Raw genomic sequence first — 56,453 nt, 5'->3', positions numbered from 1 at the left:
GCATCTGCCGGCAGGCTTGCTCCAGTACCCAGTCGCCGAGCTGCAGGATGGTGCCGTTCTCTTCCGCCAGGTGGATGAAGTGTTCCGGCGGTACCTCACCAAAGGTCGGGTGGCTCCAGCGGATCAGCGCTTCGGCACCCACCAGGCTCTGGGTCTTCAGGCTGAGCTTGGGCTGGAAGCACAGGCTCATTTCGTTGCGTTCGACGGCCCGGCGCAGCTCATGCTCCAGGGCGATGCGCTCGCTGGCCTGGGCGGTGAGGTCGCGGGTGTAGGCTTCGACGCGGTTGCGGCCTTTGGCTTTGGAGCGGTACATGGCAGCGTCGGCGTTGCGGATCAGTGTGGAGACGTCAGTGCCATCCTGTGGGTAAAGACTGATGCCGATGCTGGCGCTGGTGAAAAACTCGTGCTCGCCGGCCTGGAACGGTGCGTTGAAGCAGGCCAGTAGCTTGTTGGCGATAGTGCTGGCGTCACTGGGCTTGTGCAGGCCGGGCAGCAGAATGATGAATTCGTCGCCACCCAGGCGGGCTACGGTGTCAACGTCGCGTACCTGTTCTTTCAGGCGCTGGGCGATGCCCTTGAGCAGCAGGTCGCCGACCGGGTGGCCAAGGCTGTCGTTGATATGCTTGAAGCGGTCGAGGTCCAGGAACAGCACTGCGCCCTGGCGGTTGGACACTTGCGCGCAGGTGAGCACACCCTGTAGCCGGTTTTCGAACAGGGTGCGATTGGGCAGGCCGGTCAGCGGGTCGTGGTGGGCCTGATAGTCGAGTTTGGCCTGGGCGTGCTTGATGCTGGAGATGTCTGCAAAAACCGCCACGAAGTGAGTGACCTCGCGGTCGCTGTTGCGCACGGCGCTGATGGTCAGCCAGCTTGGGTAAAGCTCGCCGTTCTTGCGCTTGTTGTAGATTTCGCCCTGCCAGTGGCCCTCGTCGGTAAGCTGGTGCCACATGGCCAGATAGAAAGCGCTGTCGTGCTGGCCCGAGGCGAGCAGGCGCGGAGTCTGGCCGAGGGCCTCGATCTCGCTGTAGCCGGTGATCTCGCTGAAGGCGCGGTTGACGGCACTGATGCGCTGGTCAATGTCGGTGATCAGCACGCCTTCGGCGGTGTTCTCGAACACGGTGGCGGCCAGCTGCAGTTTTTCTTGCATCAGGTGACGCTCGGTGATGTCGCGGGCGATGGTCAGCATGCAGTCGACGCCGGTAATCGGCAGGGGGCGGGCGGACAGCTCGCAAAGGCGGATCTGCCCGTCGCTGCGACGGATATGGCAGGTGAAGTCGCGCACGAAGCCGTCGCGGTTGAGCTGGTCAACCAGGTGTTTGCGCTCGTTGAGGTCGACCCAGATACCCAGGTCTAGCGAGGTCTGGTCGATGGTTGGGTTGAGGGCGTAGCCGGTGAGGCGACAGAAGCCCTCGTTCACCTCCAGCAGCAACCCGTCGCTCTGGCGCGATAGCAGCAGGCCGTCGGGCGAGGCGTGGAAGGCCTTTGCGAACTTTTCTTCTGAAGTTTGCAGCTGCTGCTGGGTCTCCTTCAGCTGGCTGATGTCGCGTACTGCCACAACTAGCGCGGGTGTGCCGTCCAGTTCGAAGGTTTCGGCCGACGTCAGGCCGGTGAATAGTTGGCCGTTGCTGCGGCGGAAGCTCATTTCCAGGTTGCGGATACCACCTTGGTGCAACCTTTCAAGCAGGAGCGGGCCACTGCCTTCTACGCCCCAAAGGCCAAGGTCGGTGGCGGTGCGGCCAATGACCTGGTCTGGCGGCAGGCCGATCTGCTCTTCGAAAGCCTCGTTCACCTCCAGCAGGCAGCCATCGCTGTGGCGCGCGATCAGCAAGATATCGGGACACTGCTGGAATACCGAGGCGAACTTCTGTTCGGACAGGCGCAGGGCGTCCTCAGTGCGCTTGGTTTCGCTGATGTCGATCATCAGCCCGCGCATCACGGGCTGGTGGCCGTGTTCGATCATGCTGACGATGTTGCGTACCCAGAGGGGCTGGCCATCAGCCCGGATCACTCGGTAGTCCAGGCTGTGGTCGCGCCCCGCTGCGGTCTCGCTGTCGCAGTAGGCCTGTGCCCAGAGCGCGTCCTCCGGATGCAGGATGCTGCGCCAGAAACCGGGCCTGAGCCAGTCACTCAATGGGTAGCCGAGCAGGTCTTCGGCATGGGGTGAAACGTAGCTGTAGGTGAAGTCGTTGGCATCGGCTTCCCAGGCGATGGCTGACAGGCTCTCGACCAGGCCGCGATAGTGGTATTCGCTGCTGCGCAGCTCTTGCTCCAGGGCGATGCGCCGGGAAATTTCCGAGCTGAGTCGGCGGTTGATGCGAATGACCACTGCCAGCACAGCCATCAGCAACAGCACCGCTGGCAGGCCATACACCAGCAGGTCGGACCAGAACATCCGCTGGTCGACTACATTGCCCACCCAGTGCTGCTGGATCTGGCTGATTTCGCTGCTGCTCATGTCGGCCATCACTTTATCGAGAATGCCGACCAGCACGCTCTTGTCGCGGGGGACGGCCATGGCCAGCTGATAACGGTAGGGCGTTTCGCCGCTGACGTAGAGGCCTTCGAGCTTGAGTTGGCGCAGGCTCCAGATACTGGAAGCGAGGTCGCCGACCACGGCATCCACCTGGTCGGTGGCCAGTGCTTGCAGCGTGGAGCTGACGTTTGGCAGGGCAACCAGGTTGAGGTCCGGGTGGTGGGTACGCAGCAACTCGTGCGGGGCGTAGTTTTCTACTACGGCGATTTTCAAGCCGTACAGGTCAGCCAGCTTTCGCGGTTGTGCGCCGCCTTTGTGCGCGAGGATGACAATGGGGAAGTCGAGGTACGGGCGAGTGAAGGCCAAGAAGCCCTGGCGTTCCGGGGTGGACATGATGCCGGGCAGCAGGTCGATACGGCTTTCCCGCGCCTGCGCCAGCACCTCGGTCCAACTGCTGGGCTCGACCGGTTTGAACGTCACACCCAGGCGCTGCTGGATCATGGCAATGTAGTCGGCGGCCAATCCCTGGTAACGGCCCTCCTGGTCGCGAAACTCGAACGGTGGCCAAGAGGCGTCTACGCCCAGGTTGAGCTGCGGGTGGGCAGCCAGCCAGGTTTTCTCCTCGTCTGTCAGGGTCAGGGCGCCGGCCGTTGTGTTCCACAGAATCAGGATCAGCAACAGAATGGCCGGCTTCAAGGACATGGCAGCCTCGCACTCAGGTGGTCTGAAGTCGAGTGTAGACGGGCATTGCTGCAGGCGTGCAACGGAAGGGGGGCTTTATGTGGCGGGCCACTAAAGAAAAACCCCGGCCTGGGCCGGGGTTTTGTCATCACTCGTCGAGGAAGGAGCGCAGGTGCTCGCTGCGGGTCGGGTGGCGCAGTTTGCGCAACGCCTTCGCTTCGATCTGACGGATCCGCTCACGCGTTACGTCAAACTGCTTGCCCACCTCTTCGAGGGTGTGGTCGGTGTTCATGTCGATACCGAAACGCATGCGCAGCACCTTGGCTTCGCGTGCAGTCAGGCCCGAGAGCACGTCACGGGTGGCTTCCTTGAGGCTTTCGACCGTGGCCACGTCGATCGGGGACTGCATGGTCGAGTCCTCGATGAAGTCGCCCAGGTGCGAATCTTCGTCGTCACCGATCGGGGTTTCCATGGAGATCGGCTCTTTGGCGATCTTCAGTACCTTGCGGATCTTGTCCTCAGGCATTTCCATGCGCTCGCCCAGCTCTTCCGGCGTCGGTTCACGACCCATTTCCTGGAGCATCTGGCGGGAAATACGGTTGAGCTTGTTGATCGTCTCGATCATATGCACCGGAATGCGGATGGTGCGTGCCTGGTCGGCGATCGAACGGGTGATCGCCTGACGGATCCACCAGGTGGCATAGGTCGAGAACTTGTAGCCGCGACGGTATTCGAACTTGTCCACCGCTTTCATCAAGCCGATGTTGCCTTCCTGGATCAGATCGAGGAACTGCAGGCCACGGTTGGTGTACTTCTTGGCGATGGAAATCACCAGACGCAGGTTCGCCTCGACCATTTCTTTCTTGGCGCGGCGGGCCTTGGCTTCACCGATCGACATGCGACGGTTGATTTCCTTGATCTCGGCAACGGTCAGGCCGGTTTCGGTCTCAAGGTCGATCAGCTTCTGCTGGCAAGCGACGATGGCAGCGTTCTTTTCACCCAGGGCGGCAGCCCACTTGGTGTTGCGCTTGGCCAGGTCACCGCTCCAGGTCTGGTCGGTTTCGTTGCTTGGGAACATGCGCAGGAAGTCGGCTCGCGGCATGCGGGCGTCACGTACGCACAACTGCATGATGGCGCGTTCTTGCTGTCGCAGACGGCTCAGGGCGTCACGTACACGCTCGACCAGTACCTCGAACTGCTTCGGTACCAGCTTGATCGGCATGAACAGGTCGGCCAGGGCCTGCAGGGCCTCGATGCTTTCCTTGTGGCTACGACCATTTTTCTTCAGGACCTTGGAGGTTACCTGAAGCTGATCGGATACCGCACCGAAGCGCTGGGCCGCGACTACCGGGTCCGGGCCGCTCTCGGCCTCTTCCTCGTCGTCACCGCTTTCGGATTCTTCTTCGTCGTCGTCGGACTCTTCCTTCGCCGCAGCGGCCTTGGCGCCCGGGATCGGCACTTCTTCGGTTGGCGCGGCAATGTTGTCGTCAGGGTCGATGTAACCGCTGAGAACGTCCGACAGGCGGCCACCCTCGGTGGTGACGCGGTCATATTCGCCGAGAATGTAGTCGACAGTGCCCGGGAAGTGGGCGATGGCGCCCATGACTTCACGAATGCCTTCCTCGATACGCTTGGCGATTTCGATCTCGCCTTCGCGGGTCAGCAGCTCGACAGTACCCATTTCGCGCATATACATGCGCACCGGGTCGGTCGTGCGGCCGATATCGGTTTCAACTGCCGCCAACGCAGCAGCGGCTTCTTCGGCCGCAGCTTCATCGGTGTCGGCTTCCGCCAACAGAAGGGCATCCGCATCCGGAGCACTCTCGAATACGTTGATCCCCATGTCGTTGATCATGCGGATGATGTCTTCCACCTGTTCCGGATCTGAAATATCCTCAGGCAGGTGGTCGTTGACCTCCGCGTAAGTCAGGTAGCCCTGCTCACGACCGCGGGTGATCAACTCTTTGATACGAGACTGCTGTTGCGCTTTTCCGGACATAACACCCTATCCACTGAAGGTCTTGGCGGGCAAAAAACAAGCCGAGGATTATACCCGAGCATGGGCCTCACGCGCCAGATGAGGTCGGCGTTTGTGCGGGAACATTTCGGCTCAGCAGGGCGAGGAGCTGGTTTTTTTCCTCGCTGGTCAATTCGCTTTGACGTGATTTCCTGAGCAGTTGTTCCAGGCTGCGCTCGCGTTGGCGGGCGGACAAGCTAGTTATAGTGTCGAAAAACTGTTGTTCAAGGTTGTCGGCTACGATAAGCCATTCCTTTTCCGCCAGGGCCCGCAGCAGGCGGCCTTGTTCGGTGCCGTGCCAACGTGCGATCAACTGCATTGAGCTTAGCCCAGGATTTTTCTGCGCGGCTTCGATCAACGCCACCAGCAGTTGGCTGTACAGGTGCTCTTCGTCGGCGAAGTGGCTGGCATCTTCCACCTTGCCGGCCAGCAGCGGGTGGTGCAGCAAGGTGCGCAGGGCGGCCAGGGTCGGTGGCTCGACCGGTGCTGGCACGCGCGGAGGTGCTTCGTCGCGTTGTTGCCAGGGCTTGCCGCCCTTGCGGTTCTTGTCCCAGGGTTTGTCGCTCCACGGCTTCTTGCTGCCACCCTTGCTGGGTTTCCACGCCTGCTCCTGATGAACGGGGGCAAAATCGTGCTGCGGCATGTCGCCGTAGTCGGGGGTGTAGCTGGCCATGGCGTCGTAGTCGTAGCCAGGGTCATAGTCCGGCATGCTGCTGGCCGCCGGGGCTTGTTGCGCCAGCTGCTCGACCTGCTGCGGGTCGAGGCCGGTGATTTCCTTCAGGCGGTTGCGCATCAGCTGACGCAGGTTGGCGCCGGGGATCTTTTCGATCAACGGTGCGGCCAAGGTCGCCATATGCGCCTTGCCTTCCAGCGAGCGCGGGTCGGCCTCGACGCCAAGTTGCTCGAAGAAGTAGTCGGCCAGCGGTTGGGCGTGCTGGTTGATACGGGCCATGAAAGCGTCGGTACCTTCGGCGCGCACCAGGCTGTCCGGGTCTTCGCCTTCGGGCAGGAACAGGAAGCGCGCGCGGCGGCCGTCCTGCAGGTTCGACAATGTCGATTCCAGTGCGCGCCAGGCCGCCTTGCGCCCGGCCTGGTCGCCGTCAAAACAGAACAGCACGCTGGGCACCACGCGGAACAGGCGCTTGAGGTGCTCTTCGCTGGTGGCGGTGCCAAGGGTAGCCACGGCATTGCGTAGACCTTGCTGGGCCAGGGCAATGACGTCCATGTAGCCCTCGACGACGATGATCTCGTCAAGGTTGCGGTTGTGCTTGCGCGCCTCGTACAGCCCGTACAGCTCCTGTCCCTTGTGGAACACCGGGGTTTCCGGGGAGTTCAGGTACTTGGGCTTGTCGTCGCCGAGCACCCGGCCACCGAAGGCGATGATGCGCCCGCGGCTGTCACGTATCGGGAACATCACCCGGTCGCGGAAGCGGTCGTAGCGCTTGCCGCTCTCGGCGTTCTCGATCAGCAGGCCGGCATCAATCATCACCTTCTGCTGCAGGGTGTCGGCACCCAGGTGCTTGAGCAGGTTGTCCCAGCCGGGCGGGGCAAAGCCCAGGCCGAAGTCGCGGGCAATTTCCCCGGACAGGCCGCGGCCCTTGAGGTAGTCCACCGCTGCCTTGCGTGACGGGTGGCTGCGCAGGGCCTGGCGGTAAAACTCCGAGGCGGCGTCCAGTAGCGGGTACAGTGGCGAGTCAGTGGGCTGGCGCGGCTTCTGGTCGCGGCGGCCTTGCTCGCGGGGGACTTCCATGCCAGCGGCGCGCGCCAGTTCCTCGACGGCCTGGGGGAAGTCCAGGTTGTCGTGGTCCATGACAAAGCCCAAGGCGTTGCCACCGGCGCCACAGCCGAAGCAGTAGTAGAACTGCTTGTCGGGGCTGACCGTGAAGGACGGGGTTTTTTCTTTGTGGAACGGGCAGCAGGCCGAGTAGTTCTTGCCGGTTTTTTTCAGCTGGACGCGCGAACTTACCACGTCGACGATGTCGAGGCGGTTGATCAGGTCGTCAATGAAACTCTGGGGAATCAGCCCGGCCATGGCAGTCTCGTTATCTGGCAACTGGCAAGTCTAATCGCTCACGCGCCGAAGGGGGCGAGTGCTGCTTGGGGAAGTGCGAGGGAATGTGTGCTCGTCGCCAGCCCCTAAGGGCTCGTCAGTCGGACGTGCACGTCTGGTCATACAGCAAGGAGGACCAGCTCTGACGTTTCAGGCAGGTTGCCCATGTGCAGTCCGCATGAAGCTTGTGCAGGGCCTTGAGCTAGCTGCTCAAGTTTGAAGCGACCACTGCCATCGCCCGGGGGTTAGCCGGGCAGGGCAGAAGCTTTGCGTTGAACGCCTGTATTAGTACAGACGAACGGCGCGGCGCTGTTCGCGCTGAACTTTCTTGGCGTGACGCTTAACAGCAGCAGCTGCTTTGCGCTTACGCTCTGCGGTCGGCTTCTCGTAAAACTCGCGGCTACGAACTTCAGCCAGTACACCGGCTTTTTCGCAGGAGCGCTTGAAACGACGCAGAGCTACGTCGAAGGGTTCGTTCTCTTTAACTTTGACGGCTGGCATCCAGGGCTACCTTAATTCATTACCGGGGTAGACGTGCTCCTGGCAAAACAAAGGTGTGCTGGAGAACGTCGGTTTTCAAGGGTTGCGGATGTTAACCCTTAGCAAGCCGGAATGCAAAGCCTCTGATCGAAAACCGCTGGTCGGCACCCGACACGGGGACTATCATGCGCGGCTTCGAATTCAGCCCCCACAAGGGACGAGCCCATGCTAGTACTGGGATTGGAAACATCCTGCGACGAAACTGGCGTCGCATTATACGACAGTGAACGGGGTTTGTTGGCCGACGCACTGTTCAGCCAGATCGACCTGCACCGCGTCTTCGGTGGCGTGGTGCCCGAGCTTGCCTCGCGTGATCACGTCAAGCGCATGCTGCCGCTCATCCGCCAGGTGCTGGACGAGGCAGGCTGCGTTGCCACCGAAATCGACGCCATCGCCTACACCGCGGGCCCCGGCCTGGTCGGCGCTTTGCTGGTGGGCGCTTCCTGCGCCCAGGCGCTGGCCTTTGCCTGGGACATCCCGGCGATCGGCGTGCACCACATGGAAGGCCACCTGCTGGCGCCCATGCTGGAAGAAAACCCGCCCGAGTTTCCGTTCGTCGCTTTGTTGGTTTCCGGTGGCCATACCCAGCTGGTCCGGGTCGATGGCATCGGTCAGTACGAACTGTTGGGCGAGAGCCTGGACGACGCTGCCGGTGAAGCGTTCGACAAGACCGCCAAGCTGATCGGCCTCAATTATCCCGGTGGTCCGGAAATCGCGCGTCTGGCCGAACAGGGTGTGGCCGGGCGCTTCGTGTTCCCGCGGCCAATGACCGATCGGCCAGGCCTGGAATTCAGCTTCAGTGGCCTCAAGACCTTCGCCCTCAACACCTGGCAGCAATGCAAGAATGCTGGCGACGACAGTGAGCAAACCCGTTGCGACCTGTCTCTGGCATTCCAGCAGGCGGTGGTGGAGACTTTGACCATCAAGTGTAAGCGGGCGCTCAAGCAGACCGGCCTCAAGCGCCTGGTCATCGCGGGTGGCGTGAGTGCCAACAAGGCCCTGCGCGCGTCCCTGGAGGACATGCTCGGTAGCATCAAGGGCAACGTGTACTACGCGCGCCCGCAATTCTGTACCGACAATGGTGCGATGATCGCCTACGCCGGTTGCCAGCGCCTGTTGGCCGGGCAGCAGCAAGACCTGGCGATCAGCGTGCAGGCACGCTGGCCGATGGAGCAGTTGCCGCCGCTGTAAGGTAGGGCGTCGAAGGTTCAGAAGTGCCGTTCGCGCCCTGCAAACAAGTCGCGCAGGTTGTTGCGGTGGCGCCACACGATCATCAAAGTCAGTACGCTGATCGGCAGCAGGGCCTCGGGCTCCCGCCAGGCCAGCAATGGCAGGGTGAGTGGCGTGGCAATCAGTGCCGCCAGTGAGCTGGTGCGCGTGAGGTAGAAGGTCAGCAGCCAGGCGCCGATGGCCAGCAGCGCGGCCGGGAAATACAGGCCCATGAGCATGCCGGCAGCCGTCGCCACGCCCTTGCCGCCCTTGAAGCGGAAGTACAGGGGGAACAGGTGACCCAGCACCGCGCATATGCCCACCCAGGCCTGCGCATGCAGGTCCAACCCGGCAGCGCGGGCGAGCAATACCGGCAAAAGGCCCTTGCACAGGTCGCCAAGCAGGGTCAGGATCGCCAGTTTACGGCCTGCCAGGCGTAGCATGTTGGTGGCGCCGGCATTGCCTGAACCGCTGGAACGCGGGTCCGGGCTGCCCGAAAGGCGGCTGAGAACAATGGCGAAGGACAGCGAGCCGAGCAGGTAGGCGAGCAACGCCAGTAACCAAAACATGCTAACTATTCCGGGCGAGGACGCCCTGATTCTAACGGCGCCAGTCGCCCTTGTCGTGCTGTGGAGAGAAGTGCTTGGACAGAGTGTTCATCGAAGGCCTGGAAGTCGATACCGTCATCGGTGCCTATGACTGGGAGCGGGATATTCGCCAGTGCTTGCGCCTGGACCTTAGCTTTGCCTGGGACAACCGCCCGGCTGCCGCCGGAGACGACCTGAACCTGGCGCTGGACTATGCCAGTGTGTCGGCGCGCATCCAGGCGTTTGCCGAACAGGCCCGTTTCGAGCTGGTTGAAACATTTGCCGAGCGCCTGGTGGCCACCTTGATGGACGAGTTCCACATCCCCTGGGTGCGGTTGAAGCTGACCAAGCCGGGCGCGGTGCCGGCGGCCCGTGGTGGTGTAGGCGTGGAGATCGAGCGCGGATGTCTTTGAACACGGTTTACCTGGGCCTGGGCAGCAATATCGACCGTGAGGCGCATTTGTGCGCCGGGCTCGATGCGTTGGCTGGCATCCTGACCGACATGCGCTGTTCGCCGGCTTTCGAAAGCCAGGCGGTGGGTATCAAGAGCGGGCCGTTCATCAACTTCGTGGTGACCGGGCAAACCGCATTGCCGTTGATCGAGCTGGACCGCCGGCTGAAGTTCATCGAGGCCGACAATGGCCGCTATGCACCGGACCGCAAAGGGTTGCCGCTGGATATCGACGTGCTGATGTATGGCGATTTGCACGGTACCTTCGATGGGCTGGTACTGCCCCGGGCCGAGATCCTGAAGAACGCCTTTGTGCTGTGGCCGCTTTCGTTGCTGGCGCCCGACCTGGTGCATCCGGGGGTGGGCAAGCGCATGGCGCAGCTGTGGCAGGAAGCGCAGATCGATCAGGTACTCGCCCCAGTCGCCTTTGAGTGGCGCGGGTTGCAGTTGACGCCCGCTTAAGCCTGTATCGGCCTCTTCGCGGGTAAACCCGCCCCTACAACGGCCTGTGCCCAACCTCTGATGTGTGCCCCCTGTAGGAGCGGGTTTACCCGCGAATACGGTGGTGACTGCGACGGTGAACAGCGGTCGGAAATTGGCCAGCAGGCCCGGCCCTTTCGCGGGTGAACCCGCTCCTACAGCGGCTTCAGCCGCGAAGAGGCCGGGAGGTCTAACCGCGCTGGTAAGCCTCGAGCGCTTTCAGCCGTTCACCTTTGAGTGCTTCGCCCAGCGCCTGACCCGTCAGCCCGGCTTGCACCAACGGCTTCACATCCACCGCTCGCGCCGCCGCTGCTGCGCCTCGCAGGTAATCGGCCTGTGGGTAACCCTGCTCGCCATCGCCCAACGCCGCCATCTCGCAAACGACCACAAAATCCTCGAACCGCTGCGGCCGTCGGTAGACATCGAACTTCTGCAACAGCTCCAGCAGTGCCGTGGCCGGCAGTTCGAGCGCCTGATTGCCCTGCGCCAGGCACTCCCCTGTCAGCATGGCCAGTTCCTGGCATTCACGCGGTGCCTTCAGGCGCTGGTTGACGGTTTTGATCGATGTCGGTGCCAGCCCGCGCAACAGGCAGGCCCAGCGCACGAGCAGCGGTTGTTCGTGCGCCGCCGCCTGCTCCAGCGCCGACAGTGTCCGGGAGCCGTCATCGAGCTCAGGCAGCAGCTCCTGCAGGGCCCCGCACGCGCTCAGCACCTTGAAGAATACCTGTGGTTGCACTTCCATCAGCGCGCGCTCGATTTCCTTCCAGCTGCGCTCAGCAGTGAGTGCCTGCAGTTCGCCCGAGGCGCTGATCTGGCGCATCAGCGTCAAGGTTTCATCGGCAACCCGGAAACCCAGTGGCGCATAGCGGGCAGCAAAGCGGGCAACACGCAGCACGCGTAGAGGATCTTCGGCGAATGCCGGGGAAACATGGCGTAGCAGGCGTTGATCCAGATCTTTCTTGCCTTGGTAGGGGTCGTATAGCGTGCCGGCTTCATCCTCGGCCATCGCATTTATGGTCAGGTCGCGACGGATCAGGTCCTCTTCCAGGGTTACGTCGGGGCTGGCGTGAAAAGTGAACCCGCCGTAGCCTCGCCCACTCTTGCGCTCGGTGCGCGCCAGGGCGTATTCCTCGCCGGTTTTCGGGTGCAGGAACACCGGGAAATCGGCGCCCACCGGCCGATAGCCCTTGGCGAGCATTTCTTCGACTGTGGCGCCCACCACCAGCCAGTCGATATCGCTGACAGGGCGGCCGAGCAGGCGGTCGCGCACGGCGCCGCCAACTTTGTAGATGTGCATGTGCAGCTCTCCATAACTGCCGACAGGATAACCCGTCGGCGGTCATGGAGTTGCATCATAGGTGGTGGATAACGGCCAGGTCCATGCGGCCGTAGTCGGCGCTTTCGCTATGCTCGCCGCGCGGCGGCATGTGGTGAGTACTCATCACTTGCTCGCCTTGCACGGTCTCCAGGTGGATATCGAAGCCCCACAGGCGATGCAGGTGCTTGAGCACTTCGTCGGTCGAGTCGCCCAGCGGTTTGCGGTTGTGTTGCTGGTGTCGCAGGGTCAGGGAGCGGTCTCCGCGGCGGTCGACGCTCCAGATCTGTACGTTCGGTTCACGGTTGCCCAGGTTGTACTGCGCTGCCAGTTGCTCCCGAATCACCCGGTAGCCGGCCTCATCATGGATGGCAGGCACCAGCAGGTCGTCGCGCTGGTCGTCATCGAGGATGCTGAACAACTTGAGGTCGCGCATCACCTTGGGCGACAGGTACTGCAGGATGAAGCTCTCGTCCTTGAAGCTGCTCATGGCGAACTTGATGGTAGAAAGCCAGTCGCTGCCGGCAATTTCGGGGAACCAGTGGCGATCTTCTTCGGTGGGGTTTTCGCACATGCGGCGGATGTCGGTGTACATCGCAAAGCCCAGCGCGTAGGGGTTGATGCCGCTGTAGTACGGGCTGTCGAAGCCGGGCTGGAACACCACGCTGGTGTGCGACTGCAAGAACTCCATCATGAAGCCTTCGGTAATCAGCCCCTCGTCGTACAGGTCGTTCATCAGGGTGTAGTGCCAGAAGGTTGCCCAACCTTCGTTCATCACCTGGGTCTGGCGCTGGGGGTAGAAGTACTGGGCGATCTTGCGCACGATGCGCACTACCTCACGTTGCCAGGGTTCAAGCAGCGGGGCGTTTTTTTCGATGAAATACAGGATGTTTTCCTGCGGTTCGGCGGGGAAGCGCCCCTCATCGCGGTCGTTGCCCTTTTCGGCGTTCTTCGGAATTGTCCGCCAAAGGTCGTTGATCTGACGCTGAAGATGCTCTTCGCGCTCCTGTTGCCGGCGCCGCTCTTCTTCGGCAGAAATAGGATAGGGCCGCTTGTAGCGGTCGACACCGTAGTTCATCAGGGCATGGCAGGAGTCGATCAGGTCCTCCACTGCATCAATACCGTGGCGCTCTTCGCACTGGGCGATGTACTGCTTGGCGAACACCAGGTAGTCGATGATCGAACTGGCGTCAGTCCAGGTGCGGAACAGGTAATTGCCCTTGAAAAAGCTGTTATGGCCGTAGCAAGCGTGGGCAATCACCAGTGCCTGCATGCACATGGTGTTTTCTTCCATCAGGTAAGCGATACAAGGGTCGGAGTTGATCACGATCTCGTAGGCCAGGCCCATCTGGCCCCGGCTGTAGGACTTTTCCGTGCTGAGGAACTGCTTGCCGTAGGACCAGTGGTGGTAGCCCAGCGGCATGCCGACAGATGCGTAGGCGTCCATCATCTGTTCGGCAGTGATTACCTCGATCTGGTTGGGGTAGGTGTCCAGGGCGTAACGCTCGGCCAGACGGCTGATTTCCCGGTCGTAGGTCTGGATCAGCTCGAACGTCCACTCGGACCCAGTGGAAATGGGTTGGCGTCTCTGTGCTCTGGCGGTCATGTGGCTAACCTGCGCTGGAAGAGTTCACGGAAGACCGGGTAGATGTCGCCGGCCGATACCAGCTGCTGTTGGGCGAACGTGTCGGGGAAAGCATCGCCGATACGCTCGTACTCATACCACAGCGCCTGGTGTTCACGGGGGGTGATCTCAACGTAAGTGTAGTACTGCACATGCGGCATGATCTGTTTGGAGAGGATGTCGCGGCAGATCGGCGAGTCGTCGTTCCAGTTGTCGCCATCGGAAGCTTGCGCGGCATAAATATTCCAGTCGCTGGCCGGGTAGCGCTCGGCCATGATCTCCTGCATCAGCTTGAGGGCACTGGAAACGATGGTGCCGCCGGTTTCCCGCGAGTAGAAGAACTCTTCTTCATCGACTTCCCGGGCGCTGGTGTGGTGGCGAATGAAAACGACTTCGATGCGCTCGTAGTTACGCTTGAGGAACAGGTACAGCAGGATGAAGAAGCGCTTTGCGATGTCCTTGGTGGCCTGGGTCATCGAGCCGGATACGTCCATCAGGCAGAACATCACCGCCTTCGAGCTTGGGTTGGGTTGCTTGACCAGCAGGTTGTACTTGAGGTCGAAGGTGTCGAGGAAGGGCAGGCGGTTGATACGCGCTTTCAGGCGCTCGATTTCCTGTTCGATTTCCTGGATATCGGTGAAATTGTCCGGCTCTTCGACCCGCAGGCGGTCGAGTTCCTTTTGTGCTTCGCGCAGCAGGGCGCGGCTGCTGCCGGTCAGGGCGATACGCCGGGCATGGGCCGAGCGCAGGGTGCGCACGATGTTGATGCGTGACGGGTTGCCTTCGTTGGCGATGCCGGCCCGAACGGTCTTGAAGGTGTCGGCGCCAGTCAGGTGACGTTTGACCAGGTTGGGTAGCTCAAGGTCCTCGAACATGAATTCGAGAAATTCTTCCTGGGTGATCTGGAAGACGAACTCGTCCATGCCCTCGCCGGAATTGCCGGCCTTGCCGCGACCGCCACCACCTCCACCGCCTTGCGGCCGTGGGATGTGTTCACCTGCCGTGAATTCTTTGTTGCCAGGGTGCACGATGGTCTGTTTGCCCCCACGACCATGATGCAAGACCGGTTCGTCGATGTCGCGTCCGGGAATACTGATCTGCTCGCCGTGTTCCATATCCATGATGGAACGGCGGCTCACCGCCTCTTCGACGGCCTTTTTGATATGTTCGCGGTACCGCCGCAGGAAGCGCTGGCGGTTGACCGTGCTCTTGTTCTTGCCGTTCAGGCGTCGGTCTATAACGTAGCTCATGGTCCCTCCGGTGACTGGATGCAGCTGCAACCCACAAGCTGCAAGCCACAAGCTTCAAGCTGCAAGAAAGAGCAGCCACCGCCGCTGCAAGCTGTGACGCGGGCGGCAATGCCAACGCCAGGCAGCTTGCAGCTTGCGGCTCGTAGCTTGCCGCTTTATTGCGATTTCCTGACCCGCAGGTACCATTCCGACAGCAGGCGCACCTGTTTGTCGGTATAGCCACGCTCCACCATCCGGGTGACGAAGTCGTTGTGTTTCTTCTGGTCCTCTTTGCTGGCCTTGGCGTTGAAGCTGATGACGGGCAGCAGGTCTTCGGTGTTGGAGAACATTTTCTTCTCGATCACGACCCGCAGCTTTTCATAACTCAGCCAGCTTGGATTCTTGCCATTGTTGTTGGCGCGTGCGCGCAGTACGAAGTTGACGATCTCGTTGCGGAAGTCTTTCGGGTTGCTGATACCTGCCGGTTTCTCGATCTTCTCCAGTTCTTCGTTGAGCGCAATGCGGTTAAGAATTTCGCCGGTTTCCGGGTCGCGGTATTCCTGATCCTGGATCCAGAAGTCTGCGTACAGCACGTAGCGGTCGAAGATGTTCTGGCCGTATTCGCTGTAGGACTCGAGGTAGGCGGTCTGGATTTCCTTGCCGATAAACTCGATGTAGCGCGGCGCCAGGTATTCCTTCAGGTAGCGCAGATAGCGTTCGCGCACTTCAGCCGGGAACTGTTCCTGTTCGATCTGCTGTTCGAGCACATACAGCAGGTGCACCGGGTTGGCGGCAATTTCGTGTGGGTCGAAGTTGAACACCTTGGACAGGATCTTGAAGGCGAAGCGAGTCGATAGGCCGTTCATGCCTTCGTCGACACCCGCGGCGTCCCGGTATTCCTGAATCGACTTGGCCTTTGGATCGGTGTCCTTGAGGTTTTCCCCGTCGTAAACGCGCATCTTGGAATAGATATTGGAGTTCTCTGGCTCTTTCAGGCGCGAAAGCACAGTGAACTGAGCCAACATCTTGAGCGTGTCTGGCGCACAGTGGGCCTTGGACAGTGAGCTGTTGATCAGCAACTTGTCGTAGATCTTGATTTCATCGCTGACCCGCAGGCAGTACGGCACCTTGACGATATAGATCCTGTCGATGAACGCTTCGTTGTTCTTGTTGTTGCGGAAGGTGTGCCACTCCGATTCGTTGGAGTGCGCCAACAGAATACCGGTATAGGGGATCGCCCCAAGGCCTTCGGTACTGTTGTAGTTGCCTTCCTGAGTGGCGGTGAGCAAGGGGTGCAGGACCTTGATCGGCGCCTTGAACATTTCGACGAATTCCATCAGGCCCTGGTTGGCCCGGCACAGCGCGCCCGAGTAGCTATAAGCATCGGCGTCGTTCTGTGGGTATTCCTCAAGTTTGCGGATATCGACCTTGCCGACCAGGGCAGAAATGTCCTGGTTGTTTTCATCGCCGGGTTCGGTCTTGGCAATGGCGATCTGGTTAAGAATCGACGGGTACAGCTTCACCACCTTGAACTTGGAGATGTCACCGCCAAATTCCTGCAGGCGCTTGGTGGCCCAAGGCGACATGATGGTGTTGAGGTAGCGCCGTGGGATACCGAACTCTTCCTCGAGAATGGCCCCATCTTCGGTGGCATTGAACAAGCCCAGAGGTGACTCGAATACCGGCGAGCCCTTGATCGCGTAGAACGGTACCTTTTCCATCAGCTGCTTGAGTTTTTCCGCCAGCGAGGACTTGCCGCCGCCCACCGGGCCCAGCAGATAGAGGATCTGTTTCTTCTCTTCCAGGCCTTGGGCGGCGTGGCGGAAGTACGACACGATCTGGTCGATGCACTCTTCCATGCCATGGAAGTCGGCAAAGGCCGGATAGCGGCGGATAACCTTGTTGGAGAAGATGCGCGACAGCCTGGAGTTGGTAGAGGTGTCGATCAGCTCTGGCTCACCGATGGCCAGCAACAGCCGTTCGGCCGCCGATGCGTAGGCACTGCGATCCTCTTTGCACAGCTCGAGGTACTCCTGCAGCGAGAGTTCTTCCTGGCGCGTAGACTCGAAACGTTGTTGGAAGTGGCTAAAAATACTCATGACGTCACCTCGCTCGATACGTGGAGACGACGCCGGATCAGTCAGCTGATGCTGGCATGCAACCGGGTTGGCCGATTGCTGTATACCCCCCAGAACACCCTGTAACGCTACCGATGACCCGCACGCCGGTGTACCGGCTCTCCCCTTTTTGGATGGCCTGAGCTTAAGCGTAGTTGGTTATCTGCAAGATCAAGGGGCGAGGAAGGCAGAAGTTACGAACGACCGTTCGTCAGATAAGCCGCAAGCCCGCGCGGGGCACGGGCTGCAGGGGAAAATAAAAAATTATTCAGCGTTGCCCTGAGCGGTCTCGGCCGGGTAGGTCGCGCGCCACAGTTCGAAGCCGCCGTCCACGCTGTAAACGTCGGAGAAACCTTGGCCTACCAGGTAGGCGGCAGCGCTTTGACTGGAATTGCCGTGATAGCAGACCACCAGGGTTGGCGCGTCGAGGTCGGCGTTGCGGATGAAATCGGCGACCGAGTGGTTGTCCAGGTGCCGGGCGCCGGTGATGTGGCCGGCGGCAAAGGCCTGCGGGTCGCGAATGTCGACCACGACCGCACCGTCTTTCTTGCGAAGCTCCAAGGCCTGCTCAGGAGGGATGCGCTTGAATTCGCTCATGGGTACTACTTCCTTCAGGTGTGGTCGTTGAGTGTAGTGGGTTGTGCCGGTTGGCGCAGGGTGCCGTCGTCGGCGCAGTCGCAGCGGTGGTATTCACCGCTGTCAACGTTGTACAGGGTCATGGCGCCGCCCCATACGCAGCCAGTGTCCAGGGCGATGACGTCGGGCTGGGTGACCTCACCCTGCAGGGCGGCCCAATGGCCAAAGATGATCTTCACGTGGCGTGAGCGGCGGTCTTTGTGCGCGTACCAGGCTTTGTAGCCTTTGGGCGCGCTACCCAGGCCTTCCTTGCTCTTGAGGTCGAGTTTGCCATCGGCAGTGCAAAAGCGCATGCGGGTGAAGTAGTTGGTGATGACCCGTAGGCGTTCGACGCCGGCGAGGTTCTTGCGCCACTTGTTAGGCTCGTTGCCATACATGCCTTCGAGGTACAGCTGCAGGCGGGTGTCGTCACGCAGCACTTCCTCGACCTCGGCAGCGAGTTCCAGGGCTTTGCCAAGGGTCCATTGTGGCGGTATGCCGGCGTGAACCAGGGCGATGCCGCGGGGCTCGTCGTAATGCAGCAGCTTTTGCTGGCGTAGCCAGTCGAGCAGCTGGTCGGCGTCCGGCGCTTCAATGATCTCGCGCAGTGTGTCGCTTTTCTTGAGGCGCTCGACGTTGTGCCAGGCGGCCAGCAGGTGCAGGTCATGGTTGCCCAGCACGCAGACCAGTGAATGACGGATCGAGTACAGGAAGCGCAGGGTTTCCAGTGACTCGGGGCCGCGGTTGACCAGGTCGCCGACCAGCCACAGGCGGTCAACGGCGGGGTTGAAACTGACGCGATCGAGCAGGCATTTGAGTGGCTGCAGGCAGCCCTGCAGGTCACCGACGGCGTAGGTAGCCATCAGTGCAGCGCCCCGGGCACTGCCAGGCGGAAGGGGGCAATCTCGGCGTCGAAGCGCTTACCGTCTTCGGCGAACATCTGGTAGCTGCCCTGCATGGTGCCAACGCGGGTGCTGATGACGGCACCACTGCTGTAAGTATGGCTCTGGCCAGGGTCGATGTTGGGTTGCTGGCCGACCACACCGGCACCGCGTACTTCCTCAACCTCGCCGTCACCGTTGGTGATCAGCCAGTGGCGCGATAGCAGCTTGGCCGTGAGCGAGCCATTGTTCTGCACGGTAATGGTGTAGGCGAAAGCGAAACGACTGTTTTCGGGGTCGGATTGTTCTTTCAGGTAGCGGGTCACGACGCTGACGTCGATTTGATAGCGGGGGTCGGACATGCAAGGGCCTTGGGCGAACTGACGCAATAATGCAGTCTAGGCCATTGGGAGGGGGGAGGGCCAGCGGTGATCGGGCTTGGGGTGTTGACTATGCCGGCCCCTTCGCGGGTTTAACCGCGATAAGGCCGGTACAGGCTAAATCAGGCTTGTTGCTGATCAGCCAGTTGGTCAGCCAGGCGCACGAAGGCTGCCAGGTCGAGCTGTTCAGGGCGCAGGCTGCCATCAACGCCGGCAGCCTCGATGGCGGCGCTGTCCAGCAGGCCTTTCATGGTGTTGCGCAGGGTCTTGCGGCGCTGGTTGAACGCTTCGCGAACGACGCGCTCCAGCAGCAGGTGGTCCTTGGCCGGGAACGGCAGCACTTCGTGCGGCACCAGGCGGACGATCGCCGAATCCACTTTCGGCGGCGGGTTGAAGGCACCAGGGCCGACATTGAACAGGTGCTCCACGCGGCAGTGGTACTGCACCATGATCGACAGGCGCCCCCAGTCACCACCGCCAGGGCCGGCGGCCATGCGCTCGACCACTTCCTTCTGCAGCATGAAGTGCATGTCGCGGATCAACCCAGCATGGCTGAGCAGGTGGAAGATCAGCGGGGTGGAGATGTTGTAGGGTAGGTTGCCAACCACCTTGAGGCTGCGCGGCGGCACGCCCAGTTGGTTGAAGTCGAACTTCAGGGCGTCGCCCTGATGCAGGCGGAAGTTGCTGCGATCAGCGAACTTGTGCTGGAGGATCGGCACCAGGTCTTTGTCCAGCTCCACCACGTCCAGCTGTGCGCCGCTGCCCAGCAGGCCTTCGGTCAGGGCTCCCTGGCCCGGACCGATTTCCAGCAGGTGTTCGCCGGCCTTGGCGTTGATGGCACGCAGGATGCGGTCGATGATACCGGCGTCGTGCAGGAAGTTCTGGCCGAAGCGCTTGCGCGCCCGGTGTTGGTATTGCTCGTTCATGGTCGGTTCTCGGCCATCTGGTAGGCGGTTTCCAGTGCGACGCGCAGGCTGCCGGTGTCGACTTTGCCAGTGCCGGCCAGGTCCAGGGCGGTGCCGTGGTCAACCGACGTGCGGATGATCGGCAGGCCCAGGGTCACGTTCACTGCAGCGCCGAAGCCTTTGTACTTGAGTACGGGAAGGCCCTGGTCGTGGTACATCGCCAGCACTGCATCGCAGTGCTCCAGATATTTGGGGGTAAACAGGGTATCGGCCGGCAGTGGCCCGCGCAGGTCCATGCCTTCGGAGCGCAGGCGGGCCAGGGTCGGCTCGATGATGTCGATTTCTTCGCGGCCCAGGTGGCCGCCCTCGCCCGCGTGCGGGTTGAGGCCGCACACGAGGATACGCGGGTTGGCAATGCCGAACTTGTCGCGCATGTCGGCATGCAGGATACGGGTTACACGTTCGACGCGCTCGGCAGTGATAGCGTCGGCAATATCACGCAGTGGCAGGTGCGTGGTCACCAGGGCCACGCGCAGGCCGCGGGTGGCCAGCATCATTACCACTTGTGCGGTGCGGGTCAGTTCGGCAAGGAATTCGGTATGCCCGGAAAAGGCGATACCGCTTTCGTTGATCACACCTTTGTGTACCGGGGCTGTGATCATTCCGGCGAAGTGCCCGTCCAGGCAACCTTGCCCGGCGCGGGTCAGGGTTTCCAGCACGAACGCCGCGTTGGCCTTGTCGAGCTGGCCTGGCACCACCGGGGCCGCCAGGGGGGTATCCCAGACGTACAGGCTTCCTGCGGGGGCAGGGTGGTCTGGCCATTGGCCCGGGGCTACCGGCAGCAGGCTGACGGCCAGCCCCAGCTGCGTGGCCCGCTCGGCGAGCAGGTCACGGCTGGTGATGGCGATCAGGGGATGGGGCTGGGCGTCTGCGGCGAGCAGCAGGCACAGGTCGGGGCCTATGCCGGCCGGCTCGCCGGGGGTGACGGCGAAGCGCAGGGGCTTCACTGGGCGGCCTGGTCAGCGCCAGGCAGCTTGATTTCAACGTAGGCTTCGTCGCGGATCTGGCGCAGCCAGGTTTGCAGCTCTTCGTCGTACTTGCGATTGCGCAGTACGCTCAGGGCCTGCTGTTCGCGAGCCTGCTCGGTGCTGTCGGTGGCGCGGCGGCCCAGCACTTCCAGAACGTGCCAGCCGTACTGGGTCTTGAACGGTTTGGTCACTACACCTTGCTGGGCATTGGCCATCTGTTCACGGAACTCCGGTACCAGGCTGTTCGGGTCGACCCAGTTGAGGTCGCCACCGTTGAGTGCCGAACCCGGGTCTTCCGAGAAGCTCTTGGCCAGTTCGCCGAAGTCTTCGCCGCTCTTGATCCTCTCGTACAGGCGCTCGGCCAGCTGCTTGGTGGCCGCCTCGCTGCGGATCTCGCTTGGCTTGATCAGGATGTGGCGTACATGCACTTCGTCACGCAGCACGTTCTCGCTGCCACCGCGCTTCTCCTCGAGCTTGAGGATGATGAAGCCGTTGGGGATGCGAATAGGCTGGGTAATTTCGCCCACTGGCATGCTGCTGAGCATCTTGGCGAAGTCAGGTGGCAGCTGACCGGCTTTACGCCAGCCCATCTCGCCGCCTTCCAGTGCGTTTTCGCTGGCGGAATTGGCAATCGCCATCTGGCCGAAGTCCGCGCCCTGGCGCAGTTGCTGGTACACGTCCCCGACCTTGCGGGCCGCTTTCTGGATATCGTCCGAGTTGGCGGCTTCCGGGGTCGGGATGAGGATGTTGGCCAGGCGGTACTCTTCCGACATCTGCATCTTGCCCAGATCCGAGGCCAGGAAGTTCTTCACTTCCTGCTCGGACACCTGAATGCGTTCGGCAACGCGGCGTTGGCGCACGCGGCTGATGATCATCTCGCGCTTGACCTGCTCGCGAGCGTCGTCGAACGACAGGCCGTCATGGGCCAGCGCCGCGCGGAACTGGTCCAGCGACATACCATTGCGCTGGGCAATGGTACCAATGGCCTGGTTCAGCTCTTCGTCGGTGATGCGGATGCCGGAGCGCTCGCCGATCTGCAACTGCAGGTTCTCGACGATCAGGCGTTCCAGTACCTGCGGTTCCAGGGCGCTGGTCGGCGGTACGCCGCCGCCGCGCTTGGCTATTGTTCGCTGGACTTCATGGACACGCTGTTCCAGCTGGCTTTGCATGACCACGTCGTTGTCGACGATAGCCACCACGCGATCAAGAGGTTGCACCGCGGCATGCACCGCGCCACTCAGCAAAGCGGCGCCCAGCAACACTGGGCGCAGACGATCAATAAGCTTGGTCTTCACGTTCACGGTAACCTTGAATGCCTTGGTCGAGGAAAGACTCGACCTTGTTGCCAACTACGCCGCCGAGGCCTTTCAGGACGATCTGAAGGAAGACACCGTGGTCGCCTTTTTCGTTCTGTGGAAGGGCCTGGCTGAAATCGTCGTAGTCGATCCAGTAACGGTTGATCAGGCGCAGCTTCCAGCAGCAGTTGTCGTATTCGAAACCGCCCATGGCTTCCAGGGTGCGGTTGCGGTTGTAGTCATGCTGCCAGCGGGCGATAACGTTCCACTGTGGAACGATCGGCCAGATGACCGAGAAGTCATGCTGCTGGATCTTGTAGTAGTCCTTCACGTAGTTAGGGCTGCCCGGGGTGCCATAGTCACCGCCGCCCACTTTCCAGGTACCGGTCGCGGAGTCGTAGGCGATGGTGTCGTTACGGTAGCGATAACCGAGGTTGACCACCTTGTTCGGGTTGTCTTCAGGCTGGTAGTGGAACATCGCGGCGCCCGAGCGTGGGCTGCGAGTGTCCGGGTCCCAGTTGTAGTTCGAATTGAAGCGCCAGTCGCGGTTGAAGTAGTAGTTGTACATCAGCGCGTACGGCGACACGTCGGACTGCGAGTCGGTGCGGGTGCGGTAGTCGATACCCGGCAACTGGACTTTGCGATCCTTGAAGTAATAGGCCTGGCCGATGCTGAAGTTCTGCCGCTCGAAGCCATTCTCTTCGATCCAGCGGGTTGTCACGCCCAGCGACAGTTTGTTCTCGTCGCCGATACGGTCGATGCCGCTGAAGCGGTTGTCGCGGAACAGCGAGTCGTAGCTGAACACCGTTTCGCCCGTGCTGAACAGCGGGATATCGGTCTGATCCTTGTAGGGTACGTAGAGGTAGAACAGACGCGGCTCGAGGGTTTGGCGGTAGTTGGTACCGAACAACGAGGTGTTACGGTCGAAATACAGGCCGCTGTCGACACTAAGAATTGGAATGTCGCGGTTCTGGTTGCTCTTGAAGTCACCGTAAAGATCGATTCGCTCGGGATGATCAATAAGGTCTTGCTTACCCTTACTATCCAAATCGAGGTCGTAGTGGGTGTACATGTACTTCAGCTTCGGCGTGATATAGCCGTAGCTGGCTTCCATGGGCAGACTCATGGAAGGTGCGACGTTCAGACGCGTACCGTTGGAGCGGGCGTTACCGAAGATATTCTGGTCCAGACGGCGGCCTGCTACACCGGCAGAGGCGTCCGGGTTACCGTCCTCGTCCAGAACGAAGTCGTTTTTCAGGTCGCGATCAAAGCGAACGGCTTCGGTTTCATATCCGAAGTTCAAGCCACCCGGCTCGAACGGCAGCTTACCGTTCAGGGTAATCTGCGGCAGGCGGTCGTACGGCGTGATCTTCGAAATGGTCGCCATTTCGTAGGCATGCACGTTCAACCTTGCGGTGTAGCCGTTGCCACGGTAGGTCAGCGCGCCCTGCTGGTCCAGCAGGTCTTTGCTCTCAACACCGATCTGGTCGGACTCCAGGTCCTGGAAGTAGAACGGGTCGCTGATGTCGGTGTAGTCCACCTCGGCCATCAGGCGCTCGTCCAGCCCGCCCTTGTGCTGCCAGTTGACCATCCAGCGCTGATCTTTGTAATCAGTCTGGTTTTTGCGGTCGTCGTTCTTGTCGTTCAGGTAGGCGCCGCCGAACTGGCCTTCGCTGGAAGGCGTCAGATAGCGGAACTCGCCTTCCATCAGCAGGCCGCGCTTGGCCATGTAACGTGGGTACAACGTGGCGTCGTAGTTTGGCGCCAGGTTGAAGTAATACGGCGTGACCAGCATGAAGCCGGTGTCGCTGCTGGTGCTGAACGATGGCGGCAGGAAACCGGACTGGCGACGGTCGTCGATCGGGAAGTAGATGTACGGTGTGTAGAACACCGGGAAATCCTTGACCCGCAGCGTGACGTTGGTCGCGGTACCGAAACCGGTTGCCGGGTTCAGGGTGATGTTGTTGCCCTTCAGCTGCCAGGCGTTGCTGCCCGGTTCGCAGGTGGTGTACGTACCGTCCTTGAGGCGGATGATGGCGTTTTCGCTGCGCTTGGCGTACAGGGCATTGCCGCGAATGTGCGACTTGTGCATCACGTATTCGGCGTTGTCGACCTGGGCTTCGCCAGTATCGAGCTGGATCTGTGCCTCGTCACCGACCACCAGCGAACCGTTGTCACGGATCTTGACGTTGCCCTTGAGCTCGCCACGGTTTTCGGCCTGGTAGAGGTTGGCCTCGTCGGCTTCGGCCTGCATGCTGCCCTGGCGCATCACCACGTCACCGGCGAGGGTGGCGATCTGTTGCTCCTGCTGGTACTTGGATACCTTGGCATTGATGTAGGTCGGCGACTCATCCTTCGGCGTGGTGTCGGCCATGCCCGGGCGGGTTGGCTCGATATACGCGCCACCGCAGTAGGGGCCGGTTTCAGCCAGCTGCGCGGCGGTGAGCTTTTCACGCGGAACCCAGTCCAGGTGGCTGTAGTCTTCACTGCGCGACTTCAGGCCACGGCCCTTGGCCTCGGTAACCAGCATGGGCCGGTCCGCAGTTTCGGCTTCGCCCGCAGCTTCGGTACCGGAGCTGACGGCTGCACCTTCGTGCACCGGGCGCGGTGGCAGGTTGTTGACTGGGGTTTTGGGCTTGCAGTCCCAACCACCGGCGGCGGACACTTGGCAGTCGAATTGTTCGGCTGCCACTACGTATGAGGTGGCCAGAGGTTGCAGGGCCAGCAGACCGCCGGTTACCAGCAACGGAAACTTTCTACGAAACGCGGGGGATTTCAATGCCATCTTATTAGTCCGGGCTTCCTGCGTGCCATCTGCCCGCGTGTGGGGCCGCACGCCTCTCGATGGTCTGAAAAAGATGCTGGATAATAAAGCATGACCCGCTTGACGGCTAGGGCCGTCGGAGACCCTTGCAATGCCTGAACACGATGTACGCCTGCAACAACTGTCGGTCTGGCTCGATGAGCAGCTCAATGATCTTTTCCGCGACAACGCCTGGGGCGAAGTGCCTGCAGGCAGCTTGACTGCTGCCAGCAGCGACGCCAGCTTCCGCCGCTATTTCCGCTGGCAGGGCGCTGGCCACAGCTTCGTGATCATGGATGCGCCCCCCCCGCAGGAGAATTGCCGACCGTTCGTCGCCATCGACCACCTGCTGGCCGGTGCTGACGTGCATGTGCCGCTGATCCACGCCCAGGACCTGGAACGCGGCTTTTTGCTGCTCGGGGATCTGGGCACTCAGACATACCTTGACATCATCAATGCCGACAACGCCGATGGCCTGTTCGCCGACGCCATCGATGCCCTTCTGAAGTTCCAGCGTTTGCCGATGGACGCGCCGCTGCCCAGCTACGACGACGCCCTGCTGCGCCGTGAAGTGGAATTGTTCCCCGAATGGTACGTGGGGCGTGAGCTGGGCCTGACCTTCACCGATACACAGAAGGCCACCTGGCAGCGCGTCAGCCAGTTGCTGATCGACAGCGCCCTGGCGCAACCCAAGGTGCTGGTACACCGTGACTACATGCCGCGCAACCTGATGCAGAGCAGCCCCAACCCTGGTGTGCTGGACTTTCAGGATGCGGTATACGGCCCGGTCACCTACGACATTACCTGCCTGTTCAAGGACGCCTTTGTCAGCTGGCCGCAGGCGCGGGTCGAAGGCTGGCTGAGCGACTACTGGCAGCAGGCGCAGGCGGCCGGCATCCCGGTGCACGCCGAGTTCGAAGCCTTCCACCGCGCCAGTGACCTGATGGGCGTGCAGCGCCACCTGAAGGTGATCGGCATCTTCGCCCGTATCTGCCACCGCGACGGCAAGCCGCGTTACCTGGGCGACGTACCGCGTTTCTTCGCCTATATAGATGAAGTGATCGGTCGCCGGCCCGAATTGGCGGAGCTGGGTGAGCTGATTGCCGAGTTGCAGGCCGGAGCGCGTGCATGAAGGCCATGATCCTGGCTGCGGGGAAGGGCGAGCGCATGCGCCCGCTGACCCTGCACACCCCAAAACCGTTGGTCCCGGTCGCCGGCCAGCCGCTGATCGAGTACCACCTGCGCGCCCTGGCGGCAGCGGGGGTGACCGAAGTGGTGATCAACCATGCCTGGCTTGGCCAGCAGATCGAAGAACACTTGGGTGACGGTAGCCGCTTCGGCCTGAGCATCCGCTATTCACCTGAGGGTGAACCGCTGGAAACCGGCGGCGGCATCTTCAAGGCCCTGCCTTTGTTGGGTGATGCGCCGTTCCTGCTGGTGAATGGCGATGTCTGGACCGACTACGACTTCGTGCGTCTGCAGGCTCCCCTGCAAGGTCTGGCTCACCTGGTGCTGGTCGACAACCCTGGCCATCACGGCCGCGGTGATTTCCGCCTGATGGGCGAGCAGGTCGTTGACGGCGATGACGCGCCAGGCACGCTGACCTTCAGCGGCATTTCGGTGCTGCACCCGGCGCTGTTCGAAGGTTGTCAGGCCGGCGCCTTCAAGCTGGCACCGTTGCTGCGTCAGGCGATGGCGGGCGGCAAGGTTTCTGGCGAACACTATCGTGGCCACTGGGTGGATGTTGGCACGCTTGAACGCCTGGCCGAGGCTGAGTCTCTGATCGGCGGGCGCGCCTGACATGTGGTGGCCAAGCACAGTGATTGGGGTGGGTGCCGGCTTTGCTGTTGCGAGCATACCGGGTGCCTTGCTCGGTGCGTTGCTTGGGCAGGCCATCGATCGCCGGCTGCGCTTGCAAGGCTGGGAAGACATGCGCGAACGCCTGGGTGGGCGCCCTGCATTACGCGACGATGAATTGTTGTTCGTGATGCTCGGGCGCCTGGCCAAGTGCGATGGTCGGGTAGCCGAGCAGCACATTCAGCAGGCGCGCCAGGAGATGGTGCGCCTGGACCTGGCCGAGGCTGCCCGGCTGCGCGCCATCAGTGCGTTCAACCGTGGCAAGGCGGGCAAGGACCGCCTTGGCGGGCACCTGCGGCGCATTCGCCAGCAGCCCCACGCGGCGGAAGGTACCTTGCGGGCCTGTTGGCGCATGGTCTGGGCTGACGGCAAGATGGGCAACAAGGAGCGTGAGCTGCTGCTGGACTGGGGGCAGAAACTAGGCATGAGCCGACGCCAGGTGCAGGCCATGTCGCTGGAGTACGAGCCGCGCAAGGCCACGGGGGCAGAGGGCTTGCCCATGACCTATGCGGCAGCGTTGCGCTTGCTGGCGGTGGAGGCGGATACCGACACTGACAAGGTCAAGCAGGCGTATCGTCGGCTTGTCAGCCGGCATCACCCGGACAAGCTGGCGGGTACCGGTGCCAGCGAGGCGCAGGTGCGTGAAGCGACCGCGCGTACCCGTGAGTTGCACCAGGCCTATGCCATGATCCGCAAGCGGCGCGGCCTTTGATGGCCCACCACAAGGATCAAGCCGAACTCAACCCTGAGGGCTTATCCACCCCCGCACCCGGCGGAACAATTGCTCTTGTTCCGCCGCTTTGTTTCCCGGTATGGCGATCAACGACAACTGGCGATACTGGCTATCCTTCTGCCGCTTGCTGGCCTGCAGGCGTTGCTGGGCTGCGTTGCGGTCAGCGCTGCGGGTGGCGTAGTAGATATCAGCTGTCGGTACCTTCAAGGTTGGGGCCAGGCTTTCCAGGTCATGCTCCACCCGTGCAGGTGTCTGAGCAGCAACCATCACCAGTTTTTGTACCTGCGGTGGCTGCTTCTCGCTCAGGTAGCGCGCCGCCCAATATGCACCGCTACCATGGCCGATCAGTACGATGCTGCGGGCGTTGTGTTGCTGGGCGAACGCCACGGCGGCATCCAGGCGGGCGAAGATGCGTTCGGCATCTGCCGGGTCGGACTGCTCGCTGGCTTGTTCGGCGTCGGTGCTTTCTGCCGTGTCGGCATCGGCTGCCGTGGCTTGGGCCACGTTGGCGTTGGCGTCGGCCGGCACGTCCTTGGCCGGTGCGCTTTCGCCTTTGTCTTGCGCAGGCGCTGCAGGTGGTGCGGTTTCGACCCGCGCTTGCGGGCTGTCGGCGAGCAGGTCGGGCAGGCTGATGCTCAGGCTGTGCCAGCCGATATCAGGGAATTTTTGCCGCAGTGGGCCGACTGCATTTGGCCAGTCGGCCGTTTCGCCAGCACCGGGGACAATGATCACTGCCCCTTGCGGATCGTTGTCGTTGGCCGGCTTCCACAGGGCCAGGAAGCTGTCGGCACCGGCCTGAAGGGTCTGCTGCTCAGCTTTGGGCAGCAGCCGCTCCAGCGCCAGGGCATCCTCCTGGCTGCGTTCCAGCAAAGGGGGGCGTGGGGCTTCGGCAGCCGGTGCCACGGTACTTGCAGGTGGTGTTTCGGCATCAGCGGCCAGGGCGCCGAGTGGAAGGACCGAGGCTAGGCAGCACAGTGCCAGCGTCGTGCGATAAAGTGTGGACATGAGTCAACCCAAGGCCAGAATGAAACCGGCAGCCTAATAGTATTTGCCCGTGACGGCCATGCTGCATGGTCGTCTTTGCCAAGTCGAGCGTATAGATGAAGCGAGTGCGTCGCCTGTTGGTTATCGGCTGCTTGTGGCTGCCCTTGATTGTCTGGGCCAAGCCCGAGGCGCTGCCCTCTGTGGTGCTGGAGCCTGATCAGCAGCAGTGGCTGGACACCCACCGCAGTTTGCGTGTCGGCCTGGTATTGCAGGCGCCCTACGCCCAGTTCGACCGGCGTCTGCAGCAACTTTACGGGGCCAATGTGGAACTGGTGAACAGCCTGGCGCAGGCGCTGCGGCTGGACCTCACCTGGCGTAACTTCAGCGACCAGGCCAGTTTGGAACATGCCCTGCAGCGCGGCGAAATCGACTTCGCCCCTGGCCTTACCCAGACGCCGGCCAGCCTGCGGCTGTGGTTATTCAGCGACCCGTACATGCGCGTGCCACAACTGGTGGTGGGGCCGCGCACCGGGGCCATGGCCGTGGAGCTGGAAAAGCTTGAAGCCGAGCAACGCGTGGCGGTGCGCATGCCCAGCCCCTTGGCGGATTACCTGCGCGGCAACTACGGCAACCTCAATCTGCAGGGGGTGCCAGACGATCGTGAGGCCTTGCAACTGGTGGTCGGTGGCCAGGCCAGTTTCGCCGTGCTGGATGAAGCGCAGCTCAGCCGCCTGTCGCGCGAGAGCGAGTTCGGTGAGCTGGCGGTGGTCGGCGATGTCGGCTTGCCGCAGCTGTTGCGTATCGGTTCGCGGCGCGACTGGCCGCTGCTGGCCGATGTACTTGAACGTGGCCTGCAGGCACTGCCGGCCAAGGAGCTGGAACAACTGCATCAGCGTTGGTTGCAGCCGAAATACCCGCGCCTGAGCGAGTCGCCTGGCTTCTGGCAGAACATCGCCTTGCTGTTCGGTATGTTGCTGCTGTGTGCCATGGCCACACTGGTGTGGCAACGCCGGCAGCAGCGCCAGCTGGAGCGCAGCCTGTTGGCCGCGCGGGAAAGCCTTGTGGAGCGCCAGGTGCGCGAAGAGGCGTTGCGCCTGAGCCAGTTCGCCATCGATCAGAGCACCGTGGGTATCCTCTGGGTCAATTGGGACAGCCATGTGCGTTACGCCAACCATGCTGCCGAGCGCATGTTGGGCTACACCGAGGGTGAACTGCTGGAGCGGCCGCTGAGCGACTTCGAGCCAAGCCTGAACATGGACCGCTGGCTAGAGCTGTGGAAGGGCGCGCGTACGGGGGCGGGTGGTGTCGGTCAGTTTGAGACGCAGTGCCGGCGGGCTGATCAAAGCTTGCTACCCGTTGAGCTGTCGCTGAGCTTTCTGCGTTTTCGTGACTCCGAATATCTGGTGGTCTACCTCGCCGATGTTACCGAACGCCACCGCGCCCTGGCGGCCCTGCGCGAAAGCGAGGCGCGGCTCAAGGGCATTGCTGGCAACGTACCCGGGTTGGTGTTTCGCCTGGAGCGTGACCCGGCCGAGGGCGATCTGGAGTTCCCCTATATCAGCGAGGGTAGCGAGGCGTTGGTGGGTTATGCGCCCAGCGAGATCCAGCAGCCGCAGATGGGGCTGCGCAACCTGGTACACCCCGAGGACCGTGCTGATTATCACAGGGTACAGGACCTGGCCTTGGTCAGCGACCAGGACTGGTCCTGGCAGGGGCGCATCCTCACCCGGCAGGGCGAACAGCGCTGGGCCGATATCAAGGCCAGCGCCCGGCGCCTGGGCAACGGCCAGGTGGTGTGGGACGGTGTAGTCTGGGACATCACACAGGGCAAGCGGGCCGAGCTGGCGCTGGCGAAGTCCCAGGAGCAGCTGCGCGAACTCTCGGCCCACCTGGAGAGCGTGCGTGAAGAAGAAAAAGCCCGTATCGCCCGGGAAGTGCATGATGAACTGGGGCAGATGCTGACCGTGCTCAAGCTGGAAGTGTCGATGTGCGAGCTGGCCTATGCCGAACTGGACCCAGGCCTGAATGAACGCCTGGCGAGCATGAAACGCCTGATCGCCCAGTTGTTCCAGTTGGTGCGCGATGTCGCCACTGCCTTGCGTCCGCCGATCCTCGACGCCGGTATTGCCTCGGCCATCGAATGGCAGGCGAGGCGTTTCGAGGCGCGCACGCAAATCCCGTGTCTGGTGCAAGTACCCGATAATCTGCCAGCATTGAGTGATGCCAAAGCCACCGGGCTGTTTCGTATCCTCCAGGAGGCGCTGACCAATGTGATGCGTCACGCCCAGGCACACAGCGTGGAGATTGAACTGGTACGTGAGGGCGGTCAGTTGCGCATGACGGTCAGCGATGATGGCCAAGGCTTTTGCCGCGAGCAGACCCGGCCCACCTCGTTTGGCCTGGTGGGTGTGCGCGAGCGGGTGCTGATGATGGGGGGGAGCATGGCGCTGGACAGTGAGCCGGGTGAAGGCACCAGCCTGAGCGTGGCCATTCCGTTGGAGTAGGAGAGCAATCGTGATTCGAGTACTGGTGGCCGAAGACCACACCATTGTCCGTGAAGGCATCAAACAGTTGATTGGCCTGGCCAAGGACATGCAAGTGGCGGGGGAGGCCGGTAACGGCGAGCAGTTGCTCGAAACCCTGCGCCACACACCGTGCGAGGTGGTACTGCTGGATATCTCCATGCCGGGTGTGAACGGTCTGGAGGCAATCCCGCGTATCCGTGCGTTGCACGATGCGCCGGCGATCCTGATGCTGTCGATGCACGATGAGGCGCAGATGGCGGCGCGGGCGCTGAAGGCCGGTGCCGCAGGCTATGCCACCAAAGACAGTGATCCGGCGCTGCTACTGACGGCGATTCGTCGGGTGGCGGGTGGTGGGCGTTATATCGACCCGTCGCTGGCCGACCGCATGGTGTTCGAAGTGGGCCTGACCGAATCCCGGCCGTTGCACACATTGCTCTCGGAGCGGGAGTTTTCGGTGTTCGAGCGCCTGGCCCAGGGCGCTAACGTCAACGACATTGCCCAGCAGTTGGCGCTGTCGAGCAAGACCATCAGCACCCACAAGGCGCGCCTGATGCAGAAGTTGAAAGTGAACTCGCTGGCGGAGCTGGTGAAATACGCCATGGAGCACAAGCTGGTCTGATTGCGACATACGCAATCGTTGAACCTGTCGAGGCCCTTGTGGGAGCGGGCGTGCCCGCGAAAGGGCCTTGCCGGTTGATTTCTATGGTTGCACCGGCCTCTTCGCGGGCATGCCCGCTCCCACAGGTTCGGTGGACTGCTTTGGAGGGCATTCCAATCCCGCCATCTTTGTAGGGCGATCCCTACAACAAGTCTTCCATCCGGATGATGGCATTCTCTCAGTACCCCCGATTTTCGGGCGCTTGCGTCTCTTCTACTCTTTTGCCTACGCAGTCATCCAACAATAAGGTGCAGGCATGAGCGAGGCGAAGTCGAACGCTGTAACCGGCGAAACGCTGGTCAGCTTCCGTGGTGTGCAGAAGAGCTACGACGGCGAGTCGCTGATCGTCAAAGACCTCAACCTGGATATCCGCAAGGGCGAGTTCCTCACCCTGCTTGGCCCGTCCGGCTCCGGCAAAACCACCAGCCTGATGATGCTGGCGGGCTTCGAGACCCCCACCGCCGGTGAAATCCAGCTTGGCGGCCGCTCGATCAACAACGTGCCGCCGCACAAGCGTGATATCGGCATGGTGTTCCAGAACTACGCGCTGTTTCCGCACATGACCGTGGCCGAGAACCTGGCCTTTCCGCTGACCGTGCGCAACCTGAGCAAGACCGATATCAGCGAGCGGGTCAAACGTGTGCTGAACATGGTCCAGCTCGACGCTTTCGCCAAACGCTACCCCGGCCAGCTGTCTGGCGGCCAGCAGCAGCGCGTGGCGCTGGCCCGGGCATTGGTGTTCGAGCCGCAGCTGGTGCTTATGGACGAGCCACTCGGCGCACTGGATAAGCAACTGCGCGAACACATGCAGATGGAAATCAAGCACATTCACCAGCGCCTCGGTGTGACCGTGGTGTACGTAACCCATGACCAGGGCGAAGCGCTGACCATGTCCGATCGCGTGGCGGTGTTCCACCAGGGTGAAATCCAGCAGATCGCCGACCCGCGCACGCTCTACGAAGAGCCTTGCAACACCTTCGTCGCCAACTTCATCGGCGAGAATAACCGCATTAACGGCACCCTGCTGGCCAGCGATGGCAACCGTTGCCAGGTGCAGTTGCCTCGCGGCGAGCGGGTTGAGGCGCTGGCGGTGAATGTCGGCCAGGCCGGCGAGCCGGTGACCCTATCGATTCGCCCGGAGCGCGTGCGCCTGAATGGCCACAGTGAAAGCTGCGTCAACCGGTTCTCTGGCCGTGTGGCCGAATTCATTTATCTGGGCGACCACGTGCGCGTGCGTCTGGAAGTTTGCGGCAAGGGCGACTTCTTCGTGAAGCAGCCTATTGCCGAGCTCGACCCGGCATTGGCCGTGGGCGATGTAGTACCGCTGGGCTGGGAGGTGGAGCACGCCCGCGCGCTCGATCCGATTGCCGAAGCCCATTGATGGATTGCTTCACCAACCCTGTACTGTGGAGAGAATAATAATGCGTAAGCAGTTGAAAATGACCGCCCTGGCGTTGGGGCTGTTCACCGCTGGCCAGGCCATGGCCGCAGACCTCACCGTGATCTCGTTCGGGGGCGCCAACAAGGCTGCCCAGGCCAAAGCGTTCTACGAGCCATGGGAAAAAGCGGGTAATGGCAAGATTGTCGCGGGTGAGTACAACGGCGAAATGGCCAAGGTCAAGGCGATGGTCGACACCAAGAGTGTGTCGTGGAACCTGGTAGAGGTTGAGTCGCCAGAGCTGGCGCGCGGTTGCGACGAGGGCATGTTCGAAGAGCTAGACCCGGCCCTGTTCGGTAACGAGTCCGATTATGTGAAGGGCGCCATCCAGCCGTGCGGCGTAGGTTTCTTCGTTTGGTCCACGGTCATGGCCTACAACGCTGACAAACTGAAGACCGCACCCACCAGCTGGGCGGATTTCTGGGACACCAAGAAATTCCCTGGCAAGCGCGGCCTGCGCAAGGGCGCCAAGTACACCCTGGAGTTCGCCCTGATGGCCGACGGTGTGGCACCGAAGGACGTGTATCAGGTACTGGGCACCAAAGAGGGTGTGGACCGCGCCTTCAAGAAACTCGATGAACTCAAGCCCAGTATCCAGTGGTGGGAAGCGGGTGCACAGCCGCCACAGTTCCTGGCCTCTGGCGACGTGGTCATGAGTTCTGCCTACAACGGGCGTATTGCCGCTGTGCAGAAAGAGAGCAACCTCAAAGTGGTGTGGAACGGCGGCATCTACGACTTCGATGCATGGGCGATCCCTAAGGGTGCCAAGAACGTCGAAGAGGCGAAGAAGTTCATCGCCTACAGCGTCAAGCCCGAGCAGCAGAAGATCTACTCCGAGAACATCGCCTATGGCCCGGCCAACTCCAAGGCCGTGAGCCTGCTGTCGGACGAAGTGAAGAAAGACATGCCGACCACGCCTGAGAACATTGCCAACCAGGTGCAGATCGACGTGGCGTTCTGGGCCGACAACAGCGAGCAGCTGGAGCAACGCTTCAACGCCTGGGCGGCGAAGAAGTAAACGTCCAGTGTGTGGGGCCGCAGAGCGGCCCCCATTTCAGCCTGTATTGCGGAGTTCGCCATGGCCATTGCAGTGCCCCTCAAAGAAGGCGCAGATCCAAGTCTCAAGCAGCGCCTCAAACACGCCGAGCGGGTAAACCGCTGGAAGGCGCAGGCGTTGATCGCGCCGCTGGCGCTGTTTCTTCTGCTGGTGTTCCTGGTGCCGATTGCGGCGCTGCTGTACAAGAGCGTCGGTAACCCGGAAGTGGTCGGCGGCCTACCGCGTACGGTGGAAGTCATCAGCCAGTGGGATGGCAAGAGCCTGCCTGGCGAGGACGTTTACAAGGCGCTCAGCCAGGACCTGGCCGAGTCGCGCAAGAACCATACCCTTGGTGACCTTTCCAAACGCTTGAACATGGAGCTGGCCGGCTACCGCAGCTTGTTGACCAAGACTGCCCGGGCATTGCCATTCAAGGCTGAGCCTGCCTCTTATAAAGACGCTTTGCAGGCTGTCGACGAGCGTTGGGGTGACCCGGCTTATTGGCAGGCGATACGCCGCAATACCAGTTCGGTGACTTCTTTCTACCTGCTGGCCTCGGTTGACCACCGCATCGATGACCTTGGTGAACTGGCCAAGGCCACCCCGGACCAGGCCATTTACCTGGACATTTTTGTCCGTACCCTGTGGATGGGGGTGGTGATTACCACTATCTGCCTGGTACTGGCCTACCCTCTGGCCTACCTGTTGGCCAACCTGCCTACCCGGCAGAGCAACCTGCTGATGATTCTGGTGCTGTTGCCTTTCTGGACATCGATCCTGGTGCGGGTGGCGGCCTGGATCGTGCTGCTGCAGTCGGGCGGCCTGATCAACGGCGCGCTGATGGCCATGGGCATCATCGACCAGCCGCTTGAGCTGGTGTTCAACCGCACAGGCGTCTACATCTCGATGGTGCACATTCTGCTGCCGTTCATGATCCTGCCGCTGTACAGCGTGATGAAGGGGATTTCCCCGAGCTACATGCGTGCGGCGATCTCGCTGGGCTGCCACCCGTTCGCCAGTTTCTGGCGGGTGTACTTCCCGCAGACCTACGCCGGTGTTGGCGCCGGTTGCCTGCTGGTGTTCATCCTGGCCATCGGTTACTACATCACCCCGGCGCTGCTGGGTAGCCCCAACGACCAGATGGTCAGCTACTTCGTCGCCTTCTACACCAACACCAGCATCAACTGGGGCATGGCCACCGCACTGGGCGGGCTCTTGCTGCTGGCGACCGTGCTGTTGTACCTGATCTATAGCTGGCTGGTCGGCGCCAGCCGCCTGCGCCTGAGCTGAGGAGCCTGTCATGCTGAGCCCATACATGTCGCCCGTGGAGCGGGTCTGGTACTACAGCCTGCGCATTCTCTGTGGCTTGATCCTGCTGTTCCTGATCCTGCCAGTGCTGGTGATCGTGCCGCTGTCATTCAACAGTGGCAGCTTCCTGGTGTACCCGCTGCAAGGCTTCTCGCTGCAGTGGTATCAGGACTTCTTCGGCTCGGCCGAGTGGATGCGGGCGTTGAAGAACAGCATCATCGTTGCCCCGGCGGCCACGGTGCTGGCCATGGTGTTCGGCACCTTGGCGGCCATCGGCCTGACCCGCGGCGAATTCCCCGGCAAGTCGCTGGTGATGGCGCTGGTGATCTCGCCGATGGTGGTGCCGGTAGTGATCATCGGGGTGGCCAGTTACCTGTTCTTCGCCCCTCTGGGCATGGGCAACAGCTTCATCTCGCTGATTCTGGTGCATGCGGTACTGGGTGTGCCGTTCGTCATCATTACCGTGTCGGCGACGCTGCAGGGCTTCAACTACAACCTGGTGCGCGCGGCGGCCAGCCTGGGAGCTTCGCCTCTGCTGGCTTTCCGCCGGGTGACCCTGCCGCTGATCGCACCCGGTGTCATCTCGGGAGCGTTGTTTGCCTTTGCCACCTCGTTTGACGAGGTGGTGGTGACGCTGTTCCTCGCCGGGCCGGAGCAGGCAACCCTGCCGCGGCAGATGTTCAGCGGTATTCGCGAGAACCTGAGCCCGACCATTGCCGCGGCGGCGACCTTGCTGATTGCGTTCTCGGTGGTGTTGCTGCTTACCCTGGAATGGTTGCGTGGGCGTAGTGAGAAGCTGAGGACCCAGCAGCCGGCCTGATGATGGTTTGCCTGTGCCAGGCTCTTCGCGGCTAAAGCTGCGAAGGGGCTGGCACAGGTTGCGCTGGTCGACACCAATTGATACCAATCAGCCTTGATCGCTTTCCCTGAGTTACAATGCGCGCCACCGTGACTTTGCCAACAGGTGCGCCATGCAGCCCTACGCTATTGCCCCCTCCATTCTCTCCGCCGATTTTGCCCGCCTGGGTGAGGACGTCGACAAGGTATTGGCTGCGGGTGCAGACATCGTCCACTTCGATGTCATGGACAATCACTATGTCCCCAACCTGACCATCGGCCCTATGGTTTGCACCGCTCTGCGCAAGTACGGCGTCACTGCGCCGATCGACGTGCACCTGATGGTCAGCCCGGTTGATCGCATCATTGGCGACTTTATCGAAGCGGGTGCCACCTACATCACCTTCCACCCTGAAGCCACACAGCACATCGACCGTTCGCTTCAGCTGATCAAGGATGGTGGCTGCAAGGCTGGCCTGGTGTTCAATCCGGCCACCAGCCTGGATGCCCTGAAATACGTGATGGACAAGATCGACATGGTGCTGCTGATGAGCGTCAACCCAGGCTTCGGCGGGCAGAAGTTCATCCCCGGCACCCTCGACAAGCTGCGCGAAGCGCGTGCGCTGATCGACGCCAGTGGCCGTGATATCCGTCTGGAGATCGATGGTGGCGTGAACGTCAACAACATCCGCGAGATCGCTGCCGCTGGCGCCGACACCTTCGTGGCCGGCTCGGCGATTTTCAACGCCCCGGACTACCAGGAAGTTATCGCCAAGATGCGCGCCGAACTGGCTCTGGCCCGCCCATGAGCGGCTTCGAGCAGCTGTTCCCGGGGACGCTGCCCAGGCTGGTAATGTTCGATCTGGACGGCACCCTGATCGATTCCGTGCCTGACCTGGCCGCCGCTGTGGACCGCATGCTGCTCGAACTGGGGCGCCCGCCTGCTGGCCTTGAGGCGGTGCGCCACTGGGTTGGCAATGGCGCCCAGGTGCTGGTGCGCCGCGCGTTGGCGGGTGGCATCGACCATGCCGAAGTGGACGATGCGCTGGCAGAACAGGCGCTGGCGCTGTTCATGGACGCTTATGCCGAAAGCCATGATCTGACCGTGGTCTACCCCGGCGTACGGGACACCCTGCGCTGGCTGCGCAAGCAGGGCGTGGAGATGGCGCTGATTACCAACAAGCCTGAGCGCTTCGTTGGCCCGCTGCTGGACCAGATGAAGATCGGCAATTTCTTCCGCTGGATCATTGGTGGCGACACCTTGCCGCAGAAAAAGCCCGACCCGGCGGCGTTGCTGTTCGTCATGCAGATGGCCGGTGTTACCCCGCAACAATCCCTGTTTGTGGGTGATTCTCGCAGTGACGTGCAGGCGGCCAAGGCGGCTGGCGTGCAATGCGTGGGCCTGACCTACGGCTATAACCATGGCAGGCCGATCGACGATGAATCCCCCAGCCTGGTAATCGACGACTTGCGGGCATTGCTGCCCGGTTGCGCAGACCCGGCCACTGGGATAACGTTGGCGGACCTTCAAGCCTCACAAGACAGAGAGTCCACCGTGGCGGTTACTGGCAAATTCTGGATGAAAGTCATCAAGGCCTTGGCCCGTTGGCGTTGGCGCGCCTGACTTCAGCCTGCCGGCGTGTGCCGGCCCGTCCGTTTGCCTGACCTATTGCTGCTTGCCACGAGACTACTCATGAACCACGAAGAATTCCTGCGCCTGGCTGCTGCCGGCTACAACCGTATTCCCTTGGCCTGTGAAACCTTGGCCGACTTCGACACGCCGCTGTCGATCTACCTGAAACTGGCTGACCGGCCCAACTCGTACCTGCTCGAATCGGTGCAGGGCGGCGAGAAGTGGGGCCGTTACTCGATGATCGGCTTGCCATCGCGTACGGTGATGCGTGTGCATGGCTACCATGTCAGCATCCTCCAGGATGGCGTCGAGGTGGAAAGCTGTGAGGTCGAAGACCCGCTGGCATTCGTTGAAACCTTCAAGGACCGCTACAAAGTTGCCGATATCCCCGGCCTGCCGCGCTTCAATGGCGGGCTGGTCGGCTACTTTGGCTACGATTGCGTGCGCTATGTGGAAAAACGCCTGGGCGCCAGCCCCAATCCGGACCCGCTGGGCGTACCCGATATCCTGCTGATGGTGTCCGACGCGGTGGTGGTGTTCGACAACCTGGCGGGCAAGATGCACGCCATCGTGTTGGTCGACCCAGCTGAAAATCAGGCTTTCGAACAGGGCCAGGCACGCCTGCAAGGCTTGCTGGAAACCTTGCGTCAGCCAATCACCCCGCGCCGCGGTCTGGACCTGAGCGGCCCGCAGGCAGCCGAGCCGGAATTCCGCTCCAGCTACACCCGCGAGGATTACGAAAACGCCGTCGGTCGTATCAAGGAATACATCCTGGCCGGGGACTGTATGCAGGTGGTGCCATCGCAGCGCATGTCGATCGACTTCAAGGCTGCGCCTATCGACCTGTACCGCGCGCTACGCTGTTTCAACCCGACGCCGTACATGTACTTCTTCAACTTCGGTGACTTCCATGTGGTCGGCAGCTCGCCCGAGGTGTTGGTACGTGTCGAGGACAACCTGGTCACCGTGCGCCCGATTGCCGGTACCCGCCCGCGTGGTGCGACCGAGGAGGCCGACCGTGCGCTGGAAGACGACCTGCTGTCGGACGACAAGGAAATTGCCGAGCACCTGATGCTGATCGATCTGGGCCGCAACGATGTGGGCCGTGTGTCTTCGACCGGCAGTGTGCGCCTGACCGAGAAGATGGTGATCGAGCGTTACTCCAACGTGATGCACATTGTCTCCAACGTTACTGGCCAGTTGCGTGAAGGCCTCACGGCGATGGATGCACTGCGGGCGATTCTGCCGGCTGGCACCTTGTCGGGAGCGCCGAAGATCCGCGCGATGGAAATCATCGACGAGCTGGAACCTGTCAAGCGTGGGGTTTACGGCGGTGCAGTCGGGTATTTTGCCTGGAACGGCAATATGGATACCGCAATTGCCATTCGTACTGCAGTGATCAAGGACGGCGAGCTGCATGTGCAGGCCGGTGGCGGCATCGTTGCCGACTCGGTGCCGGCGCTGGAATGGGAAGAAACCATCAACAAGCGCCGGGCGATGTTCCGTGCGGTGGCGTTGGCCGAGCAGACTTCGGCCAAATAATTTGCCTGGGGCCGCAAAGCGGCCCCAGCAATTTAGAAGTCCACACTAACCCCCAGGCTAATGCCCTGCTGCGTCAACTCATCACTTTTGCGCCAGTTGTAGTTCCCGCGCAAATGCACCCCCGCCACCAGTTCATGGCTTACTCCCAGGCTCGCCCGGGTCAGGTCGCTGTGCGGTGTATACCCGGTCAGGGTGAAGTCATTTGCCGGCAAGCTGGTCAGGTGCATCGTCACATCCTGCTCGTCGTCCTCGAACTCATGCTCCTGTGCCACCTCGGCGAAAAGCCGGGTACCTGGCAGTACCTGCACACTGCCCAGCAGCCCCACGCCCAGGCGGCGTGAAGTGCGCTCCTGGTCATCGAAGGCAAGCGCCGTCGAGCGCCCGCTCTTCTCGTCGTAGCCATCCACCTTCACCCGCGCATAGTCGGCACTGATGAAAGGTGCCAACTGCCAGTTGCTGGTGTCGGCCGCCAGGTTGTAGCCCAGCCGCCCGGACAATGCCCAGGCTTCGCCGTCGGTGTCGCCCTTCTCACTGCGGTCATTCACGCCCAGGGCGAAGGTACGCTTGAGATCGCTGTAGTCCAGGTGCCCGGCGGTCAGCGCTGCGTCGGCCCACCAGCGGTCCTGGCGGTATTGGGCAAAGGCACTGGCCATATAGCTGTTCAGCTTGTAGTCCGAGTCCTGTTCGCCAGCTTCCAGCTTCTGCCGGTACGCACCGCCGGCCAGGCCCAGGCGCCAGGCGTCGTTCAGGCGATAGCTGCCGCCAAAGGTCAGGTTGTAGCCGCGACCGTCACCGCTGGCCGCGCTGTGCTGGCCGTCGAAGTCCAGGTCCTGAGCGCCGCTGGCGACAAAGGCTTGCCATTGGCCAACTGCTTGCCAAGGCGTCTGCCACTGATTGCGCAACTCATCCTGGTGAGCCCGCAGACTGGCGTGGGCCATTTCCGGTAGCAGGGTCAGTTCCCAAGGGGCAGCGAGGATCGAGTAGGCGTAATCGGCAATCAGTTGTTGGCCCGCGATGGTCGGGTGTACCGAGTCGTTGAACAGCAGTTTGGTCGGGTCTGGCGTTGTACCGTTGATCCCGTACACCGGGTTTTCCACGCAACTGTCTCCGCTGTAGCAGGTGCCGACAAGGTTCTGGTCGCTGGCCAGGCCGAACTGGCTGGGGCTGGCCAACGCCTCGCTCAACAGCGTAGGGATGTTCAGTGGAATGATCTGGGCATCGATCTGCCCCAACTGGCTGATCAATGACTGGTTGAACGCAGCGGAGAGCAGTGACAGTGGGTTTTGCTGTGGCGTGCCGCTGAAATTGGGTGTTTGGCCGAGGTCAGGCAGTAGCCAGACCATGATGTAGCGCGCACCTCCTTGCTGAAGCGCTTGGGCGCTGGCAGCCAGGCGGGCGCCGGCGGCTACGGCGTCGGCCGGGCTATTCACCAGGCCCTGCAGGAAGTCGTTACCGCCGCCTGTCAGATAGTACAGGGCATTTGGGTCGGCGCGCAGCCCGTTGGCCAAGTAGCCGGGGCGCTCGCGCAGCACCAACCCGGCATTGGGGTTTCCAGGTGGGATGACGGTCTCGGACGTTGTCGTGATCGAGTCCAGGATCTGCTGGGTGGTGTACCCGCCGACTGCCCAGTTATTACCATCGGGGCTGATGCCTATTGATGTCGACGGGTTCAGGTCGCCTGGCGCGACCCCCAGGCGGCTACCGAGGATCATCGGTGACACTGGGGCAAAGTTGCCGTCGGCATCGCGGTTGGTGAAACGCGCGCCTGGGGTACCGCCGCCCAGGTCGGGAAACTGCCCCGCATCGGCGAGGCTGTCGCCAAACACGACAAGGGTGGAATAGGGCGAAGGGCCTGCCAACGCCTGGCTGCAGGCCAAGGCCAGTGAAGCGAGGGTAAAGCGCAATAACGGGGCTTTTCGCATCAGGGAACATCCTTTTCTTTGTTTTTATAAGGACAACCCCATCGACCTTAGCAAATCGTAGTGCTTCCCTCCCAAGTCCATTCGTTTCCCCGTGTTTACAGGCATATTGCGCCCGTCGCCCCGGTAGGCTACTGTGCCGGGACGTATGAGCGAGACCTATCCTGTGTTGATCGTCAGCAAACTCTTGATGCGCGTAATCAAGGCCCACGCCCGTTGGCGTTGGCGCGCCTGACTTTATCTCCTGCCGGCCCGCCCGGCCCGTCCCCGTTTGCCTTCTCGTTTACCGCCCGTTGTGGCAAAGCCGCGCCTGTGGCTGGTGCAGGAAGGTTCGAATCATGAAGTCAGTAGATTCAAGAGGTTTAACACCATGTTACTGATGATCGACAATTACGACTCATTCACTTACAACGTCGTTCAGTACCTTGGCGAGCTGGGTGCCGAGGTCAAGGTCATTCGCAATGACGAAATGACAATCGCCCAGATCGAGGCCCTCAACCCTGAGCGCATCGTCGTATCCCCGGGGCCGTGCACCCCAAGCGAAGCGGGCGTGTCCATCGAGGCCATCCTGTACTTTGCTGGCAAGTTGCCAATCCTCGGCGTATGCCTGGGCCACCAGTCAATCGGGCAGGCTTTTGGCGGCGACGTTGTACGTGCACGCCAGGTCATGCACGGCAAGACCAGCCCGGTATATCACCGCGACCTGGGCGTGTTCGCCAGCCTTAACAACCCGCTGACCGTGACCCGTTACCACTCGCTGGTGGTAAAGCGTGAAACCTTGCCCGACTGCCTGGAAGTTACCGCCTGGACCTCCCATGCTGACGGTTCGGTCGATGAGATCATGGGCCTGCGCCACAAGACGCTGAATATCGAAGGGGTGCAATTCCACCCTGAGTCGATCCTGACCGAGCAGGGCCATGAACTGTTCGCCAATTTCCTCAAGCAGACCGGCGGCCGCCGTTAAGGATCGAACATGGATATCAAGAGTGCGTTGAGCCGTATCGTCGGCCAGCTGGACCTTACTACCGACGAAATGCGTCAGGTCATGCGCCAGATCATGACCGGTCAGTGCAGCGAGGCGCAGATAGGTGCCTTCCTGATGGGCATGCGCATGAAAAGCGAAAGCATCGACGAAATCGTCGGCGCGGTGTCGGTGATGCGTGAGCTGGCCGAAAAGGTCGAGCTGCAAAGCCTTGATGGTGTCGTCGATATTGTCGGTACCGGCGGTGATGGCGCCAACATCTTCAACGTCTCCACCGCTTCGTCCTTCGTCCTGGCGGCGGCGGGCTGCCCGGTGGCCAAGCACGGTAACCGTGCGGTATCGGGCAAGAGCGGCAGTGCCGACTTGCTGGAAGCTGCCGGCATCTACCTGAACCTGACGCCAACTCAAGTGGCGCGCTGCATCGACAGCCTGGGCATCGGTTTCATGTTTGCGCAAAGTCACCACTCGGCCATGAAGCACGCCGCAGGCCCGCGTCGAGAACTGGGGTTGCGCACCCTGTTCAATATGCTCGGCCCGCTTACGAATCCGGCCGGAGTGAAGCACCAGGTGGTCGGTGTGTTCGCGCAAGCCCTTTGCCGCCCGCTGGCTGAGGTGCTGCAGCGTCTGGGTAGCAAGCATGTGCTGGTAGTGCACTCGAAGGATGGCCTGGACGAGTTCAGCCTGGCCGCACCCACCTTTGTCGCCGAACTGAAAAACGACGAAATTACTGAATATTGGGTCGAGCCGGAAGACCTCGGCATTAAGAGTCAGAGCCTTCATGGCCTGGCTGTCGAGAGCCCGCAGGCTTCGCTGGAGTTGATCCGCGATGCGCTGGGCCGGCGCAAGACCGAGAACGGCCAGAAGGCCGCCGAAATGATCGTGCTTAATGCTGGCGCGGCGCTGTATGCCGCTGACCATGCCATGAGCCTGAAAGCCGGTGTAGAACTGGCCCATGATGTACTGCACACCGGCCTGGCCTGGGAGAAGCTGCAGGAATTGGGCGCCTTTACTGCAGTATTCAAGGTGGAGAACGAAGCATGAGTGTGCCGACGGTGCTGGAAAGGATCATTGCCCGCAAGTTTCAAGAAGTGGCCGAGCGTAGTGCACGCGTCAGCTTCGCCGAACTGGAAGGCCTGGCCAAGGCCGCCGACACCCCGCGAGGCTTCGCCAACGCGCTGATCGAGCAGGCCAAACGCAAGCAGCCAGCGGTGATTGCCGAAATCAAGAAGGCTTCGCCAAGCAAGGGCGTGATCCGTGAGCACTTCGTGCCGGCGGAAATCGCGGTCAGCTACGAGAAGGGCGGGGCCACCTGCCTGTCGGTGCTGACCGATGTCGATTATTTCCAAGGGGCCGATGAGTACTTGCAGCAGGCCCGCGCAGCGGTTTCGCTGCCGGTGATCCGTAAGGACTTCATGGTCGACCCTTACCAGATCGTTGAAGCCCGGGCCCTGGGGGCAGACTGCGTACTGCTGATCGTGTCGGCGCTGGATGACGTGAAGATGGCTGAGCTGGCCGCCACTGCCAAGGACGTCGGCCTCGACGTGTTGGTAGAAGTGCACGATGGCGATGAACTGGAGCGCGCGCTGAAAACCCTGGATACGCCGCTGGTGGGGGTGAACAACCGCAACCTGCATACTTTTGAGGTCAGCCTGGAAACCACCCTCGACCTGTTGCCGCGCATTCCGCGTGACCGTCTGGCGATTACCGAAAGCGGTATTCTCAACCGGGCCGATGTGGAGCTGATGGCAATCAACGAGGTTTACTCGTTCCTGGTGGGTGAGGCGTTCATGCGCGCCGAGCAGCCTGGCCTGGAATTACAGCGGCTGTTCTTCCCCGAGCAGGTGAAGAAGACTGTTCAGCAACTGGACTGATTAAATGAAGCCGGCGTTTTTGCCGGCTTTTTTGTACCTGTAATGGCCTCTTCGCGGGCAAGCCCGCCCCTACACGGGTACGCGCCCTGTTGTGGGAGCGGGTTTACCCGCGAAGAGGCCGGTGAAAACAACAAAATAGGTGGATCAATGACCGATCAACCCTTGGCCCTGAGCGTCGAACAAGGCCTGCACGCCGAACAGGAATTGCTGGCCGCCGTCTGCCGTGGCGAGCGTGACAGTGGCGTGCTGTTCTGGCGCCCGACCGACCACGCGCTGGTCATGCCTCGGCGCATGAGCCGGCTGGGCAACTTCGAGGTCGCCTGCGCGGAATTGGCTATTGCTGGCTGGCCGGTGCTGCTGCGAGAAACCGGCGGTGAGCCGGTGCCTCAGTCGCACTCGACAGTGAACGTTGCACTGGTCTACGCCGCGCCGCGCAGTGAAGGTGACCACGGCCGTATCGAAAATGCCTACGAGCGCCTGTGTCTGCCGCTGTGCGATGTGCTGCGCGAGTGGGGAGGGGTAGCGTCAGTCGGGGAAATTGACGGGGCCTTCTGCGATGGCCGCTACAACGTCAACCTCAATGGCCGCAAACTGGTGGGTACCGCCCAGCGCTGGCGTCAGGGCCTGGGTGGCAAGCGCCCGGTGGTGCTGGTGCACGGTGCCCTGCTGCTGGACAACGAGCGCGAGTCGATGGTGGCGGCGGTCAACCGCTTCAACGAGTGCTGCGAGCTGGAGCAACGCTGTCGCGCTGATGCGCACATCGCCTTGCACGAAGTAGCGCCGGCAGCACCCTGGTTCGAGCGCCTTTCGCAGGCCTACGCCAAGGTACTGGCCGAGTTGCCCAAGGACTAGCGGGTACCGTAGACCACCATGGTCTTACCCTTGACCTGCACCAGGCTGCGTTCCTCCAAATCCTTTAGAACGCGGCCGACCATTTCCCGGGAGCAACCGACGATTCGGCCGATTTCCTGACGGGTAATCTTGATCTGCATGCCATCGGGGTGGGTCATGGCGTCGGGCTGCTTGCACAGCTCCAGCAGGCAACGTGCAACTCGCCCGGTCACGTCGAAAAATGCCAAATCGCCAACCTTGCGCGTAGTGTTGCGCAGGCGCTGGGCCATTTGACTGCCCAGGGCGTAGAGGATTTCAGGGTCCTGGCGCGCCAGTTCGCGAAACTTTTCGTAGCTGATTTCGGCCACTTCGCATTCGGTCTTGGCGCGTACCCAGGCACTGCGCTGCTGCTCGCCATCAACGGGCTCGAACAGGCCTAGCTCGCCAAAGAAATCGCCATTGTTGAGGTAGGCGATGATCATTTCATGGCCGTCATCGTCCTCGATGAGGATGGTGACCGAACCCTTGATGATGAACGACAGTGTCTCGGCCCGGTCGCCGGCGCAGATGATATTGCTTTTGGCGGTGTAGCGGCGGCGCTGGCAGTGCACCAGCAGCTTGTCGATGTTCTTTATCTTGGCGGGTAGGGCGGAGGCAACCATCACGAAATCCTGTTCGATATGACGCATAAGCTTTTTATAGAGGTTGGCTGACGGAGGGCGCCAGTCATTTGGCGCCAGCTTATCAGACACTGCAGGATGTTTCGGTACTAAACCGACACATCTCGTGCTTTTCCCACAGCCGCACAAGGTCTAAGCTGACACCCTTTTCCGAAAATCAGGAGTCCGGGTAGATGAAGGCACGTATCCAGTGGGCCGGTGAGGCAATGTTCCTCGGCGAATCGGGGAGCGGCCATGTCGTCGTGATGGACGGCCCGCCCGAGGCCGGCGGCCGCAACCTGGGCGTGCGACCGATGGAAATGCTGTTGCTGGGCCTGGGTGGTTGCAGCAGCTTTGACGTGGTGAGCATTCTGAAGAAGTCGCGCCAGGCAGTGGAAAGCTGTGAGGCATTTCTTGAAGCGGAGCGTGCCAGCGAAGACCCCAAGGTGTTCACCAAGATTCACATGAACTTCGTGGTTAAAGGGCGTGGGCTGAAAGAAGCGCAGGTCAAGCGGGCGGTGGAGCTGTCGGCGGAAAAGTACTGCTCGGCTTCGATCATGCTTGAGCGTGCCGGGGTTGAGATTACCCATGGGTATGAAATCGTAGAGCTGGGTTAAGGCTGAGATTCCGGCGCCGCTTTGCAGCCCCTGAGGGAGCGGGTGAAGCCGCTCCCACATACTGCCCGGCCGACCTTCAGTTGCGCAGCGCCGGAAGGGCCATTCGCAACCATTGCGGAAGATTGCTTCTTAGCGCCTGGCTCAACCGCTCCCGGCGCTTTTGGTAAACCAGGCCAAGCCAGATAACCCCCAGCCCGATCATGGTCAGCACTACCGGGAACAGCAACGACTGGGCAAATACCTCGTACGACAGATATCCCAGATATGCCGCCACCCCCAGTGCACCAAACACCATGAAAACCGGCCGGCGCAGCAGTACCGCCATGCCCATCAGCGCAATGTTGATCAGGCAGTACAGGGCCTTGCCCAACTCACTGCCGCTGTCCAGCAGCGTCAACCCGCCCCAGAATGCTGCCAGCCCGGCGAGGTAACCCCAACGGGCGTAGTCCTCACGCGTGCGGCCGTCTATCACGAGGAAAACCACCAGCAAGCCCAGCCCAAACCACAGGGATACCTGGCGACGCTGCTCCCAACTGAACGGGGAGCCGAAGAACCACTCGCTAAGGTCCATCGACATGAACCACAAGGCCACGGCGATTGGCATGACAACGAACGGGTAGGGGATCAGCCGAAGCATTATCAGCCCGGCAAGCACCGTGGCTGCTTCCATCGCCAGCCAGCCACCCTACACGTAGGTGTAGTACTGGTGGTAGTCGGCCTGCGCATCGTCCAGTGGCCACCAACCGACCATGCGTTCGATAGCGAATACCGCCAGCGGCACGATGCTGACTGCTACTGCCGCCAGCACGCCAGCGGCGACGGGCTGGGCGCGGCGTTGCAGATTGAGGGCGAACAAGGTGATCAGCAGGATATAGAGGCTGGCGATGATCAACAGCGCGCTGTCACCGATGCTCATCCAGGCCTCGGTGAGCAACCAGCCCATTGCCGCCATGATCAGCATGGCGCCAAAGTAGAAGGCAACATGGGCCAGCTGAAAGCTGCCACGTGGTGCGGGCTGCTGGCGCAGGAATGCCAACAGGCTTTGGTCCTGGCCTGGTTGGAGAATGCCTGCTTGCACGGCGCGCGCCAGGTCCTTGGCGTCGAATCGATCCGTCATGGTGATGCCTTCAGATGCGGTATGTGCTTTTGGTCATGACCTTGGCCAGCAAGCTCATGCCAAAGCGGACGGGGGCCGGGAAGCGATAACCACCGGCCTCCAGTGCGGACTCGGCGTGCTGCTCTTCGTCGATGCGCATTTGCTCGAGAATGGCCCGGGATTTTTCATCTTCGTGCGGGAGCTGCTCCAGGTGCTCGTCGAGGTGCTTGCACACCTGATGTTCGGTAGCGGCGACGAAGCCCAGGCTGACCTTGTCGCTGACCAGCCCGGCCAGTGCGCCGATGCCAAACGACATGCCGTAGAACAGCGGGTTGAGCACGCTCGGGTGGCTGTTCAGCTGGCGAATGCGCTGTTCGCACCAGGCCAGGTGGTCGATTTCTTCCTCAGCGGCATGCTCCATGGCCTTGCGCACTTCCGGCAACTTGGCGGTCAGGGCCTGGCCTTGGTACAACGCCTGGGCGCAGACTTCACCGGTATGGTTGATGCGCATCAGCCCGGCAATATGACGGGCCTGTTGCTCGTCCAGGTCAGCGTCTGGCTGGACGATGGCCGGCGATGGCCGGGCGGGTTGGCCGCTGAATGGCAGCAAGGTGCGCATGGCAGTATCGGCCTGCAGCAACAAGCGGTCGAGCGGCGAGTAGTGACGTTCGGTAGCCATCGGGCACCTCCGCAAGAATGTGCCCGACAGTTTACCGCAATAGCGGCGGGGTCGCTTGCCGTGGGTCAGCCCGGTGGCCAGTTCATCTGGCGCTGGCCAAGCACGTGCATATGGATGTGGTAGACGGTCTGGCCGCCTTTGGGGTTGCAGTTCATGACCACGCGGAAACCTTCCTCGCAGCCTTGTTCGACAGCCAGGCGCTGGGCGGTGAACAGGATGTGGCCAGCCAGGGCCTTGTCTTCTTCGGTCAGGTCATTGAGGGTGCGAATGTGCTTTTTCGGGATGACCAGAAAATGTACCGGTGCCGCGGGTGCAATGTCCTTGAAGGCCAGGATCTGGTCGTCTTCATAGATGATATCTGCCGGGATTTCCCGGTTGATGATTTTGAGGAATAGATCGTCCACAGCACTTGCTCCATGGTGAGGGTCGGGCCGAGTTTACTCAGCCGGGCGCCGCTCGCCCAGTGGCTATTCCATGCCTAAGGGGCAATAGCGGCGGTGGATGGCCCCGGCCAGCTTGCGCACCAGCCAGCGCGGCAGCAGCCGCGGGGCGAACGCCAGCCAGCGGTTGCGCCGACCGGGCATGATCAGCGCGCGGTTCTTGTCCAGTGCCCGCACGGTGTACAGCGCCACTTCCTCTGGGCTGAGACAGCGCGGCTTGCCATCGAGCCGCGCAATGCGCCTGCGTGCGGAGCGTACTGGGCCAGGGCACAGTACCGAGACCTTGATGCCGGTGCGTTTCAGTTCTTCGCGCAGGGCCTGGGAAAAGCTCAAAACGTAGGCCTTGCTGGCGGCATAGGCGGCCATCCATGGGCCAGGCGCCACCCCGGCCAGGCCGGCGACGTTGAGAATCTGCCCGCCACCCTGCACAGCCATCAGGTTACCGATGGCGTGGCACAGGCGGCTCAGGGCCAGCACGTTGACCTCCAGCAGGTCTTGTTCGTCGGCCCATTCATGGGCCAGGAACGGCCCATAGGTGCGCAAGCCCGCGCAGTTGACCAGCAAATCGATACGCCGCTCACCTTCTTCCAGCTCTAGCACGAAGCCTGAAAGGCGCAACGGCTGACTGAGGTCGCAGGCGCGGAACAGCACCTCGACACCAAAACGCTGGGTCAGCTCCATGGCGACAGGCTCCAGCGTTTCTCGTTGGCGTGCCACCAGGATCAGGTTGCGCCCGCGCCGTGCCAGCGCTTCCGCCAAGGCCAGGCCCAGGCCGCTGGAAGCACCAGTGATCATGGCGTAACGGGTCATGCAAGGCTCCTGGGGGCGGAAGAGGGCGCCTAGTGTACAACTTGCCCGTGCAAGGTGTTGCCTTTTGCTACAAGGTGCTGGCGCGCAAAACCTGGCAGCGTTCCAGGGCTTGTCGGTACTCGCCATGCAGGCGCTCGATCAATGCGCTGGCGCTGGGCAGGTCATGGATGGCTCCGACGCCCTGGCCCGCTGACCATACGGTCTTCCAGGCCTTGGCTTCGTCATCGATTGGCTTGAGCTTGCCTTGCACCTGCCCCCCCTTGAGGGCGTTCATGTCGTAGCCGGCCTGCTCCAGGCTCTGGCGCAGGAAGCTGGCTGGGATACCGGACACCACTGGGGTGTGGATGATGTCGGCGGCATGGGCATCCAGCAGCATCTGTTTGTAGGCGCCCTGGGCCTGGCTTTCTGTGGTGGCTATGAAGCGCGTGCCCATGTACACCAGGTCCGCCCCCAGCAGTTGTGCGGCCAGGATTTCGTGGCCGTGGTTGATGCAGCCAGCCAGCAACAGGGTCTTGTCGAAGAACTGGCGAATTTCTGCGGCCAGGGCGAACGGGCTCCAGGTGCCGGCATGGCCGCCTGCGCCTGCGGCGACGGCGATAAGGCCATCGACACCGGCTTCGGCTGCTTTCTCGGCATGCCGGCGGGTGGTGACATCGTGGAGGACCAGGCCGCCGTAGCCGTGTACGGCATCGACCACTTCCTTTACTGCCCCCAGGCTGGTGATAACGATTGGTACACGGTGTGCGACGCACAAAGCCAAGTCGGCCTGCAGGCGCGGGTTGGTCGGGTGGACGATCAGGTTGACAGCGTAGGGCGCTGGCGCCTGCAGTTGAGCCAGGCCTGCCTCGATCTCTTCCAGCCAAGCCTTGAAGCCAGCGCTGTCGCGTTGGTTCAGGGCCGGGAAACTGCCAACCACGCCGCTGGCGCAGCAGGCCAGCACCAGTTGGGGGTTGGAAATGAGGAACATCGGCGCGGCAACCACGGGCAGCCGCAGGCGTTGTTCGAGCGAGGCAGGTAGCGACATGGCAAGGCTCCTTGAGCGGGTGGCTATGTCAGAACGGTTTCACCACCACCAGAATGACGATACCCAGCAGGATCAGCACGGGCACTTCGTTGAACCAGCGATAGTAGACGTGGCTGCGGGTGTTGGTGCCATTGGCGAAGCGTTTGCGCTGGGCACCGCACACATGATGGTAGCCGGTCAGCAGGATGACCAGGGTGAGCTTGGCATGCAGCCACCCCTGGCTCAGCCAGCCGGGATTGAGGTACAGCATCCAGGCGCCAAAGACGTAGGTGGCGATCATCGCCGGGTTCATGATGCCGCGATACAGCTTGCGCTCCATGGTCACGAAGCGTTCCTGGCTGATGCTGTCCTGGCTCTGGGCGTGGTAGACGAACAGCCTGGGCAGGTAGAACAGGCCGGCGAACCAGCAGACCACGCTGACGATATGCAGCGCTTTGATCCATAGGTAAAGCATGGAGGGAGTTCCTTCAGGTAATCACGGTCGTCAGATAGTAGTGGTCAAGCGCCCGAAGGGTCACCCGAAGAGTTGTTACAGGCGCCCCGCGCCCCTATTATCGTGCGCTTTCCAGACGGCTCGTTGATAAGGGGCAAGCGTTATGATCAAGGTCGGTATCGTCGGCGGCACGGGTTACACCGGCGTCGAACTGTTGCGTCTGCTGGCACAGCATCCACAGGCCGAAGTGGCGGTCATCACTTCGCGCTCCGAGGCGGGCGTGGCGGTGGCGGACATGTACCCGAACCTGCGCGGCCATTATGACGGGTTGGCGTTCAGCGTGCCGGACAGCAAGGCTCTGGCCGCCTGCGATGTGGTGTTCTTCGCCACGCCGCATGGTGTTGCCCACGCCCTGGCTGGTGAGCTGTTGGCGGCCGGCACCAAGGTGATCGACCTGTCGGCCGACTTCCGCCTGCAGGATGCCGCCGAGTGGGGCAAGTGGTACGGTCAGCCGCATGGCGCGCCAGAGCTGCTCAAGGACGCTGTGTATGGCCTGCCTGAAGTCAACCGCGAGAAGATCCGCCAGGCACGCCTGATCGCTGTGCCGGGTTGCTATCCGACCGCCACCCAGCTGGGCTTCCTGCCGCTGCTGGAAGCAGGGCTGGCTGACCCATCGCGCCTGATCGCCGACTGCAAGTCGGGCGTCAGCGGTGCAGGCCGCGGTGCGGCTGTGGGCTCGCTGTTCTGCGAAGCCGGCGAAAGCATGAAAGCATACGCGGTAAAGGGTCATCGCCACCTGCCGGAGATCAGCCAGGGCTTGCGCCTGGCCGCGGGCAAGGACATCGGGCTGACTTTCGTGCCGCATCTGACGCCAATGATCCGCGGCATCCATGCCACCCTGTACGCGAATGTGGTCGATACCTCGGTCGACCTGCAGGCCCTGTACGAGAAGCGCTACGCCGACGAACCGTTCGTCGACGTGATGCCAGCTGGCAGCCACCCGGAAACCCGCAGCGTGCGCGGCGCCAACGTTTGTCGCATTGCGGTTCATCGCCCGCAGGGTGGTGACCTGGTGGTGGTGCTGTCGGTGATCGACAACCTGGTCAAGGGCGCCTCCGGCCAGGCGGTACAGAACCTCAACATTCTGTTCGGCCTGGATGAGCGCATGGGCCTGTCCCATGCCGGCTTGCTGCCGTAAGCAGCCAGCGTTCGAAAAGGCCCGCGTCGTGCGGGCCTTTTTGTATGTCGCGACTAAAGCCGCACAATTCTTGACCGATTTTCTCGGGAAAGCGGATAATGCGCGTCATCGAGTTTTATGGCGGCTACCGCGCCGGGAGAATCAACATGAGTGTCGAAACCTTCACCCCTACCGGCCTGGAGTTCACCCATGGGGCAGCCCAGAAGGTGAAAAACCTGGTCAATGAGGAAGGCAATGAACGTCTGAAACTGCGGGTGTTCGTGACCGGTGGTGGTTGCTCGGGCTTCCAGTATGGCTTTACGTTTGATGAGGATGTGGCCGAAGATGACACCATCGTCGAGCGCGAGGGCGTTTCCCTGGTGGTCGACCCGATGAGCTTCCAGTACCTGGCCGGCGCCGAAGTGGACTACCAGGAAGGCCTGGAAGGTTCGCGTTTCGTGATCAAGAATCCGAATGCCGCCACCACCTGCGGTTGCGGCTCGTCGTTCTCGATCTAAGGCTTCGCCAGAAAGCAAAACGCCGCGCAATTGCGCGGCGTTTTGATTTCTGGCGAAGCAGTCATGCCGGGTAGATCGCGCCCAGTATGCGCAACCCTTTGGCGGCAGTAACGGTGGGGCGGTTGGCAGCGATGCCTTCCAGACAGCAATGGGCCAACCAGGCAAAGGCCATGGCCTCGACCCAGTCCGGGTCCACGCCATGGGCACCAGTGCTGGCGACATGGGCGTCGGGTAGCAACTGACCGAGGCGGGCCATCAGCGCTCCGTTACGTGCGCCGCCACCACATACAAGAAGCGCCTCGGTGCCTTGCTGGGCGTTGCTCAACGAGTCGATGATGCTTCGAGCGGTCAGCTCCAACAGTGTCGCCTGTACGTCTTCGTCGCGGTAAACGGGTAGGCGGGCCAGGTGGGCATCCAGCCAGGGCAGGTTGAATACCTCGCGGCCGGTGCTCTTCGGGCCGCTGCCGGCGAAGAACGGGTCGCGGAGCAATGCACTGAGCAGGCCCGCTTGAACCACCCCCGAAGCCGCCCAGGCACCATCCTTATCGTAGGCCAGGCCAAGTTTGCGCTCGATCCAGGCATCCAGCAGCACGTTACCAGGACCGCAGTCGAAGCCGTGCACCGGTTTATCCTGTTCGATCAGGCTCAGGTTGCTGAAGCCGCCCACGTTCAGTATTGCCAGTCGCTGGCCAAGGTGGTTGAACAGGGTTTCGTGGAAGGCGGGCACCAGCGGCGCACCTTGGCCACCGGCTGCCACATCGCGGCGGCGGAAGTCGGCGACCACGCTGATGCCGGTAAGCTCGGCGAGCAACGCCGGGTTGCCGATCTGCACAGTAAAACCACGTGCCGGTTCATGGCGGATGGTCTGACCGTGGCTGCCAATGGCGCGGATGGCTTCCGCCTTCAGGCCTAGGCGAGCCAGCAACTGGTGGATACCTTCGCCTGCCAGGCTGGCCCAGCGGTTTTCCGCCAATGCCGCACGTGCGATCTCGTCAGGGCCGCTGCTGCACAGGGCAAGCAGCTCCTGACGCAAGTCGTCGGGCATTGGCAGGTAATGGGTGGCGAGCAGCTCAGGCTGCTCGCCTTGTTCGATCAGGGCAATGTCCAGGCCATCGAGGCTGGTGCCTGACATCACCCCCAGATAGAGCGCCATGGCTTAGCGCTTGTTCGCTGCGAGCATGGTTGCCTTTTCCTGGTCCATACGGGCAATCAGTGGTTGGCTCTGCTGCAGGAAGCGCTGGCGCTCGTTTCTGGCGATCGGGTCGGCCATCGGCACTTTCTGGCTCAGCGGGTCGACGTGCACACCGTTGACCTGAAACTCGTAGTGCAGGTGCGGTCCGGTGGACAGGCCAGTGGTGCCGATATAGCCAATGATCTGGCCCTGCTTGACCGTGCTGCCAGTCTTGATGCCCTTGGCGAAGCCCTGCATGTGGCCGTACAGCGTCTTGTAACGGTTACCGTGCTGGATAATCACGGTATTACCGTAGCCACCTCGGCGACCGGCCAGCTCGATACGGCCGTCACCAGCTGCCTTGATCGGCGTGCCGCGGGGAGCTGCGTAGTCGACACCCTTGTGGGCGCGGATCTTGTTCAGGATCGGGTGTTTGCGGCCGGCGGAAAAGCGTGAGCTGATGCGGGCGAAGTCGACCGGGGTGCGGATGAAGGCCTTGCGCAGGCTGTTGCCGTCGGCGGTGTAGTAGCTCGTGTTGCCCTGCTTGTTGGTATAGCGCACGGCGGTGTAGGTCTTGCCGCGGTTGGTGAAGCGGGCGGACAGGATATTGCCGGTGCCGACGACCTTGCCGTCCATCACTTTCTGCTCATAGACCACGTCGAATTCGTCGCCCGGGCGAATGTCCTGAGCGAAGTCGATGTCGTAACCCAGCACGCGGGCCAGGCTCATGGTCGTGCTGTGGGACAGGCCGGCGCGCTGGGCCGATGCCGACAGCGAACTCTTGATCACTCCGTGGGCATAGGCGGTACGCACCACCGGCTTGATGATGTCCCGATTGAAGGTGTAGCCCTTGGCGGTCTTGGTCAGGTGAATGGTTTCGAGGCTGCTGACCTTGCTGCTCAGGCTGGCCAGTTGGCCATCCTTGTCGAGCTCGAACTGCAGCACTTGGCCGTGCTTGAGCTGGCTGAACTGCTTGGCCTGCTTGTTACTTGCCAGCACGTCATGCACTGCATTGGCCGGCAGGCCAACCTTGGCGAACAGGGTTGACAGTGTATCGCCACGGGCCACGGTGATCTCGCGGTGGCCTGGTGCTTTGGCAGGTTCGGCGGCCGGGGCTTTCTGTTCGGCCTTCTGAGTCTCGGGGGCAGCGTCTTCGATCTGGGCGAAAGGCGATGTTTGCCCGTCTTCTGCCTGCACCAGCGGCGCAGCACGTGACTCGCCTTTAAGCTGCTCGGCAGGGCTCTCCAGCTCGAGGTTGAGGGTGGTTTTCTTGGCTTCCACTTCGCTGGATGGAAACACTAGCAGAGCCAAGCTGAGCAGGGCGGCAATGCCGCTGGCGGCCAACAGATGGCTTTTCGGATAAAGCGGGGGCGCTTTAGGCGGTTCGTTGGTCATAGGCAAGGTGACTTTGAAAAAAGTGAAATGGAAAAGATGAATGACATGATGAAGATGAAATAACTGTATAAAATATAACCAAATCCATTTTCACGCAAGGGCGCGTAGACGCCGCAAGCCTGTGCCCGGGTCACATTCCTTTGCGAAACTTGTATTTGACGGCCGATCTTGTATGGTTGGCTCCCCCTGAATCTGAGCCTTGCGGGTTTGTCTATGAAGTCGGTTGAAGAGCAGCTGGCGCTTATAAAGCGCGGTGCGGAAGAAGTACTGGTCGAGTCGGAACTGGTGGAGAAGCTCAAGCGCGGCCAGCCTCTGCGCATCAAGGCTGGCTTCGACCCTACTGCACCTGACTTGCACCTTGGTCACACGGTACTGATCAACAAGCTGCGTCAGTTCCAGGAGCTGGGCCATCAGGTCATCTTCCTGATCGGTGACTTCACCGGCATGATCGGCGACCCCAGTGGCAAAAGTGCCACCCGCCCGCCGCTGACGCGTGAGCAGGTGCTGGATAACGCCGAGACTTACAAGCAGCAGGTGTTCAAGATTCTCGATCCGGCCAAGACCGAAGTCGCGTTCAACTCCACCTGGATGGACAAGCTGACCCCCGCTGACTTCATTCGCCTGGCGTCGCAGTACACTGTGGCGCGCATGCTGGAGCGTGATGACTTCGACAAGCGTTATACCACCAACCAGCCGATTGCCATCCACGAGTTCCTATACCCGTTGGTACAAGGCTATGACTCGGTGGCACTGAAGGCGGATGTGGAGCTGGGTGGTACCGACCAGAAGTTCAACCTGCTGATGGGGCGCGAGCTGCAGCGCGCCTATGGTCAGGAAGCGCAGAACATCGTGACCATGCCGCTGCTCGAGGGGCTCGACGGCGTGAAGAAGATGTCCAAGTCGCTGGGTAACTATGTCGGCATCCAGGAGGCGCCGGGGGTTATGTACAGCAAGCTGGTGTCTATCCCGGATACCCTGATGTGGCGCTACTTCGAGCTGCTGAGCTTCCGCTCGATGGAAGAAATCGAGCAGTTCCGTACCGACGTTGCCAACGGTGCCAATCCGCGTGACATCAAGATCAAGTTGGCAGAAGAAATCGTTGCGCGCTTCCATGGTGAAGAGGCGGCTGCCAATGCTCATCGTGCTGCGGGTAACCGTATGAAGGAAGGTGAGCTGCCGGAGGACTTGCCGGAGATCGAAGTGGCTGCGACAGAGGACCTGCCGATCGCTGCGGTGCTGAACCGGGCCGGGTTGGTGAAGAACTCGGCACAGGCTCGTGATTTGCTTAGTGGCGGCGCGGTGAAGGTTGATGGTGCCGTGGTCGACAAGGACTTCATGTTTGTCCTTGGTGCTACTCATGTATGCCAGGCGGGTAAGAAGTCGTTTGGCCGGGTTACCCTCAAGGCTGAGTGATTGGCTGGTGGTGTAGCTATATAGAAGCGGGGAGGCCGGTAGGTCTCCCCGTTTTGTTTTTGGGGTTTGGTTGTTGCTGTTGTAGGGGGAGAGGGCTGTTTTGAGAGGGCGTTGGCTATGAGATGTGTCCGCCACCGCCTTTGTAGTGCCTTTGAGATCGAGCGCCGCCCGCGCGGCGCATCGCGAGCTG

General features: G+C 61.6%; 49 protein-coding genes and 1 pseudogene (1 of these 50 running past the window's edge). 23 read left to right on the top strand and 27 right to left on the bottom strand.

Going from position 1 to position 56,453, the window contains the following annotated elements; all coding sequences use genetic code 11:
* The 4 genes from ACF8EA_RS04335 to rpsU form a co-directional block, all read right to left on the bottom strand.
* A protein-coding gene (locus tag ACF8EA_RS04335; RefSeq protein WP_021782702.1) for a bifunctional diguanylate cyclase/phosphodiesterase crosses the window boundary here: on the bottom strand, positions 1 to 3,172 show its 5' portion. It extends 572 nt beyond the left edge of the window; the window shows 3,172 of its 3,744 coding nt (coding positions 1–3,172); the start codon lies at positions 3,170 to 3,172; its stop codon lies off the left edge, out of view.
* A 127-nt stretch (positions 3,173 to 3,299) separates the two neighbouring features.
* On the bottom strand, positions 3,300 to 5,150 hold the full coding sequence (gene rpoD / locus ACF8EA_RS04330; protein WP_021782703.1) for an RNA polymerase sigma factor RpoD: 1,851 nt from the start codon (positions 5,148 to 5,150) through the stop codon (positions 3,300 to 3,302).
* A 67-nt stretch (positions 5,151 to 5,217) separates the two neighbouring features.
* A complete protein-coding gene (gene dnaG, locus ACF8EA_RS04325; RefSeq protein ID WP_021782704.1) occupies positions 5,218 to 7,200 on the bottom strand; it encodes a DNA primase in 1,983 nt (660 codons plus the stop codon).
* Between the two features lie 303 nt (positions 7,201 to 7,503).
* A complete protein-coding gene (rpsU, locus tag ACF8EA_RS04320) occupies positions 7,504 to 7,719 on the bottom strand; it encodes a 30S ribosomal protein S21 (protein WP_003255575.1) in 216 nt (71 codons plus the stop codon).
* Positions 7,720 to 7,923: 204 nt separating this feature from the next.
* Here rpsU and tsaD point away from each other — a divergent pair, with 204 nt between their 5' ends.
* The gene (gene tsaD / locus ACF8EA_RS04315) at positions 7,924 to 8,949 is read left to right on the top strand and encodes a tRNA (adenosine(37)-N6)-threonylcarbamoyltransferase complex transferase subunit TsaD (RefSeq protein ID WP_021782705.1); all 1,026 of its coding nucleotides are present in this window, start codon (positions 7,924 to 7,926) and stop codon (positions 8,947 to 8,949) included.
* Between the two features lie 17 nt (positions 8,950 to 8,966).
* On the opposite strand, the gene plsY is transcribed toward tsaD, so the two are convergent.
* Positions 8,967 to 9,536: a glycerol-3-phosphate 1-O-acyltransferase PlsY gene (gene plsY / locus ACF8EA_RS04310; RefSeq protein WP_021782706.1), complete on the bottom strand. Its 570-nt coding sequence runs from the start codon at positions 9,534 to 9,536 to the stop codon at positions 8,967 to 8,969.
* Positions 9,537 to 9,610: 74 nt separating this feature from the next.
* Between plsY and folB the strand changes: the two genes are divergently transcribed.
* Entirely contained in the window at positions 9,611 to 9,967 is a 357-nt protein-coding gene (gene folB / locus ACF8EA_RS04305; RefSeq protein ID WP_004576188.1) for a dihydroneopterin aldolase, read from the top strand.
* Positions 9,958 to 10,467, top strand: coding sequence for a 2-amino-4-hydroxy-6-hydroxymethyldihydropteridine diphosphokinase (folK, locus tag ACF8EA_RS04300; protein ID WP_021782707.1), 510 nt, complete (start codon positions 9,958 to 9,960; stop codon positions 10,465 to 10,467). Before folB ends, folK begins: the two co-directional genes overlap by 10 nt.
* A gap of 208 nt (positions 10,468 to 10,675) precedes the next feature.
* Here folK and ACF8EA_RS04295 read toward each other — a convergent pair whose 3' ends face one another.
* The 11 genes from ACF8EA_RS04295 to ACF8EA_RS04245 form a co-directional block, all read right to left on the bottom strand.
* Positions 10,676 to 11,782, bottom strand: coding sequence for a multifunctional CCA addition/repair protein (locus tag ACF8EA_RS04295; RefSeq protein ID WP_275967157.1), 1,107 nt, complete (start codon positions 11,780 to 11,782; stop codon positions 10,676 to 10,678).
* A gap of 55 nt (positions 11,783 to 11,837) precedes the next feature.
* Complete coding sequence (locus tag ACF8EA_RS04290) at positions 11,838 to 13,406, bottom strand: SpoVR family protein (RefSeq protein WP_010951740.1); 1,569 nt, start codon at positions 13,404 to 13,406, stop codon at positions 11,838 to 11,840.
* The gene (locus tag ACF8EA_RS04285) at positions 13,403 to 14,674 is read right to left on the bottom strand and encodes a YeaH/YhbH family protein (protein WP_021782709.1); all 1,272 of its coding nucleotides are present in this window, start codon (positions 14,672 to 14,674) and stop codon (positions 13,403 to 13,405) included. Before ACF8EA_RS04285 ends, ACF8EA_RS04290 begins: the two co-directional genes overlap by 4 nt.
* Before the next feature lie 155 nt (positions 14,675 to 14,829).
* On the bottom strand, positions 14,830 to 16,752 hold the full coding sequence (locus ACF8EA_RS04280) for a PrkA family serine protein kinase (protein WP_021782710.1): 1,923 nt from the start codon (positions 16,750 to 16,752) through the stop codon (positions 14,830 to 14,832).
* A 282-nt stretch (positions 16,753 to 17,034) separates the two neighbouring features.
* Complete coding sequence (gene glpE / locus ACF8EA_RS04275; RefSeq protein ID WP_103443390.1) at positions 17,035 to 17,367, bottom strand: thiosulfate sulfurtransferase GlpE; 333 nt, start codon at positions 17,365 to 17,367, stop codon at positions 17,035 to 17,037.
* A 14-nt stretch (positions 17,368 to 17,381) separates the two neighbouring features.
* Positions 17,382 to 18,248, bottom strand: a complete 867-nt coding sequence (locus tag ACF8EA_RS04270) for a symmetrical bis(5'-nucleosyl)-tetraphosphatase (RefSeq protein ID WP_021782711.1) — start codon at positions 18,246 to 18,248, stop codon at positions 17,382 to 17,384.
* Positions 18,248 to 18,628, bottom strand: a complete 381-nt coding sequence (gene apaG, locus ACF8EA_RS04265) for a Co2+/Mg2+ efflux protein ApaG (protein WP_021782712.1) — start codon at positions 18,626 to 18,628, stop codon at positions 18,248 to 18,250. The genes ACF8EA_RS04270 and apaG overlap by 1 nt, the downstream gene beginning before the upstream one ends.
* A gap of 140 nt (positions 18,629 to 18,768) precedes the next feature.
* Positions 18,769 to 19,572, bottom strand: coding sequence for a 16S rRNA (adenine(1518)-N(6)/adenine(1519)-N(6))-dimethyltransferase RsmA (rsmA, locus tag ACF8EA_RS04260; protein ID WP_003255558.1), 804 nt, complete (start codon positions 19,570 to 19,572; stop codon positions 18,769 to 18,771).
* On the bottom strand, positions 19,569 to 20,558 hold the full coding sequence (pdxA, locus tag ACF8EA_RS04255) for a 4-hydroxythreonine-4-phosphate dehydrogenase PdxA (protein WP_103463382.1): 990 nt from the start codon (positions 20,556 to 20,558) through the stop codon (positions 19,569 to 19,571). The genes rsmA and pdxA overlap by 4 nt, the downstream gene beginning before the upstream one ends.
* Complete coding sequence (gene surA / locus ACF8EA_RS04250) at positions 20,555 to 21,880, bottom strand: peptidylprolyl isomerase SurA (protein ID WP_021782713.1); 1,326 nt, start codon at positions 21,878 to 21,880, stop codon at positions 20,555 to 20,557. The genes pdxA and surA overlap by 4 nt, the downstream gene beginning before the upstream one ends.
* The gene (locus tag ACF8EA_RS04245) at positions 21,855 to 24,659 is read right to left on the bottom strand and encodes an LPS-assembly protein LptD (protein ID WP_392521166.1); all 2,805 of its coding nucleotides are present in this window, start codon (positions 24,657 to 24,659) and stop codon (positions 21,855 to 21,857) included. The genes surA and ACF8EA_RS04245 overlap by 26 nt, the downstream gene beginning before the upstream one ends.
* Positions 24,660 to 24,789: 130 nt before the next feature.
* Between ACF8EA_RS04245 and ACF8EA_RS04240 the strand changes: the two genes are divergently transcribed.
* From ACF8EA_RS04240 to ACF8EA_RS04230, 3 genes are read left to right on the top strand one after another with little or no spacing between them, the layout of a single operon-like run.
* A complete protein-coding gene (locus ACF8EA_RS04240; protein WP_021782715.1) occupies positions 24,790 to 25,809 on the top strand; it encodes an aminoglycoside phosphotransferase family protein in 1,020 nt (339 codons plus the stop codon).
* Complete coding sequence (gene murU / locus ACF8EA_RS04235; RefSeq protein WP_392521165.1) at positions 25,806 to 26,477, top strand: N-acetylmuramate alpha-1-phosphate uridylyltransferase MurU; 672 nt, start codon at positions 25,806 to 25,808, stop codon at positions 26,475 to 26,477. The genes ACF8EA_RS04240 and murU overlap by 4 nt, the downstream gene beginning before the upstream one ends.
* A 1-nt stretch (position 26,478) precedes the next feature.
* Positions 26,479 to 27,246, top strand: a complete 768-nt coding sequence (locus tag ACF8EA_RS04230; protein ID WP_021782717.1) for a TerB family tellurite resistance protein — start codon at positions 26,479 to 26,481, stop codon at positions 27,244 to 27,246.
* 27 nt (positions 27,247 to 27,273) lie between these two features.
* Here the strand turns inward: ACF8EA_RS04230 and ACF8EA_RS04225 are convergent, their stop codons facing one another.
* A complete protein-coding gene (locus ACF8EA_RS04225; RefSeq protein ID WP_325949946.1) occupies positions 27,274 to 28,272 on the bottom strand; it encodes an alpha/beta hydrolase family protein in 999 nt (332 codons plus the stop codon).
* A gap of 95 nt (positions 28,273 to 28,367) precedes the next feature.
* Here ACF8EA_RS04225 and ACF8EA_RS04220 point away from each other — a divergent pair, with 95 nt between their 5' ends.
* The 9 genes from ACF8EA_RS04220 (at position 28,368) to trpE (ending at position 39,228) form a co-directional block, all read left to right on the top strand.
* Positions 28,368 to 30,755, top strand: coding sequence for a PAS domain S-box protein (locus ACF8EA_RS04220; RefSeq protein WP_392520581.1), 2,388 nt, complete (start codon positions 28,368 to 28,370; stop codon positions 30,753 to 30,755).
* 7 nt (positions 30,756 to 30,762) lie between these two features.
* Entirely contained in the window at positions 30,763 to 31,395 is a 633-nt protein-coding gene (locus tag ACF8EA_RS04215) for a response regulator transcription factor (RefSeq protein ID WP_173401663.1), read from the top strand.
* Positions 31,396 to 31,690: 295 nt separating this feature from the next.
* Positions 31,691 to 32,815, top strand: a complete 1,125-nt coding sequence (locus ACF8EA_RS04210; RefSeq protein WP_392520580.1) for an ABC transporter ATP-binding protein — start codon at positions 31,691 to 31,693, stop codon at positions 32,813 to 32,815.
* Between the two features lie 40 nt (positions 32,816 to 32,855).
* The gene (locus tag ACF8EA_RS04205) at positions 32,856 to 33,890 is read left to right on the top strand and encodes an ABC transporter substrate-binding protein (protein ID WP_274101396.1); all 1,035 of its coding nucleotides are present in this window, start codon (positions 32,856 to 32,858) and stop codon (positions 33,888 to 33,890) included.
* A gap of 60 nt (positions 33,891 to 33,950) precedes the next feature.
* Complete coding sequence (locus ACF8EA_RS04200) at positions 33,951 to 35,198, top strand: ABC transporter permease (RefSeq protein WP_021782722.1); 1,248 nt, start codon at positions 33,951 to 33,953, stop codon at positions 35,196 to 35,198.
* A 10-nt stretch (positions 35,199 to 35,208) separates the two neighbouring features.
* A complete protein-coding gene (locus ACF8EA_RS04195) occupies positions 35,209 to 36,036 on the top strand; it encodes an ABC transporter permease (RefSeq protein WP_274101394.1) in 828 nt (275 codons plus the stop codon).
* Positions 36,037 to 36,187: 151 nt separating this feature from the next.
* The gene (rpe, locus tag ACF8EA_RS04190; RefSeq protein ID WP_003255539.1) at positions 36,188 to 36,862 is read left to right on the top strand and encodes a ribulose-phosphate 3-epimerase; all 675 of its coding nucleotides are present in this window, start codon (positions 36,188 to 36,190) and stop codon (positions 36,860 to 36,862) included.
* On the top strand, positions 36,859 to 37,677 hold the full coding sequence (locus tag ACF8EA_RS04185; protein WP_021782724.1) for a phosphoglycolate phosphatase: 819 nt from the start codon (positions 36,859 to 36,861) through the stop codon (positions 37,675 to 37,677). The genes rpe and ACF8EA_RS04185 overlap by 4 nt, the downstream gene beginning before the upstream one ends.
* A gap of 69 nt (positions 37,678 to 37,746) precedes the next feature.
* The gene (gene trpE / locus ACF8EA_RS04180; RefSeq protein ID WP_274101391.1) at positions 37,747 to 39,228 is read left to right on the top strand and encodes an anthranilate synthase component I; all 1,482 of its coding nucleotides are present in this window, start codon (positions 37,747 to 37,749) and stop codon (positions 39,226 to 39,228) included.
* A 32-nt stretch (positions 39,229 to 39,260) separates the two neighbouring features.
* Here the strand turns inward: trpE and estP are convergent, their stop codons facing one another.
* Positions 39,261 to 41,150: an esterase EstP gene (gene estP, locus ACF8EA_RS04175; protein ID WP_274101389.1), complete on the bottom strand. Its 1,890-nt coding sequence runs from the start codon at positions 41,148 to 41,150 to the stop codon at positions 39,261 to 39,263.
* A 367-nt stretch (positions 41,151 to 41,517) separates the two neighbouring features.
* Here estP and ACF8EA_RS04170 point away from each other — a divergent pair, with 367 nt between their 5' ends.
* The 4 genes from ACF8EA_RS04170 (at position 41,518) to ACF8EA_RS04155 (ending at position 44,852) form a co-directional block, all read left to right on the top strand.
* Complete coding sequence (locus ACF8EA_RS04170) at positions 41,518 to 42,111, top strand: aminodeoxychorismate/anthranilate synthase component II (protein WP_274101375.1); 594 nt, start codon at positions 41,518 to 41,520, stop codon at positions 42,109 to 42,111.
* Positions 42,112 to 42,120: 9 nt separating this feature from the next.
* Positions 42,121 to 43,170 carry an anthranilate phosphoribosyltransferase gene (gene trpD / locus ACF8EA_RS04165; RefSeq protein WP_021782727.1) on the top strand — a complete coding sequence of 350 codons (1,050 nt, stop codon included), beginning with the start codon at positions 42,121 to 42,123 and terminating at the stop codon, positions 43,168 to 43,170.
* Entirely contained in the window at positions 43,167 to 44,000 is an 834-nt protein-coding gene (trpC, locus tag ACF8EA_RS04160; protein WP_021782728.1) for an indole-3-glycerol phosphate synthase TrpC, read from the top strand. Before trpD ends, trpC begins: the two co-directional genes overlap by 4 nt.
* 147 nt (positions 44,001 to 44,147) lie before the next feature.
* Positions 44,148 to 44,852 (top strand): lipoate--protein ligase family protein, encoded by a 705-nt coding sequence (locus tag ACF8EA_RS04155; RefSeq protein ID WP_021782729.1) that lies wholly within the window; start codon positions 44,148 to 44,150, stop codon positions 44,850 to 44,852.
* Here the strand turns inward: ACF8EA_RS04155 and crp are convergent.
* The gene (gene crp, locus ACF8EA_RS04150; RefSeq protein ID WP_019436724.1) at positions 44,849 to 45,493 is read right to left on the bottom strand and encodes a cAMP-activated global transcriptional regulator CRP; all 645 of its coding nucleotides are present in this window, start codon (positions 45,491 to 45,493) and stop codon (positions 44,849 to 44,851) included. The genes ACF8EA_RS04155 and crp overlap by 4 nt on opposite strands.
* Before the next feature lie 191 nt (positions 45,494 to 45,684).
* On the opposite strand from crp, the gene ACF8EA_RS04145 reads away from it, so the two are divergent.
* Entirely contained in the window at positions 45,685 to 46,107 is a 423-nt protein-coding gene (locus ACF8EA_RS04145; RefSeq protein WP_004376171.1) for an OsmC family protein, read from the top strand.
* Between the two features lie 76 nt (positions 46,108 to 46,183).
* On the opposite strand, the pseudogene ACF8EA_RS04140 reads toward ACF8EA_RS04145, so the two are convergent.
* From ACF8EA_RS04140 to hemJ, 6 genes and pseudogenes are all read right to left on the bottom strand, one after another.
* Positions 46,184 to 47,224, bottom strand: a pseudogene (locus ACF8EA_RS04140) (DUF2157 domain-containing protein).
* Positions 47,225 to 47,234: 10 nt separating this feature from the next.
* Positions 47,235 to 47,882, bottom strand: coding sequence for a 2-polyprenyl-3-methyl-6-methoxy-1,4-benzoquinone monooxygenase (gene coq7 / locus ACF8EA_RS04135; RefSeq protein ID WP_021782731.1), 648 nt, complete (start codon positions 47,880 to 47,882; stop codon positions 47,235 to 47,237).
* A gap of 65 nt (positions 47,883 to 47,947) precedes the next feature.
* Positions 47,948 to 48,286, bottom strand: coding sequence for a histidine triad nucleotide-binding protein (locus ACF8EA_RS04130; RefSeq protein WP_003255518.1), 339 nt, complete (start codon positions 48,284 to 48,286; stop codon positions 47,948 to 47,950).
* Positions 48,287 to 48,349: 63 nt separating this feature from the next.
* On the bottom strand, positions 48,350 to 49,132 hold the full coding sequence (locus ACF8EA_RS04125) for an SDR family oxidoreductase (protein ID WP_021782732.1): 783 nt from the start codon (positions 49,130 to 49,132) through the stop codon (positions 48,350 to 48,352).
* Positions 49,133 to 49,199: 67 nt separating this feature from the next.
* Complete coding sequence (locus ACF8EA_RS04120) at positions 49,200 to 50,156, bottom strand: nitronate monooxygenase family protein (RefSeq protein WP_021782733.1); 957 nt, start codon at positions 50,154 to 50,156, stop codon at positions 49,200 to 49,202.
* 28 nt (positions 50,157 to 50,184) lie between these two features.
* Entirely contained in the window at positions 50,185 to 50,610 is a 426-nt protein-coding gene (hemJ, locus tag ACF8EA_RS04115; protein ID WP_021782734.1) for a protoporphyrinogen oxidase HemJ, read from the bottom strand.
* 142 nt (positions 50,611 to 50,752) lie between these two features.
* On the opposite strand from hemJ, the gene argC reads away from it, so the two are divergent.
* Positions 50,753 to 51,787: an N-acetyl-gamma-glutamyl-phosphate reductase gene (gene argC, locus ACF8EA_RS04110; protein ID WP_021782735.1), complete on the top strand. Its 1,035-nt coding sequence runs from the start codon at positions 50,753 to 50,755 to the stop codon at positions 51,785 to 51,787.
* A 146-nt stretch (positions 51,788 to 51,933) separates the two neighbouring features.
* Positions 51,934 to 52,284 (top strand): iron-sulfur cluster insertion protein ErpA, encoded by a 351-nt coding sequence (erpA, locus tag ACF8EA_RS04105; RefSeq protein WP_003255511.1) that lies wholly within the window; start codon positions 51,934 to 51,936, stop codon positions 52,282 to 52,284.
* 61 nt (positions 52,285 to 52,345) lie between these two features.
* Here erpA and ACF8EA_RS04100 read toward each other — a convergent pair whose 3' ends face one another.
* Together ACF8EA_RS04100 and ACF8EA_RS04095 are read right to left on the bottom strand one after the other, a co-directional pair.
* Positions 52,346 to 53,437, bottom strand: a complete 1,092-nt coding sequence (locus ACF8EA_RS04100) for an anhydro-N-acetylmuramic acid kinase (RefSeq protein WP_021782736.1) — start codon at positions 53,435 to 53,437, stop codon at positions 52,346 to 52,348.
* A 3-nt stretch (positions 53,438 to 53,440) separates the two neighbouring features.
* Complete coding sequence (locus ACF8EA_RS04095) at positions 53,441 to 54,850, bottom strand: peptidoglycan DD-metalloendopeptidase family protein (RefSeq protein ID WP_021782737.1); 1,410 nt, start codon at positions 54,848 to 54,850, stop codon at positions 53,441 to 53,443.
* 213 nt (positions 54,851 to 55,063) lie between these two features.
* On the opposite strand from ACF8EA_RS04095, the gene tyrS reads away from it, so the two are divergent.
* Entirely contained in the window at positions 55,064 to 56,263 is a 1,200-nt protein-coding gene (gene tyrS / locus ACF8EA_RS04090; protein WP_392521164.1) for a tyrosine--tRNA ligase, read from the top strand.
* Positions 56,264 to 56,453 lie beyond the last annotated feature (190 nt).

This window comes from Pseudomonas sp. YQ_5, assembly GCF_043103305.1.
Lineage (GTDB): Bacteria > Pseudomonadota > Gammaproteobacteria > Pseudomonadales > Pseudomonadaceae > Aquipseudomonas > Aquipseudomonas putida_Y.
Note: the sequence above shows the minus strand (reverse complement) of the source record. Positions and strands in the feature narration are given on the sequence as shown.

Bases quoted from the DNA above. Each gene is read 5' to 3' on its own strand.
- argC (WP_021782735.1), top strand. From the start codon at position 50,753: ATGATCAAGGTCGGTATCGTCGGCGGCACGGGTTACACCGGCGTCGAA.
- ACF8EA_RS04120 (WP_021782733.1), bottom strand. From the start codon at position 50,156: ATGTCGCTACCTGCCTCGCTCGAACAACGCCTGCGGCTGCCCGTGGTT.
- ACF8EA_RS04100 (WP_021782736.1), bottom strand. From the start codon at position 53,437: ATGGCGCTCTATCTGGGGGTGATGTCAGGCACCAGCCTCGATGGCCTG.
- glpE (WP_103443390.1), bottom strand. From the start codon at position 17,367: ATGAGCGAATTCAAGCGCATCCCTCCTGAGCAGGCCTTGGAGCTTCGC.
- rpe (WP_003255539.1), top strand. From the start codon at position 36,188: ATGCAGCCCTACGCTATTGCCCCCTCCATTCTCTCCGCCGATTTTGCC.
- ACF8EA_RS04220 (WP_392520581.1), top strand. From the start codon at position 28,368: ATGAAGCGAGTGCGTCGCCTGTTGGTTATCGGCTGCTTGTGGCTGCCC.
- ACF8EA_RS04210 (WP_392520580.1), top strand. From the start codon at position 31,691: ATGAGCGAGGCGAAGTCGAACGCTGTAACCGGCGAAACGCTGGTCAGC.
- erpA (WP_003255511.1), top strand. From the start codon at position 51,934: ATGAGTGTCGAAACCTTCACCCCTACCGGCCTGGAGTTCACCCATGGG.
- ACF8EA_RS04195 (WP_274101394.1), top strand. From the start codon at position 35,209: ATGCTGAGCCCATACATGTCGCCCGTGGAGCGGGTCTGGTACTACAGC.
- ACF8EA_RS04280 (WP_021782710.1), bottom strand. From the start codon at position 16,752: ATGAGTATTTTTAGCCACTTCCAACAACGTTTCGAGTCTACGCGCCAG.
- ACF8EA_RS04225 (WP_325949946.1), bottom strand. From the start codon at position 28,272: ATGTCCACACTTTATCGCACGACGCTGGCACTGTGCTGCCTAGCCTCG.
- dnaG (WP_021782704.1), bottom strand. From the start codon at position 7,200: ATGGCCGGGCTGATTCCCCAGAGTTTCATTGACGACCTGATCAACCGC.
- ACF8EA_RS04295 (WP_275967157.1), bottom strand. From the start codon at position 11,782: ATGCACATCTACAAAGTTGGCGGCGCCGTGCGCGACCGCCTGCTCGGC.
- plsY (WP_021782706.1), bottom strand. From the start codon at position 9,536: ATGTTTTGGTTACTGGCGTTGCTCGCCTACCTGCTCGGCTCGCTGTCC.
- rpoD (WP_021782703.1), bottom strand. From the start codon at position 5,150: ATGTCCGGAAAAGCGCAACAGCAGTCTCGTATCAAAGAGTTGATCACC.
- trpE (WP_274101391.1), top strand. From the start codon at position 37,747: ATGAACCACGAAGAATTCCTGCGCCTGGCTGCTGCCGGCTACAACCGT.
- hemJ (WP_021782734.1), bottom strand. From the start codon at position 50,610: ATGCTTTACCTATGGATCAAAGCGCTGCATATCGTCAGCGTGGTCTGC.
- crp (WP_019436724.1), bottom strand. From the start codon at position 45,493: ATGGTTGCCTCCGCCCTACCCGCCAAGATAAAGAACATCGACAAGCTG.
- trpD (WP_021782727.1), top strand. From the start codon at position 42,121: ATGGATATCAAGAGTGCGTTGAGCCGTATCGTCGGCCAGCTGGACCTT.
- ACF8EA_RS04290 (WP_010951740.1), bottom strand. From the start codon at position 13,406: ATGACCGCCAGAGCACAGAGACGCCAACCCATTTCCACTGGGTCCGAG.
- ACF8EA_RS04170 (WP_274101375.1), top strand. From the start codon at position 41,518: ATGTTACTGATGATCGACAATTACGACTCATTCACTTACAACGTCGTT.
- ACF8EA_RS04285 (WP_021782709.1), bottom strand. From the start codon at position 14,674: ATGAGCTACGTTATAGACCGACGCCTGAACGGCAAGAACAAGAGCACG.
- tsaD (WP_021782705.1), top strand. From the start codon at position 7,924: ATGCTAGTACTGGGATTGGAAACATCCTGCGACGAAACTGGCGTCGCA.
- ACF8EA_RS04270 (WP_021782711.1), bottom strand. From the start codon at position 18,248: ATGGCTACCTACGCCGTCGGTGACCTGCAGGGCTGCCTGCAGCCACTC.
- rsmA (WP_003255558.1), bottom strand. From the start codon at position 19,572: ATGAACGAGCAATACCAACACCGGGCGCGCAAGCGCTTCGGCCAGAAC.
- estP (WP_274101389.1), bottom strand. From the start codon at position 41,150: ATGCGAAAAGCCCCGTTATTGCGCTTTACCCTCGCTTCACTGGCCTTG.
- trpC (WP_021782728.1), top strand. From the start codon at position 43,167: ATGAGTGTGCCGACGGTGCTGGAAAGGATCATTGCCCGCAAGTTTCAA.
- ACF8EA_RS04145 (WP_004376171.1), top strand. From the start codon at position 45,685: ATGAAGGCACGTATCCAGTGGGCCGGTGAGGCAATGTTCCTCGGCGAA.
- ACF8EA_RS04185 (WP_021782724.1), top strand. From the start codon at position 36,859: ATGAGCGGCTTCGAGCAGCTGTTCCCGGGGACGCTGCCCAGGCTGGTA.
- ACF8EA_RS04200 (WP_021782722.1), top strand. From the start codon at position 33,951: ATGGCCATTGCAGTGCCCCTCAAAGAAGGCGCAGATCCAAGTCTCAAG.
- ACF8EA_RS04155 (WP_021782729.1), top strand. From the start codon at position 44,148: ATGACCGATCAACCCTTGGCCCTGAGCGTCGAACAAGGCCTGCACGCC.
- ACF8EA_RS04230 (WP_021782717.1), top strand. From the start codon at position 26,479: ATGTGGTGGCCAAGCACAGTGATTGGGGTGGGTGCCGGCTTTGCTGTT.
- coq7 (WP_021782731.1), bottom strand. From the start codon at position 47,882: ATGGCTACCGAACGTCACTACTCGCCGCTCGACCGCTTGTTGCTGCAG.
- murU (WP_392521165.1), top strand. From the start codon at position 25,806: ATGAAGGCCATGATCCTGGCTGCGGGGAAGGGCGAGCGCATGCGCCCG.
- ACF8EA_RS04095 (WP_021782737.1), bottom strand. From the start codon at position 54,850: ATGACCAACGAACCGCCTAAAGCGCCCCCGCTTTATCCGAAAAGCCAT.
- ACF8EA_RS04125 (WP_021782732.1), bottom strand. From the start codon at position 49,132: ATGACCCGTTACGCCATGATCACTGGTGCTTCCAGCGGCCTGGGCCTG.
- folK (WP_021782707.1), top strand. From the start codon at position 9,958: ATGTCTTTGAACACGGTTTACCTGGGCCTGGGCAGCAATATCGACCGT.
- tyrS (WP_392521164.1), top strand. From the start codon at position 55,064: ATGAAGTCGGTTGAAGAGCAGCTGGCGCTTATAAAGCGCGGTGCGGAA.
- rpsU (WP_003255575.1), bottom strand. From the start codon at position 7,719: ATGCCAGCCGTCAAAGTTAAAGAGAACGAACCCTTCGACGTAGCTCTG.
- apaG (WP_021782712.1), bottom strand. From the start codon at position 18,628: ATGTCCGACCCCCGCTATCAAATCGACGTCAGCGTCGTGACCCGCTAC.
- ACF8EA_RS04240 (WP_021782715.1), top strand. From the start codon at position 24,790: ATGCCTGAACACGATGTACGCCTGCAACAACTGTCGGTCTGGCTCGAT.
- ACF8EA_RS04245 (WP_392521166.1), bottom strand. From the start codon at position 24,659: ATGGCATTGAAATCCCCCGCGTTTCGTAGAAAGTTTCCGTTGCTGGTA.
- ACF8EA_RS04205 (WP_274101396.1), top strand. From the start codon at position 32,856: ATGCGTAAGCAGTTGAAAATGACCGCCCTGGCGTTGGGGCTGTTCACC.